Genomic DNA, 48,407 nt, shown 5'->3' with positions numbered 1-48,407 from the left:
GGACACCGGCGGCCCGGGCGCGGCGGCCGGTGACCCGGACACCGCCGCCGCGGAGCCGCCGCGCGGCAGCCTGGAGCAGCACCTCGACGAAGCGCTCGCCCTGGTCGGCCGCCCCCCGGCGGGCAACGCCGGCGGACACCGGGCCACGGCCTGGTCCCGGGCCGTGGACACCGCGACCCGGGCCGGTGCGCTCACCCCCGCCCGCACCCACCACGCCCCGCTCGCCGAGGCCCTCGGCGAGGTCCTCGTGACCCCGCTGGACGCCCTGACCGACCTGCCCTCCTTCGACACCTCGGCCATGGACGGCTGGGCCGTCGCCGGACCCGGCCCCTGGACGGTGCGCCACGGCGGCGGGGTCCTGGCCGGCTCCGACCGCCCGCTCCCCCTCGCCTGCGGCGAAGCCGTACGGATCGCCACCGGCGCCCGGATCCCGGCCGACACCAGCGCCGTGATCCGCAGCGAGCACGCCCACGCCGGGGGCGAGCCGGTCCGGCTGCACGCCGACCGGCCCGTGGTCACCGGCCAGGACATCCGGCCGCGCGCCCAGGAGTGCCGCTCCGGTGACCTGCTGCTGCCCGCCGGCGCCCTGGTCACCCCGGCCGTCCTGGGCCTGGCCGCCGCCGCCGGATACGACCGGCTGCACACCCGGCCGCGCCCCCGCGTCGAGATCCTGGTGCTCGGCGACGAGCTGCTCACCGAGGGCCGCCCGCACGACGGACTGATCCGGGACGCCCTGAGCCCCATGCTCGGCCCCTGGCTCACCCAGCTCGGCGCCCACGTCATCGCCACCCGCCGCCTCGGCGACGACCCCGAGGGGGCCGAGGCCCTCTACCGGGCGGTCACCGGCTCCCCCGCCGACCTGGTCATCACCACCGGCGGCACCGCCTCCGGCCCGGTCGACCACGTCCACCCCGTCCTGGCCAGGGCGGGCGCCGAACTGCTGGTGGACGGGGTCGCCGTACGCCCCGGCCACCCGATGCTGCTCGCCCGGCTCGCCGACCGCGCGCCCGACCAGAGCGCCGCCCGGCACCTGGTGGGCCTGCCCGGCAACCCGCTGGCCGCCGTCTCCGGCCTGCTCACCCTCGCCGAACCGCTGCTGCGCGCCCTCGCCGGGCGCCCGCCCCGGCACCGCTACACCGTGCCCGCGCGCGACGAGGTGCCCGGCCACCCGTACGACACCCGGCTCGTTCCGGTCCTGCTCACTTCCGACCACGCGGTGCCGCTGCACTACAACGGTCCGGCGATGCTGCGCGGCATCGCGGCCGCGGACGCGCTGGTCGTCGTACCGCCGGGCGGGGTGGGGGCCGGACAGGACGTCGAGGTCCTCGACCTGCCCTGGGCCACAGGGGGATGTTTCACGTGAAACTGCACGGCCAGGACGCGATGGCCCGCCAGGCGGACGAGAAGCTCGTCTCGCGCCGGATCAAGCTTCCCAAGCGCGAGGTCACCAAGCCGCTGCGGCAGGTCACGCGACGGCTGCTGATGGCCCTGTTCGTGCTCGCCCTCACGGTCCTCATCGTCTACATCGACCGCGACGGCTACCACGACAACGCCAACGGCAAGGTCGACTTCCTCGACTGCGTCTACTACGCGACCGTGACCCTCTCGACCACCGGCTACGGCGACATCGTCCCCTACAGCGACGGCGCGCGGCTGGTCAACGTCCTACTGATCACGCCCCTGCGCGTGGTGTTCCTGATCATCCTGGTCGGCACGACCCTGGAGGTCCTCACCGAACGGACCCGGGAGGAGTGGCGGCTGAACCGCTGGAGGAAGAACTTGCGCGAGCACACGGTCGTCGTCGGCTTCGGCACCAAGGGGCGCTCGGCCCTGCAGACGCTGCTGGCCACCGGCCTCTCCAAGGAGCAGGTGGTGATCGTCGACCCCAGCGCGAAGGTCATCGACATCGCCAACGCGGAGGGCTTCACGGGGGTGGTCGGGGACGCGACCCGCTCGGACGTCCTGCTGCGCGCCGAACTCCAAAAGGCGCGCCAGGTGGTCATCGCCACCCAGCGCGACGACACGGCGGTCCTGGTCACCCTGACGGCCCGCCAACTCAACCGCGGCGCGAAGATCGTGGCGGCGGTGCGCGAGGAGGAGAACGCGCCGTTGCTGCGCCAATCGGGCGCGGACGCCGTCATCACGAGCGCGAGCGCGGCCGGACGGCTGCTGGGCCTGTCCGTGCTCAGCCCCAGCGCGGGCACCGTGATGGAGGACCTGATCCAGCAGGGCAGCGGCCTCGACCTGATCGAACGACCCGTCAGGAAGGCCGAAGTCGGCATGCGGGTGCGGGAGACCGAGGACCTGGTGGTCACCGTGGTCCGCGGGCACCGGCTGCTCCCCTACGACGACCCGCACGCCAGCCCGCTCCAGGCGACGGACCGGGTGATCGCCATCGTCCGCGCGACACCGCCCACTTCGCCCCAGGTGACGCTGGGACCCGCCGAGTAGGCTCCGGCCCATGCATGCGATCACCATCCCGCAGCCCGGTGGCCCCGAGGCCCTGGTCTGGGCCGAAGTACCCGATCCGGTGGCGGCCGAGGGCGAGGTCCTCGTCGAGGTCACGGCCGGCGCCGTGAACCGGGCCGACGTGCTCCAGCGGCAGGGCTTCTACGATCCGCCGCCGGGCTCCTCCCGCTACCCCGGCCTCGAATGCTCCGGCCGGATCATCGCGCTGGGGCAGGGGGTGTCGGGCTGGTCGGTGGGGGACGAGGTGTGCGCGCTCCTCGCGGGCGGCGGCTACGCCGAGCGCGTGGCGGTCCCGGCGGGCCAGCTGCTGCCCGTCCCGGCGGGCGTGGACCTGGTGACGGCCGCCGCGCTGCCCGAGGTCGTGTGCACGGTGTGGTCCAACGTGTTCACGGGCCCGGGCAAGCACCTGCGGGCGGGCGAGACCCTGCTCGTGCACGGCGGTTCCAGCGGCATCGGCACCATGGCGATCCAGCTGGCGAAGGCGATCGGCGCCCGGGTCGCGGTGACGGCGGGCGGCCCGCAGAAGCTGGCCCGCTGCGCGGAGCTGGGCGCGGACGTCCTGATCGACTACCGCGAGCAGGACTTCGTGGCCGAGGTCCGCGCGGCGACCGATGGCGCCGGTGCCGACGTGATCCTCGACATCATCGGGGCGAAGTACCTGGCGCGGAACGTGGACGCGCTCGCGCGCGACGGCCGCCTCGCGGTCATCGGCCTCCAGGGCGGGGTCAAGGCCGAACTGAACCTGGGCGCACTGCTCTCGAAGCGGGCGAGCATCAGCGCGACCTCGCTGCGGGCCCGCCCGCGCGACGAGAAGGCGGCCATCGTCGCCGCCGTCCGTGAGCACGTCTGGCCCCTGATCGGGGACGGTCGGGTGCGTCCGGTGGTGCACGCCACCTATCCGATGAGCGGGGCCGCCGAGGCCCACCGGGTCATGGAGTCCAGCGCCCACGTGGGCAAACTCCTGCTGACCCGCTGAGCCCCGGACGGCGCCCGAACGGCTCCCGGCCCGCGGCCGGGAGCCGTCAGAGCCCGCGCAGCAGTACCGCCGGGGACTCCACGCAGTCGGCGACGTAGCGCAGGAAGCCGCCCGCCGTACCGCCGTCGCACACCCGGTGGTCGAAGGTGAGGGAGAGCTGCACGACCTTGCGCACGGCCAACTCGCCTCCGTGCACCCACGGCTTGTCGATGATCCGGCCCACACCGAGCATGGCCGCTTCCGGGTGGTTGATGATCGGCGTGGAGCCGTCCACCCCGAACACGCCGTAGTTGTTCAGCGTGAAGGTGCCGCCGGTGAGGTCCGAGGGGGCCAGCTTGCCCGCCCGGGCCAGTTCGGTCAGCCGGCCGAACTCGGCCGACAGCGCCTCCGCGCTCATCGCCTGCGCGTCCTTGACCACCGGGACCATCAGGCCGCGGTCGGTCTGGGCCGCGAAGCCCAGGTGCACCGAGGACAGCCGGACGATCTCGTTCGCCTCCAGGTCCACCCGGGAGTTCAGCTCCGGGTGGCGGGCGAGCGCCGCCGTGCAGATCCGGGCCAGCAGGGCCAGTACCGAGATCTTCGGTCCGCCCGCGGTGTTCATCGCGGCCCGGGCCGCCATCAGCTCGGTGGCGTCCGCGTCCACCCAGCAGGTGGCGTCGGGGATCTCCCGGCGGCTGCGCGAGAGCTTCTCCGCGACCGCCCCGCGTAGGCCCTTGAGCGGGATCCGCTCGCCCGCGGCCGAGAGCGGCGCACCGGTGGCCGGCGGCTGCGCGGCCGGCTCCGGAGCACGCAGCGCCGCCTCGACGTCCGCGCGCAGGATCAACCCCTCGGGGCCCGATCCGTTCAGGGCGCGCAGGTCGAGCCCGTTGTCCCGGGCCAGCTTGCGCACCAGCGGCGAGATCACCGCCACCGGCCCGACGGCCACGGGGGCCACGGGCACGGGAGCGACGGCCACCGCCGCGACGGGGGCGACCGGCGCGGGAGCCGTCGCCGACGGGCGGATCCGGCGCCGCCGGGCCGGGCGGGAGTGTTCCGTCCCGTAGCCCACCAGCACGTTCCCCGAACCCGAAGCCGACTCCGAGGAGGGCGCCTCGTCGGCGACCGGATGGTCCTGCGGCACGGTGCTGGAGCCGACCGCCACCGTGATCAGCGGGGCGCCCACGGGCAGCTCGGTGCCCTCCTCCCCGAACCGGGCGGTCACCACGCCCCCGTACGGGCAGGGCACCTCGACCATCGCCTTGGCCGTCTCGACCTCCACGACCGGCTGGTCCACGGCGACCACGTCGCCCACGGCCACCAGCCAGCGCACGATCTCCGCCTCGGTCAGTCCCTCACCGAGGTCGGGCAGCTTGAACTCCAGAACCTGGGGCATCAGTTCTCCCACTGAAGGCGGGCCACGGTGTCCAGGATCCGGTCCACGCCGGGCAGGTGGTGCTTCTCCAACATCGGCGGCGGATACGGGATGTCGAAGCCCGTCACCCGCAGCACCGGCGCCTCCAGGTGGTGGAAGCAGCGCTCCATGACCCGGGCCGCGATCTCCGCGCCGGGTCCGCCGAAGCCGTTCGCCTCGTGGACCACGACCGCGCGCCCGGTCCGGCGCACCGCCGCGACCACCGTCTCCTCGTCGAAGGGCACCAGCGAGCGCAGGTCCAGGACCTCCAGGTCCCAGCCCTCCTCGCGGGCTGCCTCGGCCGCCTCCAGGCAGACCGGCAGGGAGGGCCCGTAGGTGATCAGCGTGGCGCTCGTGCCCGCCCGGCGGACCATCGCCTTCCCGATGCCCGGGACCGCCGTGGGCGCCTCCGGCGACCAGTCGGCCTTCGACCAGTACAGCCGCTTGGGCTCGAGGAAGATCACCGGGTCGTCGCTGGCGATCGCCGCGCGCATCAGCCCGTAGGCGTCCTCCACGGTCGCCGGGGTCACCACGTGCAGCCCCGGGGTGGCCAGGTAGTACGCCTCGGAGGAGTCGCAGTGGTGCTCGACCCCGCCGATGCCGCCGCCGTAGGGCACCCGGATCGTGATCGGCATCGGCATCGCGCCGCGCGTGCGGTTGCGCATCTTGGCGACGTGCGAGATCAGCTGCTCGAACGCCGGGTACGCGAAGGCGTCGAACTGCATCTCGACCACCGGGCGCAGCCCGTACATCGCCATGCCCACCGCGGCGCCCAGGATCCCGGCCTCCGCGAGCGGGGTGTCCGTACAGCGGTCCTCGCCGAACTCCTTCACGAGGCCGTCCGTGATCCGGAAGACCCCGCCCAGCGCGCCGACGTCCTCGCCCATGACGTGCACGGTCGGGTCCTCGGCCATCGCGTCGCGCAGCGCACGGCCCAGGGCCTGCGCCATGGTCGCGGGCTTGGCCGCCGTCTTCGTCGCCGGCTTCGCCGCCACCGTGGTCATCCTTCGGCCCCCGCTTCCAGTTCGGCGCGCAGCATGGCGGCCTGCTCCCGCAGCCGATCGGTCTGCTCCGTGTAGACGTGCGCGAAGAGGTCCATCGGATCGAGGACCGGATCGGCGTTCATTCCCTCGCGCAGCGCCGCCGCCATCACCTCGGCCGCGTCCTTGGCCTGCTGGATGCCCTCGGCGTCCAGCAGGCCGCGGGCGGTCAGCTCGCGCTCCAGCAGCTGCACCGGGTCGTGCGCCTTCCAGGCCTCCACCTCGGCGTCGTCCCGGTAGCGGGTCGCGTCGTCGGCGTTGGTGTGGGCGTCGATCCGGTAGGTGACGGCCTCGATCAGGGTCGGACCGCCGCCCGCGCGGGCCCTGCCGACCGCCTCGGACAGCACCTCGTGCACCGCCGCGATGTCGTTGCCGTCGACCAGCCGGCCCGGCATCCCGTACCCCACGGCCTTGTGGGCCAGCGTCGGGGCCGCGGTCTGCTTGGCCAGCGGGACGGAGATCGCGAAGCCGTTGTTCTGGACGAGGAAGACCACCGGGGCCCGCCAGACGGCCGCGAAGTTCAGCGCCTCGTGGAAGTCGCCCTCGCTGGTGCCGCCGTCGCCGACCATCGCCAGCGCCACCACGTCGTCGCCGCGCAGCCGCGCCGCGTGCGCCAGGCCCACCGCGTGCGGCAGCTGGGTCGCGAGCGGGGTGCACAGCGGGGCTATCCGGTGCTCGCGCGGGTCGTAGCCGGTGTGCCAGTCGCCGCGCAGCAGCGTCAGCGCCTGTACGGGATCCAGCCCGCGGGCCACGGCCGCCAGGGTGTCGCGGTAGCTGGGGAAGAGCCAGTCCCGGTCCTCCAGGACCAGTGCCGCCGCGATCTCGCAGGCCTCCTGACCCACGGTGGACGGGTACACCGCGAGCCGGCCCTGCCGGGTCAGCGCGGTCGCCTGGGCGTTGTAGCGGCGTCCGCGCACCAGCTCGGCGTAGCACCGGCGCATCAGCTCGGGGTCGAGCTTCTCCGCCGCCGGGGTGCCCAGCACCCGGTACGGCTCGGGGTCCGGGAGCAGCGGGGCGGCATCCGTACGGGGCCTCCAGGCGGGCGGCGGGGTGGGACGGTGGGACGCACCGGCACCGGGCAGCTCTTGGACCGTCATGGCGGCGTACACCTCCTCGTGGGAAGCGGGCAGGGAGAGCCCCGGGTGTGAGGCGCCTCACCTACCGATTGTTCGGTTCGGCGCGCAATTTGGCTACAGGCACCTCCAGGCTGTGGACAAACGGGCGCCGGGGGCCTGGGATGGGGTCAGGACGTCCAGGAGAGGGAGGCATCGGGCAATGCCGGATGAACAAATGGCCGGAGCGGGTCCGCCGCCGGCCGCACCGGGGGGCCCCGTGCCGCCCGCGGCACAGCCCGCAGCGCAGCCCGCTCCGCCGCCCGCGGGGCCGCCGACGGCCCCTCCTCGCCCGCTGGACCCCATCGACCGTTCGATCCTGCGGTTGCTCCAATCGGACGGCCGCGCCTCGATACGGTCGGTGGCGGAGCAGGTCCACGTCTCGCGGGCGAACGCCTACGCGCGGATCAACCGGCTGATCGACGACGGGGTCATCCGGGGCTTCACGGCCCGCGTGGACCACGAGCGCGCAGGTCAGGGCGCTTCCGCCTACATCACGCTCAAGATCGTGCAGAACTCCTGGCGGACGGTCCGCGAGCAGCTGCGCGAGCTGCCGGGGGCCGTGCACATCGCCCTGGTCAGCGGGGACTTCGACGTGCTCCTGCTGGTCCACACGCCGGACAACCGCACGCTGCGGGAGCTGGTGCTGACCCGGCTCCAGGCCATCCCGGAGGTGCTCTCGACCCGCACCCTGCTGGTGTTCGAGGAAACGGATCTGCTGGCACCGGGCACGGGCCCGGCGCACGAGGGCCCGGCGCTCGCCCCGGAGGACTGAGCCCGGACCCGGAAGGCCGCGCGCACCGTGCCCGAACGGCCGTGCGCGCGTCCTCGGACGGCCGTGCGCACGGCCCCGGACGGCCCTGCGCGCGCTCTCAGACGGCCGTGCGCAGGCCGCCGAAGGCCATCCGCACGACCGCGTCCGCCAGCTGCTCGCGGTCCCCGCCGGAGTGCGGGCGGTACCACTCGACCAGCGAGTTCACCATGCCGAAGAGCAGCCGCGTGGCCAGCCGCGTATCGACGTCCGCGCGCAGGTCCCCGTCGGCCGCGGCGGCCTTCAACAGCTCCGCGACCTGGTGGTCGAACTCGCGGCGCCGCTCCAGCGCCCAGCGCTCGGTACGGGTGTTGCCGCGCACCCGCAGCAGCAGGGTGACGTAGGGCAGTTCGGCGACCAGCACCTCCACCGTGCGCCGCGTGACGTACTCGACCCGCTCCACGGCCCGGCCGCGCACCGCGCCCGGCTCCTCCAGGACGGCGAACAGCCCGTCCAGGGCCCGGCTGACGGCCCGGCGCAGCAGTTCCTCCTTGCCCGCGACGTGGTGGTAGATCGAGGACTTGGAGATGCCGGCGGCCTTGGAGAGGTGCTCCATCGAGGTGCCGTCGTAGCCGCGCTCGTTGAAGACCTGCACGGCGACCGTCAGCAGGGTCTCCGGGGTGTACGTGTCGCGCCTCGCGGTGGTCACGCCCCGTCCTCCGCACCGGCGTCGTCGGCGTCCGCACCGGCGCCGTCCCCGGCCGCCGCGTCCTCGGCGTCGGCCGCGTACCCGAGCCGGTAGAGGGCGAGCGAGGGCGCGTACCGGCCGCCGGGGCAGCGCTCGTCGAGGTGGTGCAGCAGGTCGTAGGCCCAGTCCTGGCCGAGCTCGGCGTGCCATTGCGAGGGCCCGAGCGGGTAGTTGACCCCGAGCCGCATCGCGGTGTCGATGTCCTCGGCGGTGGCCACGCCGCGCGCGACCGCGTCGGCCGTGAGGTCGATCAGCATCGCCACCGTGCGGGCGACGATCATGCCGGGCACGTCCCCGATGACGGAGACGTCCTTGCCCAGCTTCTGGAAGAGGCCGACGGCCTCGGCGAGGGTCTCCTCGGAGGTGTCCTCGCTGGCGGAGAGCGCGATCCGGGTGGCCCCGCGGTAGTCGAGGGCGAGGTCGAAGTAGACGACGTCGGCGAACTCGACCGAGGTCTTGCCGTCGGCGAGGACCAGCTGGCCCTCGCCGGGCAGCTGGATGTACGGGCCGCCGGTCTCGGTGACGTCGACCGCGATCCCGGCCTCCTCCATCAGGTCGACCAGCACCGCGGCGGGACCGAGGTCCCCGACGACGCTCACCGACGCCGGACCCGCCTGGGGCCCGGCGGTGTGCGGTCGCGCGGGCGCGTCCTGCGCGGCGGCGGCCTCGCCGTACGGGAACCAGCCGTGACCCGACTTGCGGCCGAGCCGGCCCGACTGGACGAGGCGGCGCTGGGCGAGGGAGGGCGTGAACTTCGGGCTGTGGAAGAAGGATTCCCACACGGAGCGGGTGACCGCCTCGTTGACGTCCTGCCCGATCAGGTCGGTCAGTTCGAAGGGGCCCATCTTGAAGCCGCCGCTCTCGCGCAGCACGGCGTCGATCGTGGCGGGGTCGGCGCCGCGCTCCTCGTACACCGCGAAGGCCTCGGCGTAGAAGGGGCGGGCGATCCGGTTGACGATGAAGCCGGGGGTGTCCGCGCAGCTCACCGGGGTCTTGCCCCAGCCCAGGACGGTCTCGTACGCGCGCCTCGCGACCGCCGGGTCGGTCGCGAAGCCGCTGACCACCTCCACCAGCGGGAGCAGCGGGGCCGGGTTGAAGAAGTGCAGGCCGAGGAAGCGGCCGGGGTGGGCCAGGCCCGCCGCGAGTTCGGTGACGGAGAGGGAGGAGGTGTTGGTCGCCAGCAGGGCGTCCGGAGCGACCACCTTTTCGAGCGCGGTGAAGAGCGCGCGCTTGACGCCCGCGTCCTCCACGACCGCCTCGATCACCAGCGCCGCGCCGGCGAGGTCCGCCGGCTCGTGGGCCGACTCGATCCGGCCGATCGCGGCGTCGGCCTCGGCTCGATCCAGCCGCCCCTTGGCGGTCAGCCGCTCGATCCGGTCCCGCACCGCGGCGCGGCCCGCACGGGCCGCCGCCTCGTCGATGTCGTAGATCAGCACCGGGTGACCTGCGAGAAGGGCGACCTGTGCGATGCCCTGGCCCATGGTGCCGGCGCCGACGACCGCCACAGTGCGGGAGCGCTCGATTGCTGTCATGACCCGATCCTCCCGCACCGACTTATCCACAGGTCCGTCGGGCCCTCTTGTCCCGACCGATCGTTCGGTTACTCTAACTCCAGTCTGCTCTTCCCCGCCCTTCCTTGCCCGATCCGCTCGCCGATCCGCACCAGCGGTCCGCAGTTCGATCCCGCCCGGCTCAACGAGGAGTTGGTCCCAGATGGCCGCCGCGCTCACCGTCCCCCAGCTGTCCGAGAAGCACCGGACCACGCTCGACCAGGCGCTGGAGGCCATCCGCAGCCGTGCCTACTGGTCCCCGCACCCCGAGCACCCCAAGGCCTACGGCGAGAACGCCGCGGCCGAGGGCCTCGCCGCCTTCGAGGCCGTCCGCGGCACCCGGTTCGACCTGGAGCAGCCCGGTACCGACGGCTGGGCGGGCGCCGAGGTGTCGCCGTTCGGACCGGAGCTCGGCGTCGAGTACCCGCACGTCGACCCCGACGTGCTGCTGCCGGCCATGAAGGCGGGCATGGGCGCCTGGCGCGACGCGGGCCCCGAGGCCCGCGCCCTCGTCTGCGTCGAGATCCTGGCGCGGATCAGCGCCCGTACGCACGAGTTCGCGCACGCGGTCATGCACACCAGCGGCCAGGCCTTCATGATGGCCTTCCAGGCGGGCGGCCCGCACGCACAGGACCGCGGCCTGGAGGCCGTGGCCTACGCGTACGAGGAGCAGACCCGGGTCCCGGGGCGGGCCGACTGGTCCAAGCCGCAGGGCAAGAAGGACCCGCTGGAGCTGGGCAAGACCTTCACCGCCGTGCCGCGCGGCGTCGCGCTGGTCATCGGCTGCAACACCTTCCCCACCTGGAACGGCTACCCGGGCCTGTTCGCCTCCCTGGCCACCGGCAACCCGGTGCTGGTCAAGCCCCACCCGCGGGCCGTGCTGCCGCTCGCGCTCACGGTGCGGGTGGCCCGCGAGGTCCTCGCCGAGGCCGGCTTCGACCCCAACCTCGTGGCGCTGGCCGTCGAGAACCCGGGCGAGGGCATCGCCAAGACCCTCGCGGTCCGCCCCGAGATCAAGCTGATCGACTACACCGGCTCCACCGCCTTCGGCGACTGGCTGGAGGCCAACGCCCGCCAGGCGCAGGTGTACACGGAGAAGGCCGGGGTCAACACGGTCGTCCTGGACTCCACCGACGACTACAAGGGGATGCTGGGCAACCTGGCCTTCTCGCTCTCCCTCTACAGCGGCCAGATGTGCACGACCCCGCAGAACCTGCTGATCCCGCGCGACGGCATCGCCACCGACGCGGGCCACAAGTCCTACGACGAGGTCGTGGCCGACCTGGCCCGCCAGGTCGAGGGGCTGCTGGGCGACGACGGCCGGGCCAACGCGCTGCTGGGCGCGCTGGTCAACCCGGACGTGAAGGCGCGGCTGGAGGCGGCGGCCGGGCTCGGCGAGGTCGCGCTGGCCTCGCGCGAGGTCGCCAACCCGGAGTTCCCGGACGCGGTGGTCCGTACGCCGGTGATGGTCAAGCTGGACGCGGGCAAGGCCGACCCGGAGGCGGCGTACCTCTCCGAGTGCTTCGGCCCGGTCTCCTTCGCGGTGGCGGTCGACTCGACCGCGGACGCGCTGGAGCTGCTGCGGCGCACGGTGCGGGAGAAGGGCGCCATGACGGTCGGCGCGTACACCTCCTCGGCCGACACCGAGCGCGCGATCGAGGAGGTCTGCCTGGAGGAGTCCGCGCAGCTCTCCTTGAACCTGACGGGCGGGGTCTTCGTCAACCAGACCGCCGCCTTCTCCGATTTCCACGGCTCGGGTGGCAATCCGGCCGCTAACGCCGCTCTGTGCGACGGGGCGTTCGTGGCCAACCGCTTCCGAGTGGTGGAGGTGCGCCGCCAGGCCTGAGCGGCTGCCCACTGGTCAGGCCTTCGGGCCGCCCCAGTGAAAGAGGGTCATGGCCACGCTGGTGGCGAGGTTGTAGCTGGAGACCTGCGGACGCATCGGCAGGGACACCAGGTGATCGGCCCGGGCGCGCAGTTCGGGCGAGATGCCGTGGCGTTCCGAGCCGAAGGCGAGCAGGGCGTCGTCCGGGAGGGTGAGGGCGCGGATGTCCTCGCCCTCCGGATCGAGCGCGTAGAGCGGCCCCGGGGGCAGCTCCTCCAGCTCCAGCCGGGCCACCGAAGTGGCGTAGTGCAGCCCGGCGCCCGCGCGGACCACGTGCGGGTGCCAGGGGTCGAGATCGCCCCGGGTCACGACGCCGGTGGCGCCGAAACCGGCCGCGAGGCGGACGACGGCGCCGACGTTGCCCAGGTTGCGCGGGTTGTCCAGGACCACCACCGGCGCGCTGCGGGGGGTGCGCTCGAGCGCGCCCCGCAGGGCCTCCCGGTCCGGGCGCACGGCGAGGGCCGCGACCCCGGTCGGGTGCACGCGGGTCACCAGCTCGCGCAAGGGCGCCTCGCGCACGAGGCCGTCCAGGGCGGCCCGGACGTCCGGGGCCAGTTCGTCGGCCAGCTCCAGCAGCGCCCCGCGGTCCTCGGCGACGGCGAGGGCGACCTCCGCGCCGAAGCGCACCGCGTGCTTGAGCGCGTGGAAACCGTCGAGGAGCACCAGCTCCTCCCGCCCCGCGGCCTCGCGCCACCGCCGGACCGCCTCGTCCGCCCCGTCCGCCTCGGCCGCACGGGCCGTCTCTGCGCTGCTCATGCGCACGACCTTACGGCGCGGGCGCGGGCGCGCACTCCCGCTCCTGCGGCGGCGGCGAAGGCTCCGCGTCCGCGGCCCGGTCCGCGGACCCGCCCGCCCGTTCGCGCAGGGCCCGGGCCCGCGCCCCCAGCCACACCAGGAACACCGTCGGCAGGAAGACGGCGTCGGCGGCGATCATCGCCAGCGAGAAGAACGGCAGCCCCAGCAGCACCGCGATCCCCGCGTGCTCCAGCATCATCACGCAGAGCAGTACGTTCTTGATCCGCCGGTTGAAGAGCGTGAACGGGAAGGCGACCTGCACCATGACCGTCCCGTAGGTCAGCAGCATCACCAGGGTGCCGCTGGCCGCGAGCAGCCCCGAGAGCGCGGGCCAGGGCGTGAAGTAGTCCAGCCCCAGCGGGTAGTACAGGGCGGTGCCGTCCTGCCAGCGCGAGCCCTGGATCTTGTACCAGCCGGCCGTGGCGTAGATCAGGCAGACCTCCACCATGATCACCAGCAGTCCCGCGTTGTGCACCAGGTCGGCGATCACGTCCAGGGTCGCGCGTCCCTCGCCGTCCGGCTCGTAGCGCTCGACCATCCACCACAGGCCCTGGACCACCCACAGCGTCGCGAACACGGCCAGCCAGCCGGTGCTGACCGCGTCGGTGAAGGCGGCGTAGGGCAGCACCAGGCCCAGCAGGACCCACAGCACCGGCCCGGCGGCCCCGGTGGACGCCGATCCGGTCCGCGCCGCGCGCCGCGCGTCCAGCGACCAGACCTGCGCGCACCGGGTGAGCACGAGGTAGAGGGCCATCAGGTGGATGACGTTGTCCCCGCCGTCGCCCATGAACACGCTGCGGTTCTGCAGGGACAGCACCCCGACCATGAACAGCACGGACGTCGCCCGGGTGCGCCAGCCGAGCAGCAGCAGCGCCGCCGACCCGAGCGCGAGCGCGTAGACGATCTCGAACCAGAGCGTCGAGTCCGACCACATCAGCACGGTGAAGGCGCGGTTCGAGTCGATCAGCCGCTCGGCCAGCTGCCAGCTCCAGGGCCCGTCGGGACCGTACAGCTCGCGCCGGTTCGGGAACTCGCGCAGCAGGAAGAGCAGCCAGGTCGCGGAGAACCCGATCCGGACGACGGCGCTCTGGTACGGGCCCAGCGCCTGCCCGGTGGCCTTCGCCAGCCCCCGGCCCACCGCCGCCCGGACCGCACCGGCGCGGGCGCGGACGGGGGCGCCGGGGCTCACACGCTCGGCACGGTCCACCACGGCAGCTCCCGGTAGTAGGTCTGGGTGTCGGTCTTCTCCGCGCTCCACGGCGGCGCCGCCACCGAGGTCGTCGCCGAGCGCAGCTGGATCCGCAGGATCCGGTCCCCCGCGCCGGTGCCGGCGCCGGTGCCGGAGCCGGTCAGCCGGGCGACGGCGATCCGCTGGAGGTAGGTCTCGGAGAGCGCGCCCCGGTCGCCGTTCGGCTTGTTGTCCTCGTCGTGCGAGCCCGTGAAGAAGTCCCAGGCCCGGCGGAGCTCGTTCTGCTGGGTGTGGCTGGGGAGCGGGTTGTGCCGTATGGCGTCGGCGTCGGCGGCGGACAGGTCGCGCCACGCGGTGGTGGTCAGCTCCCCCGCTCCGGTGCGCACCTGGGCGCGCGCCTCGACGGCGATGTTCTGCTGGAGCGGGTTCGGCGCGAAGAGCTTCCAGTTCTGCTCGAACTCGGGGTAGATCCAGTCGTCCACCGTGCGCGCGTGCTGTTTGCCGACCGTGTTGGACGGCGCGACGTGCAGGAACACCAGCGCCAGGTGCCAGCAGGTGGTGACCGCGACGGCGCCGAGCGCCAGGGCCGCGACGACCCGGTACGGGGTGGACAGACCGGCGATTCCGGGGGCTCGGGGCGGCCGCGCCGGGGGCCCTGCCGCGGCTTCGTGCTCCTTCGAAACCATCCCGCCCCGATCTTCGGCCATCCACAGAGGTTGACACCCTACGGGCCGTCGTCTCACCATTGAAGAGAATGAACCGAACGATCGGTCGGTCGGGCGGTAGGGCGACATCGGCAGGGGGCCGTGATGGTGGCAGTGACCCCGGAGACGGGGCAGGGCATGGCCCTCGCGGCAGGCCTGACGGAGCAGCTGGTGGCGGCCTTCGAGGCGGCCGTCGCGGCCGAGGAGCGGGTCGAACCGCGCGACTGGATGCCCGAGGAGTACCGCGCCTCGCTGGTCCGCCAGATGGCCCAGCACGCCCACTCCGAAATCATCGGCATGCAGCCCGAGGCCAACTGGATCACCCGCGCGCCCTCGCTGCGCCGCAAGGCGATCCTGATGGCCAAGGTGCAGGACGAGGCCGGCCACGGGCTCTACCTGTACAGCGCCGCGGAGACCCTGGGCACCAGCCGCGACGAGCTGCTCGACAAGCTGCACGCCGGCAAGCAGAAGTACTCCTCGATCTTCAACTACCCCACCCTGACCTGGGCCGACGTCGGCGCCATCGGCTGGCTCGTGGACGGCGCGGCGATCACCAACCAGGTCCCGATCTGCCGCTGCTCCTACGGTCCGTACGCCCGGGCCATGGTCCGCATCTGCAAGGAGGAGTCCTTCCACCAGCGCCAGGGCTACGAGCTGCTGCTCGCCCTCTCGCAGGGCACCGAGGCGCAGCACGCCATGGCGCAGGACGCGGTCGACCGCTGGTGGTGGCCCTCCCTGATGATGTTCGGCCCGCCCGACGACGAGTCGGCGCACTCCGCCCAGTCGATGGCCTGGCGGATCAAGCGGCACACCAATGACGAGCTGCGCCAGCGCTTCGTGGACATCGCCGTCCCGCAGGCCGAGTCGCTGGGCCTGACCCTGCCCGACCCGGACCTGCGGTGGAACGAGGAGCGCGGGCACCACGACTTCGGCGCGATCGACTGGTCGGAGTTCTGGGACGTGCTCAAGGGCAACGGCCCCTGCAACGACCAGCGCATCGGCCAGCGCCGCCGGGCGCACGAGGACGGCGCGTGGGTCCGCGACGCGGCCGCGGCGTACGCGTCCAAGCACACCGCACAGAACGAGGAGGCACGGGTATGACGCAGAACTGGCCGCTGTGGGAGGTGTTCGTGCGCTCGCGCCGCGGGCTCTCGCACACGCACGCGGGGAGCCTGCACGCCCCCGACGCGGAGATGGCGCTGCGCAATGCCCGCGACCTGTACACGCGGCGGGGCGAGGGCATCTCCATCTGGGTGGTGCCCTCGGCGGCGGTGACCGCGTCCTCGCCGGACGAGCGGGACCCGTTCTTCGCCTCGGCGGGCGACAAGCCGTACCGCCACCCCACCTTCTACGACATCCCGGAGGGGGTGCGTCACCTGTGACCACCACGTCGCAGACCCCGCCGCGTACCCCGCCCGCGGCCGCCGCGCCCGGCGGCTCCGTCCCGCTGACGGAGTCCGAGCGCACGGCGGCCCTCGCCCTGGGCGACGACGCGCTGATCCTCTCCCACCGCCTCGGCGAGTGGGCCGGGCACGCGCCCGTCCTGGAGGAGGAGGTCGCGCTGGCGAACATCGCCCTCGACCTGCTGGGCCAGGCCCGCGTGCTGCTCTCCATGGTCGGCGACGAGGACGAGCTGGCCTTCCTCCGCGAGGAGCGCGCCTTCCGCAACGTCCAGCTGGCCGAGCAGCCGGTCGGGGACTTCGCCCACACCATCGTGCGCCAGCTCTTCTTCTCGCTCCACCAGCAGCTGCTCTTCACCGAACTGGCCGCCGGGGACGGGCCCTTCGCGCCGCTCGCGGCCAAGGCGGTCAAGGAGATCGCCTACCACCGCGACCACGCCGAGCAGTGGACCCTGCGGCTCGGCGACGGCACCGAGGAGAGCGCGCGCAGGATGCGGGCCGCCCTGGACTCCCTGTGGAGGTTCACCGGCGAGCTGTTCCAGCCGGTGCCCGGCCTGGAGGTGGACTGGGCCGCCCTGGAGGAACGCTGGCTGACCGCGGTGGGCGAGGTGCTGGGGCGGGCCCGCCTGGCGCTGCTGGAAGGCCCCCGCACCGGAGCCTGGGCCGCCGGAGCCGGGCGCCAGGGCCTGCACACCGAGTCGTTCGGGCGGATGCTCGCGGAGATGCAGCACCTGCACCGCAGCCACCCGGGGGCCTCGTGGTGACCGCGACGCGGCTGGAGGAGCAGCTGGCGGCGCTGGCGGGCTCGGTGCCCGACCCCGAGCTGCCCGTGCTGACCCTGGCCGAGCTGGGCGTGGTGCGCGGGGTGCGGATGGGCGAGGACGGGAGCGCCCAGGTGACGCTCACCCCGACCTACACCGGGTGCCCCGCCATCGAAGCCATGTCCGCCGACATCGAGCGGGTGCTGCACGACCACGGCATCGCCGAGGTGAGCGTGCGGACCGTGCTCTCGCCCGCCTGGTCCACCGATGACATCAGCGCCGAGGGCCGCCGCAAGCTGGCGGAGTTCGGGATCGCCCCGCCCCGGCCGCACGCGGCCGGCGGGCCGGTGTCGATCAGCCTGTCGGTGCGCTGCCCGCAGTGCGGGTCCACCGACACCGAGCTGCTCAGCCGCTTCTCCTCCACCGCGTGCAAGGCCCTGCGCCGCTGCGTCTCCTGCCGCGAGCCGTTCGACCACTTCAAGGAGCTGTAGATGACCGCGGCCCGGCACGGCGCGTTCCACCCGTTGACGGTGACGGAGGTCGAGAGGCTCACCGACGACTCGGTCGCGCTCACCCTGCGGGTGCCGCCGGAGCTGCGCGAGGAGTACCGGCACGCCCCGGGCCAGCACCTGACCCTGCGCCGCCGACCGGCCGACGGGTCGGAGGTCCGGCGCACGTATTCGATCTGCTCCCCCGCCCCGGCCGCCGACGGTCCCGGTCCGCAGTGGCTGCGGGTCGGGGTGCGGCTGGTGGAGGGCGGCGAGTTCTCCACCTTCGCGCACAAGGAGATCGCCGCGGGGGACGTCCTGGAGGTGATGGTCCCGGCCGGCCGGTTCGTGCTGGACCCGGCCGCCGCCCCGGCCACCGCGCACTACGCGGCCGTCGTCGGCGGCAGCGGGATCACCCCGGTGCTGTCGATCGCCGCGACCCTGCTCGCCGCCCGGCAGGACGCCCGGTTCTGCCTGGTGCGCAGCGACCGTACGGCGGCCTCGACGATGTTCCTGGAGGACGTCGCCGACCTCAAGGACCGCTACCCCGACCGGTTCCAGCTGGTCACCGTCCTGTCCCGGGAGGAGCAGGAGGCCGGGCTGCCGTCCGGGCGGCTCGACGAGGAGCGGCTGGCGGCGCTGCTGCCCGCGCTCCTGCCGGTGGGCGAGGTGGCGGGCTGGTTCCTGTGCGGGCCCTACGGCCTGGTCCAGGGCGCCGAGCGGGCGCTGGGCGCGCTGGGCGTCGCCCGCGCCCGGATCCACGAGGAGATCTTCCACGTCGAGGACACCGCCACCACCGCGGCGCCCGCCGCCACCGGTCCCAGCGGCGGTCCGGGCGCGGCGGCCCGGGTCACCGCCCGGCTCGACGGCCGCTCCGGCACCTGGCCCGTCCAGGAGGGCGAGTCCCTGCTGGACGCGGTGCTGCGGGGCCGCGCGGACGCCCCGTACGCCTGCAAGGGCGGGGTGTGCGGCACCTGTCGGGCGTTCCTGGTGACGGGCGAGGTCCGGATGGAGCGGAACTTCGCGCTGGAGGCCGAGGAGACCGAGGCCGGATTCGTGCTGGCCTGCCAGTCGCACCCCGTGACGGAGGAAGTGGAGATCGACTTCGACCGCTGATCCGGTGCGTGCGGCGGCGGTCGCCCGGGCCGCCGCACGGAGCCGCGCGCGGTACTCCTGTGCTTTTTCAGGAACGTGTTCTATCTTGACGCACCGTCAGACAGAAACACATCCGGTGCGCGCGGGAGGACAGGCAGTGGACTTCACCTTCACCGAGGAGCAGCAGGCCGCGGTCGAGGCGGCGAGGGCCGTCTTCGCGGACGTCGCGCCCGACAGCGTGCCCAGCCCCGCGCTCACGCCGGGCTCCGTCGCCGACGAGTTCGACCGACCGCTGTGGGCCAAGCTCGCCGCCGGCGACCTGATCGGCCTGGTCCTCGACCCGGCGCACGGCGGGGCGGGGCTCGACACCATCGCCCTGTGCCTGGTCCTGCGCGAAGCGGCGAAGGTACTGGCCCGGGTGCCGCTGCTGGAGCACTGCGCCACCGCCATGGCGATCCAGGCGCACGGCGGCCCGGCCCTGCACGCCGAACTGCTGCCCGCGCTCGCCCGCGGCGAGAGCGTGCTGACCGTCGCCGCCCACGGCCGCTCGGGCCACGACCCGGCCGAGCTGGCCGTCACCGCCCGCCGGGAGGACGACGGCGGCTGGACCCTGGACGGCGTGCAGACGGCCGTTCCCTGGGCGCACAGCGCCGACTGGATCGCCGTACCCGCCCACCTCGGTGAGGGGGACGCGGTCATCGCGCTCGTCCCGCGCGGCGCCGAAGGCCTCGCCCTCGCCGACCAGTTCTCCACCAGCGGCGAGAAGATGGCGGAGCTGACCCTGGACGGGGTACGGGTCCCCGCGGACCACCTCATCGACGCACCCGGCGCCTGGGAGCGGCTGCGTCAGGTGCTGGCCACCGGCACCTGCGCCCTGGCCCTCGGCCTCGGCGAGGGCGTCCTGACCATGACCAGCCAGTACACGAGCAAGCGCGAGCAGTTCGGCTTCCCCGTCGCCAGCTTCCAGGCGGTCGCGGTACAGGCCGCCGACCGCTACATCGACCTGCGCGCCATGGAGGTCACCCTCTGGCAGGCCGCCTGGCGGCTGGACGCGGCGACGGACGGAGCGGGCGGGCCGCTGCCGAGCGCCGGGGACGTGGCGGTGGCCAAGATCTGGGCGTCCGACGGGGTCCGCCGGGTCGTCCAGACCGCCCAGCACCTGCACGGCGGCTTCGGCGCCGACACCGACTACCCCCTGCACCGCTACCACGCCTGGGCCAAGCAGCTGGAACTCCAGCTCGGCCCGGCGGCGGCCCACGAGGAGGCCCTGGGCGACCTGCTGGCCGCCCATCCCCTCACCTGACCGCCCCGAGCGGGTCCTACAGGACGAAGGCCGGGTTCCCGTTGTCCGTCACCATCGGGCGCCCGGCGGCGTCCCAGGCCTGCATCCCGCCGTCGATGTTCACCGCGTCGATCTCCTGGCGCACCAGGTACTGGGTGACCTGCGCGGAGCGCCCGCCGACCCGGCACATCACGTGGACGCGCGGGGCGCCCTCGATCGCGTCCATGGCCTCGGTCAGCTCACCGAAGCGCGCCACGAAGTCGCTCATCGGGATGTGCAGCGCACCCTCGACATGACCGGCCGCCCATTCGTCGTCCTCACGGACGTCGAGGACAAAGCCTTCGGAGGGCACCGCGGCAACGTCCACCGAGGGGAGCGGTCCGAAGTTCATAGCTGTCGCCTTCTCTCGTAACAGGGGTGGTCAGAACCTATCCGAACCGCGCCGGACACCGCCCCACCCCACGGACATCCGCCGCGGACCCCTACTCGGCCAGCGCGGCCAGCTCCGCCTCGCGCTCGGAGACCTGCCCGAGCAGCTGCTCGGCGATCTCCTCCAGCAGCCGGTCGGGGTCCTCCGGAGCCATCCGCAGCATCGACCCGATCGCGCTGTCCTCCAGCTCCCGCGCCACCACGGCCAGCAGCTCCTTGCGGCGCGCGAGCCACTCCAGGCGTGCGTAGAGCTCCTCGGTCTGCGAGGGGCGCTCCTCCTGCGGCGCCGGACCGGCCGCCCACTCCTCGGCCAGCTCCCGCAGCAGCGGTTCGTCGCCCCGCCCGTACGCGGAGTTCACCCGGGCGATGAACTCGTCCCGCCGGGTCCGCTCCGCATCGTCCTGCGCCAGGTCGGGGTGGGCCTGGCGGACCAGTTCGCGGTAGAGGCGGCGGACCTCCTCGGACGGGCGGACCCGCTCCGGAGGCCGCACCGGCTGGTCGGTGAGCATGGCACCGGCGTCGTCGGAGATGCCGTCCGAGTCCAACCAGTCGTGGAACAGCTCGTCCACTCCGGGCATCGGCATGACCAGCGCCCGCGCGTCCCGCGCCCTGCGCAGGTCCTCGGGGTCACCGGTGCGGGCCGCCCTGGCCTCGGCGATCAGCGCGTCGAGCTCGTCGAGCCGCGAGTACATCGGGCCGAGCTTCTGGTGGTGCAGCCGGGAGAAGTTCTCGACCTCCACCCGGAAGGTCTCCACCGCGATCTCGAACTCGATCAGCGCCTGCTCGGCGGCGCGCACGGCCCGCTCCAGCCGCGCCTCGGGACGCTCGTCGTCGGAGGCCGCGGGGTCCTTGGCAGTCTGCTCGTTCACCCGGCCACCCTACGGCCCGCCCGAAGCGCGTGTTTCACGTGAAACATCCCTCACACACCCGACTCGGCGGCGACCCGCCCGGACCGCACCGCGGCCACCAGATCCGCGTGATCGGCCTCACTGCGGTCGGCGTAGGCCACCGCGAAGGCGGCGACGGCCTCGTCCAGTTCCTCGTTCTTGCCGCAGTACCCGGCCAGGACCCGCGGATCGGCACTGTGCGCGTGCGCCCGCGCGAGCAGCGCCCCGGTCATCCGGCCGTAGTCGTCGATCTGGTCCACGGCGAGCGCGGCCGGGTCCACGCTGCCCTTGCGGTTGCGGAACTGCCGCACCTGGAAGGGACGGCCCTCGACCGTGGTCCAGCCGAGCAGGATGTCGGAGACGACCTGCATCCGCTTCTGCCCGGCGACCACCCGGCGGCCCTCGTGCTCCTCCGGCGGGGCGTCGAAGCCCAGCCCCGCCAGGTGCGGCAGGAGCACCGAGGGCCGCGCCTCCTTCACCTGGAGCACCAGCGGCTCACCGCGGTGGTCCAGCAGCAGCACCACGTAGGAACGGGTCCCGACGCTGCCCGTGCCCACCACCCGGAAGGCCACGTCGTGGATCGCGTACCGGGCCAGCAGCGGCAGCCGGTCCCCCTGGAGCGTGTGCAGGTACGGGCCCAACGAGGCCGCGACCGCCGCCGCCTCCTGGTCCCCGACCCGCCGCAGCACCGGCAACGCGTCCACGAAACGGCGACCGCCGTCGGGCGCGACCTCGGTGGACTTGGCGGCGAACCGCGCACTGGTGTTGTTACGGGCCTTCTCCGACACCCGCTCCAGCGTGCCCAGCAGATCCCGGGCGTCGGTGTGCGAGACCAGTTCCTCGTCGGCGATGGCGTTCCAGGCGTCCAGCGCCGGCAGCTTGGCCAGCAACCGCATCGTGCGCCGGTAGGCGCCGACCGTGTCCAGGGCGGCCGCCCGGCAGGTGTCCTCGTCGGCCCCCGCCACCCGCCCGGCCAGCACCAGCGAGGTGGCCAGCCGCTTGAGGTCCCACTCCCAGGGCCCGAAGACGGTCTCGTCGAAGTCGTTGAGGTCGATCACCAGCCGCCCTCGGGCGTCGCCGTACAGCCCGAAGTTGGCCGCGTGGGCGTCCCCGCAGATCTGCGCGCCCACCCCGGTCACCGGCGTCGCCGCCAGGTCATGGGCCATCAGACCGGCGGCCCCGCGCAGGAACGCGAAGGGATTGGCCGCCATCCGCCCCACCCGGATCGGCGTCAGCTCCGCCACCCGTCCGACGTTGGACTCCTCCACCGCGCGCACCGCGTCCGGACGTCCGGCCACCGGCGCGAACCGCGCGTGCGCGGCGCGCGGCACCCGGTCCCGCAGCGCCTTGCCCTCGGCCCGGGGCGAGGGCGCGCCCACCGCCGCCACCCGCGCCGCGTACCCCGCGACCTCCGGTATCCGCTCGGCCGCCGCCGCCCTGCCACCGGTCTTGCCCGCGGCCCTGCTGTGGGTCCTGCCGTTGGCCTTCGCCGCGCCCCGGTCCGGTACCGCCGCCATGTGTGCCGCCCCCGCTAGATCACGTGCGCGGAAGAACCACTGCACGTCTGGATCACTGCTCGTCCGCGGATGACCGTACCGATCGGGACAGAGCCGGGGAAGGGGGGTCAAGGGGTACATCAGAGTCCGGCGTCCCGCGCGAGCAGCGCCGCCTGCACCCGGTTCTCACATCCCAGCTTCGCCAGGATCCGGCTCACGTACGTCTTCACCGTCGCCTCGCTCATGTGCAGCCGCCGCCCGGCGTCCGCGTTGGAGAGCCCCTCGCCCAACAACGCCAACACCCCGCGCTCGCGCTCGCTCAGCGCCGCGATGCGGCGCCGGGCCTCCTCGGCGCGCCCCGCGGACCGGCCCGACGCCAACTGGTCCACGACGTGCCGGGTCGCCGCCGGGGAGAGGTACGCGTCCCCCGCCGCGGCCGCCCGGACCGCCCCGATCAGCTCGGCCGGGGCGGAGTCCTTCAGCAGGAAGCCCGCACTGCCGTGGGACAGGGCCCGCAGCACGTTCTCCCGCTCCCCGAAGGTCGTCAGGATCAGGGCGTGCGCCGAGGGCGCCGCCCGCACCAGTTCGTCGAGCGCGGCCAGCCCGTCCATGACCGGCATCTGGATGTCCAGCAGCACCACGTCGGGCGCGTGGGCGCGCGCCAGCTCCACGGCCTCCCGCCCGTTCGCGGCCTCGGCGACCACCTCGATGTCCGGGGCGGAGGTCAGGATCATCCTGATCCCGGCCCGGATGAGCGGTTCGTCATCGGCGATCACCACTCGGATCACACCGCTCGGCGCTCCCGTCGGCCCTGCCGCCCCCGTCGTGCCCGTCACGCCAGTCACCCGCGCCCGCTCCCGCCGCTCCTGCTCCGTGGCCCTAATTGGTCTCGTACGCCTGCTTCTCCACGAGCTTGCCGTCCTTGAAGCAGAACCGGAAAACGCTCTCGGTGGTCGTCTCCCCGTTCCCGGAGGAGGCCAACAGTGCCATGCAGTGCGCGCCCTCCGGCGGCGGCGGGCCCTTCCTCTCCAACCCGTCGGTCAGGATGCTGCTGCCGTCGGGCAGCCGCCCGCGCACCACGTCCTCCGACTCCCCCAGTTTGGCGGCGTCGTAGTCGGCCCGACTGATCGTCACGTCCCCCGCCGAACCCACCAGCAGCGCCACGGCGGCCCCGATCACGATCACCAGCACCACCAGCGCCGCGAAGGCGATCCCGCAGCCCAGCGCGATGCCACCGGTCCGGCCGCGCCCCCGCCGCAGCTCCCGGTCGACCGCGGCCCAGTCCATCGGCGCCGCCGCGCCCTTGCCCCGCGCTCCCCGGAGCTGCTGCCCGAAGTCGTCGGCCACCTCCTCCGCGCCCGTCTCCCGCGCACCGGCCGGTTCCGTCCCGTAGGGCAGCACCCCGGCCACCCGGAAGCCGCCGCCCTCCACGGCTCCGGCGTGGACCATCCCGCCGACGAGCCGGGCGCGCTCGCGCAGCCCCGTCAGCCCCTGGCCGCCCGAGACCACCTCGCCCGCGCCGGGTCCGGCGGCCGGCCCGTTGGCGATCTCGACCACCAGGGAGTCGTCCTCGTACCGCAGTTCCACCGTGATCACCGCGCCCGGTGCGTGCTTGTAGGCGTTGGTGAGGGACTCCTGGGCGATCCGGTACGCCGCGTGGTCGCAGGCCGCGACGAGCGGCCTCGGCCGTCCCGAGGTGGTCAGCCGGACATCGGTGCCCGCGCCGCGCGCCGCCTCGACGATCCCGGCGATCCCGGCCACCCCGCGCGCCGCGGGCCCCGCGGACTCCTCCACCGGTACCGGCGCCTCGACCCCGTCCCGCAGGATGCCGACGACCTCGCGCAGTTCGTGCATGGCCGCCACCGAAGCCTGTCGCAGCACCCCGACCGCCTCGCGCTGGCGTTCGGTCAGCACCGGATCGACCTCCAGCGCGCCGGTGTGCACCGAGATCAGGGCCAGCTGGTGCCCGAGGCTGTCGTGCATGTCCTGGGCGATCCGCTGCCGCTCGCGCAGCCTCGCCTGCCCGGCGACCATCGCCCGCTCGCGCAGGAGCTGGGCGTTGCGCTCCTGGAGGGCGTGCAGCAGCGTGCGGCGCTGGGACCAGTAGCGGCTGGCGAGCGCGGGCATGACGGTCACCGCGAGGAACATCAGCGTGCCGAAGACGACCACCAGCACGACCCGGCCCTGGTCCCAGTCCTTGAAGACGCTGAGCCCGACCGAAGCGACGAAGGCCACGGTGAAGGCGCCGAGCGCCCGCAGGACGCCCTCGATGCGCCGGCCCGCCGACCAGCCGAGCAGGATCGTGACGAGGAACGCACCGGGCAGGTACGCCCCGAGCCCCGAGCCCACCACCAACGTGAGCACCGGCAGCCGGCGCCGCATCAGGGTGAGCAGCAGCACGGCCACCGCGCTGCCCAGCATGCGCAGGGGGGTGCCGTTGTCCAGCTCCTCGACGCCCAGGCCGACCATCACCATCACGGCGGCGAGCACCAGGTCGCCGGCCACCGTCCGCGCAGTCCACGGTTCGGGCCCCTTCAGCCAGTCCAGGCCCGCCCGCATCCTCGCCGTCGCATCCACGCCCCGACCCTAGACAGCGCCCGCACCGCCCGTCCGCCCACTTTCGTCGCGCCCGTCCCAACGAAAGTCGGACGGACCATCGGCACACGACGAAGAAGCCCCGCAGATCGATGATCTGCGGGGCTTCTCACAAGTGGGCGAGGGGGGATTTGAACCCCCACGTCCCGAAGGACACTGGCACCTGAAGCCAGCGCGTCTGCCGTTCCGCCACTCGCCCGAGTAGCTCTCCAGCGGTTCTTCCCTTGCGGGCCGTTCCCCTGGCGACATCGGAACACTAACACGTCAGAGGGGGTGGAATCACATCGCTTTCCCCGACGCCCACCGGCAGTCCCGCCAGCCCCTCCCGGACAGCGCTCCGGGTGCGGGACACTGTTGTCCGGGCGACCCTACGATCCCTTGTGAGGACCAACACTCCTCGCCGCGGACCCGGAGGGGAACCAGCCGAATCCGCCACGCGTGGATACGATCAGTAAGCAGTACAGGGCGACAACGACGGAGGAGGTGCCCCATGGGAGTTCTGAAGCGGTTCGAGCAGCGACTCGAAGGTCTGGTGAACGGCACCTTCGCCAAGGTCTTCAAGTCCGAGGTCCAGCCGGTCGAGATCGCGGGCGCGCTGCAACGCGAGTGCGACAACAACGCGACCATCTGGAACCGCGAGCGGACCGTCGTCCCCAACGACTTCATCGTGGAGCTGAGCGCCGGCGACTACGAGCGGCTGAGCCCCTACTCCGGTCAGCTCGGCGACGAGTTGGCCGGCCTCGTGCGGGACTACGCCAAGCAGCAGCGCTACAGCTTCATGGGTCCCATCAAGGTCCACCTGGAGAAGGCGGACGACCTGGACACCGGTCTGTACCGGGTCCGCAGTCGCACCCTCGCCTCCAGCACCTCCCAGCCGCAGGGCGAGCAGGGCCATCCGCAGCAGGCTCAGCCTTCGCCCGCGCCCGGCCAGGGCCGCGCCGGCGGTTACGGGTATCCGCCCGTCGCCGCCCCGCCCATGCCCCACAACCCTCCGGGCGACCCCCAGCGGCGCCCGGGTCCCGGTCCGGTGCCGGGAAACGGCGGCGCCACGCGCTGCTGGATCGAGATCAACGGCACCCGCCACCAGATCTCGCGCGCCACGCTCGTACTCGGCCGAAGCACCGAAGCCGACGTGCGGATCGACGACCCCGGCGTCTCGCGCCGGCACTGTGAGATCCGGACCGGAACGCCTCCCTCGATCCAGGATCTCGGGTCCACCAACGGCATCGTGGTGGACGGGCAGCACACCACCCGCGCTACGCTCCGCGACGGCTCGCGGATCGTCGTGGGCAACACGACCATCATTTATCGGCAAGCCGAAGGGTGAAGCGGGGGCAATGTCAGAGCTGACCCTTACGGTCATGCGGTTGGGTTTCCTGGCCGTTCTGTGGCTGTTCGTCATCGTGGCCGTCCAGGTCATCCGTAGCGACCTCTTCGGGACGCGGGTGACGCAGCGCGGTTCACGCCGCGGCGGCGACAACCGCGCTCCGCAGCAACAGCAGCAGTCGGGCGGCGGCCGTCAGGCCGCGCCACCGCAGCAGCGCCAGCGCCGCGGTGCGCCGACCAAGCTGGTCGTCTCCGAGGGCACCCTCACGGGCACCACGGTCGCCCTCCAGGGGCAGACCATCACGCTGGGCCGGGCCCACGACTCCACGATCGTGCTGGACGACGACTACGCCTCCAGCCGGCATGCCAGGATCTACCCCGACCGTGACGGCCAGTGGATCGTCGAGGATCTCGGGTCCACCAACGGCACGTATCTCGACCGGACCCGGCTGACCACCCCGACGCCCATTCCTCCGGGCGCCCCGATCCGCATCGGCAAGACCGTCATCGAGCTGCGGAAGTAGTACGAGAATGAGCGAGCGGAGCGAGCGAGCCGCGGCGGTCCGTCCCCTTGGGACGACGGACCCGCGCGCGCTCCCGACCGGAGGGTGGGCAGTGTGGCTCGAGACCGGTTGTACCCGGAGTCGTCGACTGGGCAGGTGCGCATGAGTCTGTCCCTGCGGTTCGCCGCCGGATCGCACAAGGGCATGATCCGCGAGGGCAACGAGGACTCCGGCTATGCCGGTCCGCGCCTGCTCGCGATCGCCGACGGCATGGGTGGCCAGGCCGCCGGTGAGGTCGCCAGTTCCGAGGTGATCTCCACCCTGGTCCAGCTCGACGACGACGTCCCCGGCTCCGACATCCTGACCTCGCTGGCCACGGCCGTGCAGCGGGCCAACGACCAGCTGCGCGTCATGGTCGAGGAGGACCCCCAGCTGGAGGGCATGGGCACCACGCTCACCGCCCTGCTCTGGACCGGTCAGCGCCTCGGCCTCGTCCACGTCGGCGACTCCCGCGCGTACCTGCTGCGCGACGGTCTCCTCACCCAGATCACCCAGGACCACACGTGGGTCCAGCGGCTGGTCGACGAGGGCCGGATCACCGAAGAGGAAGCCACCACCCACCCCCAGCGTTCGCTCCTGATGAGAGCCCTGGGCAGCGGCGAGCACGTGGAGCCCGACCTCTCGATCCGCGAGGTCAGGCCCGGCGACCGCTACCTCATCTGTTCCGACGGCCTCTCCGGCGTGGTCTCGCACCAGACCCTGGAAGAGACCCTCGCCGACTACCACGGCCCGCACGAGACCGTGCAGGCGCTGATCCAGCTCGCCCTGCGCGGCGGCGGCCCGGACAACATCACCTGCATCGTCGCGGACGTCCTCGACACCGACAGCGGTGACACCCTCGCCGCCCAGCTCAACGACACCCCGGTCGTCGTGGGCGCGGTCGCCGAGAACCAGCACCAGCTCTTCGACGGCGGCAACGCCATGCAGACCCCGGCCGGCCGCGCCTCCGGGCTGGGCCGCCAGTCCTCCCCGCCGCCCCCCGGCGCCTTCGGCCCCCCCGGCAGCGGCGAGGGCCCCGGCTACGGCGCCGCTCCCGACGCGGGTTACCCCGGTAACAGCGGCGGCGGTGGCGGCGCGTACGGCAGCTTCGGCGAGGCCGACGGGTACGACGGCGATTCCTCCGCCTACGACGACACCTACGACCACCCGCGCCGGCGCCGCAGCAAAGGGCGCAAGTGGACGACCCGCACGCTGACCCTGCTGATCGTGGCGGGGCTGCTCGGCGGCGGGCTGTACGCGGCCCACCGCTGGACGCAGACCCAGTACTACGTCGGGGCCAAGGACGGGCACGTCGCGCTCTACCGGGGGATCAGCCAGGATCTCGCCTGGATCAAGCTCTCGTCGGTCGAGGCGGACCAGCCGGACATCGAGCTGAAGTACCTGCCGTCCTTCCAGCAGAAGCTCGTCGAGGCCACCATCAGCGAAGGCAGCCTCGACAGCGCCCGCAAGAAGATCGACGAACTCGCCCTCCAGGTCTCGGCCTGCAAGAAGGAAGAGGCGCGCCGCAACGCGGAGGGCCAGCCCAACCAGACCCCGGCGCCCAGCGCCAGCCTGACTCCTGAGGAGCAGAAGCTGGTCGGCCAATGCGGGAAGCAGTAGACAGACGCGGGCACAGGGGGCCTGCCACACCATGAGCGTTGTCACGAACACGACCACCATCGGCGCGATCGAGCTGCCGAGCCGGCGCAACACCGAGCTCCTGCTGCTCGCGTTCGCCGTGGTCATCCCGATCTTCGCCTACGCCAACGTAGGTCTCGCGGTGCACGGCAAGCTGCCCCCGGGCATGCTCGCGTACGGGCTCGGCCTCGGCCTGCTGGCGGGCCTGGCCCACCTCGTCGTGCGCCGGTACGCCAAGTACGCCGACCCGCTGCTGCTTCCGCTGGGCACCCTGCTCAACGGCCTGGGCCTGGTCTTCATCTGGCGCCTGGACCAGTCGGAGCGGCTCCAGGACCTGGCCAAGCGGCAGTTCGGCGGGTTCTCCCCGTCCGCGCCGAACCAGATGTTCTACACGGCGGTCGGCCTCGCGCTGTTCGCCGGCGTGCTGCTGCTGCTCAAGGACCACCGCACGCTCCAGCGGTTCACGTACATCTCCATGGCGGTCTCGCTCGTCCTGCTGATCCTGCCCGTCATCCCGGGCCTGGGCGCCGACGTCTACGGCGCCAAGATCTGGATCAGCCTGGCCGGGTTCTCGATCCAGCCCGGCGAGTTCGCGAAGATCATCATCGCGGTCTTCTTCGCCGGGTACCTGATGGTCAAGCGCGACGCGCTCGCGCTGGCCAGCCGCCGCTTCATGGGGCTCTACCTGCCGCGCGGCCGCGACCTCGGCCCGATCCTGATGATCTGGGGCATGAGCCTGCTCGTCCTCGTCTTCGAGAACGACCTCGGCACCTCGCTCCTCTTCTTCGGCATGTTCGTGATCATGCTGTACGTCGCCACCGAGCGCACCAGCTGGATCGTCATCGGTCTGCTCATGAGCGTCGCCGGCGCCGTCGTGGTCGGCACCACCGCCAGCCACGTCAAGGTCCGCGTCACCGCCTGGCTCGACCCCTTCGCCTGCTACGCCACCTCCGGCGCCTGCGAGCAGGTCGGCCAGTCCCTGATGAGCTTCGGCTCCGGCGGGGTCCTCGGTACCGGCCTCGGCCAGGGCCACTCCGACCTGATCCTCTTCGCCGCCAACTCCGACTTCATCTTCTCGACCGTCGGCGAGGAGCTCGGGCTGGCGGGCGTCATGGCCTTCCTGCTGCTCTACGGCCTGATCATCGAGCGCGGCGTGCGCACGGCGCTCGCCGCCCGCGACCCCTTCGGCAAGCTGTTCGCGATCGGGCTCTCCGGCGCCTTCGCCATCCAGGTCTTCGTCGTCGCGGGTGGCGTCATGGGCCTCATCCCCCTCACCGGCATGACCATGCCGTTCCTCGCGTCCGGCGGCTCCTCCGTCCTCGCGAACTGGGCTCTCATCGGGATCCTCATCCGGATCAGCGACACCGCACGCCGCCCCGCACCGGCCCCGGCACCGTCCCCCGACTCCGAGATGACCCAGGTGGTCCGCCCCTCATGAACAAGCCCCTGCGCCGCATCTCGATCTTCTGCGGGCTGCTCGTCCTCGCCCTGTTGCTGCGGACCAACTGGCTCCAGTACGTCAAGGCCGAGGACCTCAGCACCCGCAAGGAGAACCGCCGGGTCCAGATCGCCCAGTACTCCGCGGAGCGCGGCAACATCATCGTCGGCGGCGGCCAGCCCATCACCGGCTCGGTCGTCACCAACGGCAGCGACTACAAGTTCAAGCGCACCTACCTCGACGGCCCCATGTGGGCGCCGGTCACCGGGTACGCCTCGCAGGCCTTCGGCTCCACCCAGCTCGAATCGCTGGAGGACGGCATCCTCACCGGCAACGACGACCGGCTGTTCTTCGACCGCACCATCGGCATGTTCACGGGCGAGAAGAAGCAGGGCGGCAACGTCGTCACCACGCTGAACCCCGCCGCCCAGAAGGCCGCCTTCACCTCGCTCGGCAACAAGAAGGGCGCGGTCGCCGCCATCGACCCGCGCACCGGCGCGATCCTGGCGCTGGCCAGCACCCCCTCGTACGACCCCTCCACCTTCGCGGGCAACTCCAAGGCCGACGAGAAGGCCTGGGTCGCGCTCAAGGACAGCGAGGACAAGAACCTGGTCAACCGCGCCCTGCGCGAGACCTACCCGCCCGGCTCCACCTTCAAGGTCGTCACCGCCGCCGCCGCGCTGGAGAACGGTGTCGTCTCCGACATCAACGCGCCGACCGACACCCCCGAGCCGTACATCCTGCCGGACACCAAGACCCCGATGGTCAACCACGCCTCCGGGTGCGAGAAGGCCAGCCTCCTCAGGGCCCTCGAGGTCTCCTGCAACTCCGTCTTCGCCAACATGGGCAACAAGGTGGGGCGGGACAACATGGTGAAGACCGCCGAGAAGTTCGGCTTCAACAACGACAAGATCGACACCCCCGTCCGCGCGTTCACGAGCGTCTACGACAAGACCATGGACAAGCCGGGCAACGCGCTCAGCTCCATCGGCCAGTTCAACACCGCCGCCACCCCGCTCCAGATGGCCATGGTCACCGCCGCGATCGCCAACGACGGCAAGCTGATGAAGCCGTACATGGTCGAGAAGGTGACCGCGCCCAACCTCGACGTCCTGCAGACGCACGAACCGGAGGAGATGAGCCGCCCGCTCTCCCCCGCGAACGCGCAGAAGGTCCAGCAGATGATGGTCGATGTCGTCGAGAACGGCACCGGCACCGGCGCCAAGATCAACGGCGTCACGGTCGGCGGCAAGACCGGTACCGCGCAGCACGGCGAGAAGAACGCCAAGCGCCCCTACGCCTGGTTCATCTCCTACGCCAAGACCGACAAGGGCTCGCCCGTCGCCGTCGCCGTCGTGATCGAGGACAGCGCGGCCGACCGCGAGGACATCACCGGTGGCGGTCTCGCCGCGCCCGTCGCCCTCGCGGTCATGAACGCCGTGCTCAAGAACCAGGGCTGAGCCGGGAATGGCCCCGATACGACCCGCCCGCGCCGCGGGCCCGCGCGGCCGCCGCGCGCGGCCCGCGGTGATCCGGATCACGGTCCCCGCGCACGTGGGAGCGCACGGTACCGGTCCGGTATCGGCCTGTGGTCACGGGCCGATCAGCAACACGCGGCCGGTAGCCTTTGCGCGGACAGCGCACCGCCGGACCTCACTCGGGTGCGGTAGGGACTGACGGAGAGGGCTGGAACGTTATGGAAGAGCCGCGTCGCCTCGGCGGTCGGTACGAGCTGAGCCACGTGCTCGGCCGCGGTGGCATGGCCGAGGTCTACCTCGCCCACGACACCCGGCTCGGCCGTACCGTCGCCGTCAAGACACTGCGCGCCGACCTCGCCCGCGACCCGTCCTTCCAGGCACGGTTCCGGCGCGAGGCCCAGTCGGCCGCCTCGCTCAACCATCCCGCCATCGTCGCCGTGTACGACACCGGCGAGGACTACGTCGACAACATCTCGATCCCGTACATCGTGATGGAGTACGTCGACGGCTCCACCCTGCGCGAGCTGCTGCACTCCGGTCGCAAGCTGCTGCCCGAGCGCACCCTGGAAATGACCATCGGCATCCTCCAGGCGCTGGAGTACTCGCACCGCGCCCAGATCGTCCACCGCGACATCAAGCCCGCGAACGTCATGCTGACGCGCACCGGGCAGGTCAAGGTGATGGACTTCGGCATCGCCCGCGCCATGGGCGACTCCGGCATGACGATGACGCAGACCGCGGCCGTCATCGGCACCGCGCAGTACCTCTCGCCGGAGCAGGCCAAGGGCGAGCAGGTCGACGCGCGTTCCGACCTCTACTCCGCGGGCTGCCTGCTCTACGAGCTGCTCACGGTCCGGCCCCCGTTCATCGGCGACTCCCCGGTCGCCGTCGCGTACCAGCACGTGCGCGAGGAACCGCAGCCGCCGAGCAACTTCGACCCCGAGATCACGCCCGAGATGGACGCCATCGTCCTCAAGGCGCTGGTGAAGGACCCCGACTACCGCTACCAGTCCGCCGACGAGATGCGCGCCGACATCGAGGCCTGCCTCGACGGCCAGCCCGTCGCCGCGGCCGCGAACATGGGCGCGGGCTACGGCGCCTACCCCTACCCGGACCAGCACCAGAGCGGTCACAACGGCTACGACCAGCCGACCACCGCCCTGCGGTCCACCGACGCCGGACAGACCTCGATGATGCCGCCGATGCCGCCCGGCGACGGCGGTTACGGCTACGGCGACCAGGGCCACGGCGGCTACGACCAGGGCCCGCGCCGCCGCCAGAAGAAGAACCGGGCCTCCACCTTCCTGCTCGTGGCGGCCGGGATCCTCGTCCTGGTCGGCGCGATCCTGATCGGGCGCTCCCTCTTCAACAACACCGCCGACAACCGGCCGTCCGTGCCCAAGCTGATCGGCGACACCTTCGAGCGGGCGAGCGACCGGGCGACGAACATCGGGTTGAAGATCGAGAAGGAAGCCGAGGAGCCGTGCGACGCGCAGCCCAAGGGCACCGTCTGCGAGCAGAACCCGGCACCCGACACCAAGGTCGACAAGAACACCGTCATCAAGGTGAAGGTGTCCACGGGCGCGCCCAAGGTCCAGGTCATCGACGTGAAGCGGCTGCCCTTCGACCAGGCCGAGTCCGCGCTCAAGGAGAAGGGCTTCCAGGTCGAGCGCAAGTCCCAGGAGTCCGAGAGCACCCCGGGCACCGTGCTGGAGCAGAACCCGAAGGCGGGCACCTCCGTCGAGAAGGGTTCGACCATCACCCTGACGGTGGCCAAGGAACCGTCGAAGGCGGTCGTTCCCGACCTCACCGGCATGACCACGGACAAGGCGTCCAAGGTCCTGAGCGACCTGAAGCTCAAGCTCGGCAGCACCACCGAGGGCGACTCCACCGCGCCGCCGAAGTCGATCATCGGTCAGGAAGTGGCCCCCGGTTCGCAGGTCGAGACGGGGACGGTGGTCAACGTCACCATCGCCAGGGCCGCCCAGGCGACCACCGTGCCGTTCCTGGCGGGCAAGACCCTGGCCAAGGCCCGGCAGGAGCTGGCGTCCCGCGGGCTGACCATCGGCACGGTCCTGTCCGGCCCCTCGGACGACAACGCGACGATCCTGAGCACCGACCCGGGCTTCGGACAGCCGGTGGCCGCCGGCTCCGCGATCAACGTCAACACGATGCCCGGCCAGCAGAACGGCAACAACCAGGGGACCGGGCTCCTCGGCGGGATCGGCAACCGCCGCTGATCCGCGCGGCGCCCGGGCCCGCACGCGGCCCGTACACGGCATGACGAAGGAAGCTCTGGCCCTAGGGCCAGAGCTTCCTTCGCGTGCGGTACAGGGCCCTCCAGGGGCCTTCCCGGGGCCCACCGGCCACGGGCGTGACGACGGGCGCCCTAGCGCAGCTCGGGCGGCGGGGTCCGCTTCGCGTCCACCTTGTCCGTGCGGACCAGCTCGCCCCACACGACGTAGCGGAACTTCGAGGTGTACACCGGGGTGCAGGTCGTCAGCGTGATGTAGCGCCCGGGCGCGGTCTTCCCCGACTCCTTCGGGACCGGGGTGATCACGTCGGTGTTGTACTTCGAGGTCTGGCGCAGCTCGGCGAAGACCTTGTAGACGTACCAGGTGTCGCGGGTCTCGAAGACGACCGCGTCGCCGGTCTTCACCTTGTCGATGTTGTGGAACTTCGCCCCGTGCCCGTCGCGGTGCGCGGCCAGCGCGAAGTTGCCCTGCTTGTCCCACGGCAGCGCGGACTTCACCGGCTCCGTGTAGTACCCGGCGACACCGTCGTTGATGACGTCGGCCGCGGTCCCGCGCTTGACCAGCACCTCGCCGTTCTTCATCGCCGGCACGTGCAGGAAGCCGATCCCGTCCCCGGTGTCGAGGGCGCCCGCCTCGGGGGCCGTCGCGGGCGGGGCCGCCTGCCACTGCTGACGGACCGAATCGCCGCGCTGCGCGGCGTTCCGGTCGGCGAGGACGTTCGTCCACCACAGCGAGTACGCCACGAACAGGGCGAGCACCAGGCCGACGGTGATCAGCAGTTCGCCCAGCAGGCTGAGGAAGCCGGCGAGCCGGTTGCGGCCGGCTCGGGCGCGGGGGGCGGCGCGGCGGGCACGTGACACTGCGGGTTCGTCCTCTGTCGGGTGCGGGCTGTCGGGTCGTCGACCGTGGGGGCGGCGGGTCCTACGGCTGGGCGAGCGCGGGCGGGGCGCCCTTCTCGCGCGGGCGCTCGTCCACCATCTTCCCCCAGACGATCAACCGGTAGGTGCTGGTGAACTCGGGGGTGCAGGTCGTCAGCGTGATGTAGCGGCCGGGAGCGGTGAAGCCCGATCCCTCGGGCACCGGCTTGATCACGGAGACGTTCGTCGGCGGCGTCTGCGCCAGCGTCGAGGTCATCTCGTACGTGTAGTAGGTGTCCCGCGTCTCCACCACGACCTTGTCACCGGGCACCAGGCGGTTGATGTAGCGGAACGGTTCGCCGTGGGTGTTGCGGTGGCCCGCCAGCGCGAAGTTGCCCTGCTTGTCGGACGGCATCGCCGACTGCGGCGAACCCTCGCCGCCGTAGTGCCCGACCATGCCCCGGTCCAGCACCTTCGGCTTGCTGATCCCCTCCGCCACCGGAACCTTCAGGTCCAGTTTGGGGACGTACAGGATCGCGAAGCCCTGGCCCGGGGAGAACGCGGCGACGGGCGGCGCCGCCTTGTCGGTGTCCCAGTCGCTGCGCAGCGTCCCCGCGGCGCCGCTCGCCTGCCGTTCGGCCAGCACGTTCGTGTACCAGAGCTGGTAGGTGACGAAGAGCAGCATCACCACGCCGAGGGTGATGAAGAGTTCACCGGCCAGTCTGCTCGCGACCACCACCGGGCCGCCGCCGGGCCGCCGCCGCGCGCGTCGGCGCGTACCGCCACGACCCGCCGCACGCCCCGCCGGCGCACGACCCGTTCCGGAACCGCTCCTACCGACGGCGCCCGCACGGACCTCGCCCGGTGCGTCGCCTCCCGCGCCACCCGCCCTGCGGCGCCTGCCACCGCGCCGCGAGGAGCGTTTGGCGGCCTCCTGGGCGGCCCTGCGCCGCGCGGCCCGGCCCCCGGGGGGCGCGGGGGGCGGCGCGAGGGTCGTCACGCGAGGGCCTTGCCCACCACCGGGGCCAGACCCACCGAACGTGCCACCGCGTCCGCGTCACCGCAGCGCACCAGCCAGTTGGCGAGCATCTTGTGGCCCCACTCGGTGAGCACCGACTCGGGGTGGAACTGCACGCCCTCGACGTCGTGCTCGCGGTGGCGCAGCCCCATGATGATCCCGTCCTCGGTGCGCGCCGTGACCTCCAGCTCGTCCGGGAGCGTCAGCGGCTCGGCGGCGAGGGAGTGGTACCGGGTCGCGGTGAAGGGGGACGGCAGACCGGCGAAGACGCCCTGGCCCCCGTGGACCACCGGGGAGGTCTTGCCGTGCAGCAGCTCGGGCGCGCGGCCGACGACGCCGCCGTACGCCACCGCCATCGACTGCATGCCGAGGCAGACGCCGAAGACGGGCACGCCGGTGCTCGCACAGTGGCGGACCATCTCGATGCAGACCCCGGCCTCCTCGGGCGTGCCCGGGCCCGGGGAGAGCAGGACGCCGTCGAAGCCGTCCTGGGCGTGGGCGAGCCCGACCTCGTCGTTGCGCACGACCTCGCACTCGGCACCGAGCTGGTAGAGGTACTGGACCAGGTTGAAGACAAAGCTGTCGTAGTTGTCCACGACCAGAATGCGCGCGTTCACCCGGTGGCTCCCGATCCCTCGTCGACGGTCACATCGTTGAACGGAAGGAGCGGCTCGGCCCACGGGAAGACGTACTGGAAGAGCACGAACACCACCGCGAGGATCAGCACGAGGGAGATCAGCGCGCGTACCCACGCGTTGCCCGGCAGATGCCGCCAGATCCAGCCGTACATGCCGTCCGCGTCCCTTTCCCTCCACGTACCGCGGGGGCGGTACCGCAACAGCCTAAAGGCAGCGGGCGCGCGCGGGGGGTCAGCCGGCCAATCCCTCCGGTTTGCCCTGCGCGGCCGCCCTGGTCCGGGTGAGTTCGGCCCAGACGATCAACCGGTGGCTGTGGCCCCATTCCGGATCACAGGTGGTCAGGGTCAGGTAGCGGCCGGGCGAGGTGAAGGGGGACTTGCGGGGCACCGGATCGACCACCGCGACGTCCGTCGGCAGGGTCCGCAGTGGCTCGTTCCGGATGGTGTACGTGTACCAGGCGGAGGCGTCCTTCACGATGACCAGGTCACCGGGGCGCAGCTCGGGGAAATCCTTGAAGGGGTCTCCGTAGGTGCGCCGGTGTCCGGCCACCGAGAAGTTGCCCTCGCCGCCCGGGAGCGCGGTGCCCGCGTAGTGGCCGAGGCCCTTCTTGAGGACGTCGGTGGCGGTGCCCTCCAGGACCGGCTTGTTCCAGTCCGCTCCCAGGCGCGGCACGTACATCTCGGCGAAGACCTGGCCGCGCTCGGGGGCGGGGGCGGGACCCGGATCCCGGGGGGTGGCCGCCGCGGGTGCGGCGGTCGCCGACCAGCGCGCGTGCAGCCGGTCCATCTCGCCGTCCATGGCCCGGTCGGCCTTGACCCCGGTCCACAGCAGGACGTAGCCGACGAAGAGCACGATGACCGTGCCGACCGTCAGGCACGCCTCGCTGAACGTCCGTACCAGCAGCCGCAGTACGGCCTGGGCGGACGGCCGGCGGCGCCCCGGCTCAGGACGCGGACGCGGACGCGGACTCCACGGGCTTCGCATAGTGGAGGTCCACTGTGCCGGAGTACCCCGGAAGTGTCAGCGCCTTCTGCTCCTCGACTTTCCAGCCCAGCCCGTACGCGTTGACGTACAACTGGTAGTTCTGGATGGCCGGTGAGGCGGCGAGCGCCTTGCGCAGCGCGCCCGGGTCGCCGATCGCAGTGACCTTGTAGGGCGGCGAGTAGACCCGGCCCTGGAGGATCAGGGTGTTGCCCACGCAGCGCACGGCGCTGGTGGAGATCAGCCGCTGGTCCATGACCTGGATCCCGCGGGCCCCGCCCTGCCACAGGGCGTTGACCACGGCCTGGAGGTCCTGCTGGTGGATCACCAGGTCGTTGGGCTGCGGCTCGGGCACGTTGGGGATGCGGGCCGTGGCGCCCGGCGGGGCGTCGTTGAGGGTCACCGAGACGGAGCGCCCGGACAGCTCCTCGGTGCCCGCGGCGACGCGCAGGGCGGCGAGTTTGGCGTCCTCGGCCTTGCTGCTGCCGTCGTCCCGCTCGGCCAGCGCGTCGACCTCGCGGCGCACCGCGGCGGTGTCCGCGTCGAGTTCGGCGTTGTTCTGGCTGCGCTCGTGGATGAGGTCGGACAGCTTCAGGAGTGAGCCGTCCGTGCGGATGTTCGTACCCTTGGACGTGTTGAAACTGGTGACGAAGATCAGGCCCGCGAGGGCGAACACGGCGGCCGTCAGCAGCCGGACCGGCCTGAGCCGGCGACGGGGACCCGCGGAGGAGTCGTCGGAATTGCTCAACGTACCCTTCTCCTTCAACGCCACAGACCCACTACGCTAACGGACGCCCGGGGGAGGCAAGGTCCCCAGCGCATCGACAGGAGAGACCCTCGTGCCGAAGTCACGTATCCGCAAGAAGGACGATTACACCCCGCCGCCGGCGAAGCAGACGCAGACGATCAGGTTGACGAACCGCAGCTGGGTAGCCCCGGTCATGCTGGCGTTCTTCCTCATCGGTCTCGCCTGGATTGTCGTCTTCTATGTGACCGACACCCAGCTGCCGATCGAATCCCTCGGCAATTGGAACATCGTGGTCGGTTTCGGCTTCATCGCGGCAGGCTTCGGCGTGTCCACGCAGTGGAAGTGACCGGACCGCATCACGGCGGTGGCCCGACGGTGGCAGAGCAGTAACGGCAGTCTGAAGCAAGCTCTCCCCATGAGTTATCCACAGCGTCATCCACACCTGAGGAAAAAGGCAGAAGATCTGTGGATAACTCTGTGGAGAGTTGACGCCGGTGTGACTATTCCGGGGCCGGACCGGCCCCGGAACCGCCTCAGACCAGCTCTGCCGTCCGGACCAGGACGACGGCCACCACCAGCAGGAACACGGCCGCGCAGGTCCCCCACTGGACCAGCGCCCGCCGCTTCCCGGCCCCGGCCGGGGGCAGCAGCATGCCCAGGCCCACCAGCGCGCCGGTGATCAACCCGCCGATGTGGGCCTGCCAGGAGATCTCCCCGATCCCGCCGATCCCGCCGATCGGTACGAAGGTCAGCAGCAGCATCAGCAGGACCATCACGATGATCGGGCGCATGCTGTACCGCATCCGCCGCATCAGCACGACGGTGGCGCCGAGCAGCCCGAAGATCGCCCCGGACGCGCCCAGGGTCGGCATGTTCGGCGGGGTCAGCAGATAGACCAGCGCGCTGCCGCCCAGCCCGGAGAGCAGGTACACGGCGAGGTAGCGGGCCCGGCCCAGCGCGGCCTCCAGGGGTGCGCCGAGGAACCACAGGGCGGTCATGTTGCCGATGATGTGCCACCACTGCTCGTGCAGGAAGACCGAGGTCAGCAGCCGGTAGTACTGGCCGGTGGACACGCCTTCGAGCGGGCCGCCGAACTGGACGACGTAGCGGCCGAGCAGCTCCAGCGGCACCAGCACCGCCGGGGCGAGGAGCGCCACGAAGAACACCGCGACATTGATCCCCACCAGGACCTTGGTGACCAGGGCGGTGTCGGCGACCACGACCCCGCCCGCGATGCCCCGGGGGGTGTTGGCCGCCGCGACGTGACCCGTACCGGAACCGGACCTGACGCATCCCGGGCACTGGAAGCCCACCGAGGCGTCGATCATGCAGTCGGTGCAGATCGGGCGCTCGCAGCGGGTGCATCTGATCCCGGTCTCGCGGTCCGGGTGCCGGTAGCAGCCCGGCACCCGTCCGGTGTCCGACCTGTCGCTTTCCATCGGTCCCCTCCGCCCTGGCGGTGCCGTTGTCGTAACGAGTACGGACGGGCGGAGGGCATGGTTCCCGGCCGGTGCCCCCGGGAGCGCCGATCAGCGCTCGCGGCTCGGCGCCCTTCGACCAGCGCTCTTCGGTCAGCGCTCTTCGGTCAGCGCTCTTCGATCACGACGGCCTTGATGACCACGTCCTCCACGGGACGGTCGGTGCGCGGGTTGGTCGCCCCGGCGGCGATGGCGCTGACGACGGCCTGGCTGGCCTTGTCGGTGATCTCGCCGAAGATCGTGTGCTTGCGGGTCAGCCACGCGGTGGGGGCGACGGTGATGAAGAACTGCGAGCCGTTGGTGCCCGGCCCGGAGTTCGCCATGGCCAGCAGGTAGGGCTTGGTGAAGGCGAGGTCGGGGTGGAACTCGTCGGCGAACTGGTACCCGGGACCGCCGGTGCCGTTCCCGAGCGGGTCGCCGCCCTGGATCATGAAACCGCTGATCACGCGGTGGAAGACGGTGCCGTCGTAGAACGGGTCGGTGGTCTTCTGACCGTCCGAGGGACGGGTCCACTCGCGCTCGCCCTTGGCCAGTTCCACGAAGTTCCGGACGGTCTTCGGGGCGTGGTTCGCCAGCAGCTCGATCTCGATGTCGCCGTGGTTCGTCTTGAGGGTGGCGAAAAGCTTCGCGGCCACGAAATCTGCCTTCCATCGTCGTCACTGGTCGCCCGAATCTTCCCACGGAGTGATCCGCGAAGAGGAAATAGGCCACTCGGATGCTCTGTCGGCCATGCCACGGTGCGGTATCACAGGCATGATCCGACAAAGGGTGGAAAGGTGAGCTGTGTCCGCCGAACCGTGTCCGCCCCAAGGAGGAGGATCCCGTGACCCGCAAGGACAGCGTGCACGCCGCGGCCGAGAGCGCGAGGGAAAGCATGCGGCACGCCGCGGAAGTGGTGGCGCCGTACGCGGGTACCGCCAAGGACGCCGCGGCGCGATACGCGCACGAGGCGAACGTGCGGCTGACACCGAAGGTCTCCTACGCCGCCGGTGAAGCCGCCCGGCAGGCCCGCACCGCATACGACAGCCATCTCCATCCCCATGTGGTCTCGGCCCGCTCCCACGTGCCGCCGAACGTCGACCGGGCGGCGACGCGTGCCGTGACCCGGACCCGGCGGGCCGCGCGGCAGGCCGCCGACTACACGGCGCCGAGGTTCGAGAGCGCACTGGCCGCGGCGCAGCCGGTGGCGGAGGAAGCCGCCTCGCGGTCGACCGCGGCGCTGGCGGCCCTGCGCGGTCAGGTGTCGGCACAGGAGGTGCAGCAGTTGATCCGGCGGAGCGAGCGACGGGCGCGCTGCGGCCGGCTGTTCAAGGGCGCCGCCGTCCTCGGCCTGCTGGCCGGTGGCGCCTTCGCCGCGTGGAAGTGGTGGGACCAGCAGTCGAACCCGGACTGGCTGGTGGAGCCGCCCGCAGCGACCGAGCTGTCGGCCCGGGACGACCAGGCGACGAGCTTCGAGGACGAACTGGCAGCCAAGGAGCGGACCGCGGCCGACAAGCAGCAGCCGTAGCCCCTCCCGCGAAGACCCGCACGAACCCGATGGGGCCCGGATCCGTAGGTGGATCCGGGCCCCATCGGCGTGCGGGGTGGGGAGCGGCGGGCGCTCAGTTGGGGAGGGTGAGCACCATGCCCGGGCGGATCAGGTCGGGGTTGGAGCCGACGACGCCCTTGTTCATGGCGTACAGCTCGCGCCAGCGGGCCTCGTTGCCCAGCTCGCGGCGGGCGATGGCGGACAGGGAGTCGCCGGACCTGACCGTGTAGGTGCGCTTCTTCGCGACGGGCGCGGGCTTCGGGGCCGCCGGAGCGGGCCGGTGCGGCGCGGGTGCGGCCGCCGCGGGCTTCGGCGCGGCCGGGGCGGGCTTGGGCGGGGTGACCGCCTGTGCGGCGGCGCGGGCCTGCGCCGCCATCCGGTCCGCGGCCTCCTTGGTCGCCGTGGCCGACGCGTCGGTGTACTTGGTGGCGGTGTCCGCGGGTGCGCCCTGTGCGGCCGCCGGGGCGGCCGCGGCCTGCTGTTCGACCTGCTCCTTGGCCTTCTCCGCCGCTTCGCGGGCCTTTTGCTTGTCGGACTTGAGGAAGTCGAAGATTCCCATGGTGTGACGCCTCCGGCGTGGTCTGCCCCCTGGCTCGGTGCCTGCCCCCACTCTCTGCCACCGCGCGCCGCCCGGCCGCGTGACTACGCCATCCGGGGGACGCGCCGCCGGGCTACTGGCGGGCCCGGCGGGCCGGGCGCGGGCTCTCGCTGGGGATCGCCAGACCCTCTTGCACCAGCAGGTTCAGCACCCGCAGCAGGGCCGCCCGGTCGTCGTCGGCGAGCGAACCGAGCGCCTCGGCGTGCACCCGGTCGACGATCCGGGTGCTCCGCTCGGCCAGCGCCGCGCCCGCCTCGGTGACCGCGATGACGCGCGCCCGGCGGTCCCGGGAGGAGGGCCTGCGCTCGGCCAGACCGGCCTTCTCCAGGGCGTCGACGGTCACCACCATCGTCGTCTTGTCCATGTCGCCGATCTCCGCGAGCTGGATCTGGGTGCGCTCCTCCTCCAGGGCGTGCACGAGGACGCAATGCATGCGCGCCGTCAGGCCGACCTCGTCGAGGGCGGCTGCCATCCGGGTGCGCAGCACGTGGCTGGTGTGGTCCAGGAGGAAGGAGAGGTCGGGCTGGGTCCGGGTGGGCTCCATCGCAGTCATGGATCCAGCCTAACAATTAGATCCGAAAGAAATAGTCTGCAACAAAACTATCTGCTACGGTCCTTCTCATCGCCCCCGCTGCACCGCAGCCGACGGCCGTCGAACGGAGAGCCCGATGCCCACCGCACCTGCCGAAGCCCCCGCACCCGCACCCGTGCCCGCAGCCGCCGCCAAGGTGCCGACCGCCCCCGCGGGGCGGTCGGGCTCCCGCTGGACCGCCCTCGCCGTCCTCTCCACCGGCATGCTGATGACGGTCCTGGACGGCAGCATCGTCACCGTGGCCATGCCCGCCATCCAGGAGGACCTCGGGTTCTCCCCGGCCGGGCTCAGCTGGGTGGTGAACGCCTACCTGATCGCCTTCGGCAGCCTGCTGCTGCTCGCCGGTCGGCTCGGCGACCTCATCGGCCACAAGCGGATGTTCCTGGCCGGGACCGCCGTCTTCACCGGCGCCTCCCTCCTGGCCGGCTTCGCCGGTTCCCCGGAACTGCTGATAGCCGCCCGCTTCCTCCAGGGGGTGGGCAGCGCGATGGCCTCCGCCGTCAGCCTCGGCATCCTGATCAACCTGTTCACCGAACCCCGGGAGCGGGCCCGGGCCATCGCGGTCTTCTCCTTCACCGGAGCGGCCGGAGCCTCCCTCGGCCAGGTGCTCGGCGGCGTGCTGACCGACGCCCTCGACTGGCACTGGATCTTCTTCATCAACCTGCCGATCGGGCTGACCGCGCTGCTGCTGGCGCTGCCCTCCCTCCCGAGGGGCCGGGGGCTCGGACTCGGCGCGGGCGCCGATGTGCTCGGCGCGGTCCTGGTCAGCACGGGTCTGATGCTCGGCATCTACACCGTGGTCAAGGTCGAGCAGTACGGATGGACCTCCGCGCACACCCTCGGACTCGGCGCGCTGTCGCTGGCCCTGCTCGCCGCCTTCACCGTCCGGCAGGCCAAGACCCGTACGCCGCTCGTGCCGCTGCGGATCTTCCGGTCCCGCACGGTGGTCGGCGCCAACCTGGTCCAAATGCTGATGATCGCCGCCCTGTTCTCCTTCCAGATCCTGGTCGCCCTCTACCTCCAGAAGGTCCTCGGCTACGGAGCCGCCGCCACCGGGCTCGCCATGCTCCCGGCCGCCGTGGTGATCGGCGTGACCTCGCTCGGCGTCTCGACCCGCCTGATCTCGCGGTTCGGCGGACGTACGGTCCTGCTCACCGGTCTCGTCCTGCTGCTCGGCGGCCAGCTCCTGCTGACCCGTCTGCCCGTGCACGCCGATTACGTGACCGACCTGCTGCCCGTGATGCTCCTCGCCGCGGGCTTCGGCCTGGCCCTGCCGGCCCTGACCGGGCTGGCGATGTCGGGAGCCGGATCCGAGGACGCGGGTCTGGCCTCGGGCCTGTTCAACACCACCCAGCAGATCGGCATGGCCCTGGGCGTCGCGGTCCTCTCCACCCTGGCGGCCTCGCGCACCGAGTCCCTCACCCGCGCCGGGCACACCACGGCCGAGGCCCTGACCGGCGGCTACCACGTGGCCTTCGGCATCGGCTCGGGCCTGCTCCTGCTGGCCGTCGCCCTGACCGCGACCCTGCTGCGCCCGGGGCGCCCCGCCTGAGCCCCTGATCCCACCGGTCGCTGTTTCACGTGAAACAGCGACCGGTGTTCCGGACCAGCTCTCTCGCTACCTGCCCCCGGCCCGACCGGCCCGCCCCGGAGCCCAAAAAGACCCCCCTGACCGCGTTTACACAGGTCAGAGGGGTCTTTCAGAAGTGGAGCCTAGGAGATTCGAACTCCTGACATCTGCCTTGCAAAGGCAGCGCTCTACCAGCTGAGCTAAGGCCCCGAAAACGGACGTGCCTGTCCCCCCGGAAGGAGCAGTCGTTCCGCAGAACAGAGTACCGGGTGTACTGGCAGATCCCGCAAAATGATAGGGACTCCCGTCCCGCGACCACTCTCCGTAAGATGCTCGCGAGGTTCGCACCAGCGAAGGGGAGTAGTAAGAGTGGACGCAGTACAGCAAGAGGCAACCGCCAGAGCCAGGGAACTCCAGCGCAGTTGGTACGGGGAGCCGCTCGGCGCGCTCTTCCGCCGGCTCATAGATGACCTCGGCTTGAACCAGGCCCGCCTCGCTGCCGTCCTCGGACTGTCGGCGCCCATGCTGTCCCAGCTGATGAGCGGTCAGCGCGCCAAGATCGGGAACCCGGCCGTGGTGCAGCGCGTACAGGCCCTCCAGGATCTCGCCGGCCAGGTGGCCGACGGCAGCGTCAGCGCGGCAGAGGCCACCGACCGGATGGACGAGATCAAGAAGACCCAGGGAGGCTCCGTCCTCAGCAACAGCGTTCAGACCACGGCCAGTTCGGGCGCCCCGACCGTCAAGCGGGTGGTCCGCGAGATCCAGTCGCTGCTGCGCTCGGTCTCCGCGGCCGGCGACATCATCGACGCGGCGGACTCCCTCGCCGCCAGCCATCCGGAACTGGCAGAGTTCCTCCGGGTGTACGGCGCCGGACGCACCGCCGACGCCGTCGCGCACTACGAGGCACACCAGAACTGATGCGTGCCTCCGGGCTACTGATCGATGCGGTACCGCGTCCGTACTGACGCGGTACGGCCGGGCCGACGGAGAGCGCAGAGCGGGGGGACGGGCGCAGCGATGGGTGAGGTCTTCGCCGGTCGGTACGAGCTGATCGACCCGATCGGTCGTGGAGCGGTCGGCGCCGTGTGGCGCGCCTGGGACCACAGGCGCCGCCGCTACGTCGCCGCCAAGGTCCTGCAGCAGAGCGATGCCCACACCCTGCTCCGCTTCGTGCGCGAGCAGGCCGTGCGCATCGATCACCCGCACGTGCTGGCCCCGGCCAGCTGGGCGGCCGACGACGACAAGGTCCTGTTCACCATGGACCTCGTCAGCGGCGGATCCCTCGCCCACGTCATGGGCGACTACGGGCCCCTGCCGCCCCGCTTCGCGTGCGCCCTGCTCGACCAGCTCCTGTCGGGTCTGGCCGCGGTGCACGCCGAGGGCATCGTCCACCGCGACATCAAACCGGCCAACATCCTGATGGAAGCGACCGGAACCGGACGGCCGCACCTGCGGCTGTCCGACTTCGGCATCTCCCTGCGCAAGGGCGAGCCCCGCCTGACGGCGATGGACTACGTGCTGGGCACCCCCGGCTACTTCGCACCCGAGCAGCTGCTCGGCGCCGAACCCGACTTCTCCGCCGACCTGTTCGCCGTCGGACTGGTCGCGCTCTACCTCCTGCTGGGCCGCAAGCCCGACGCGCGGGCCCTCGTCGAACACTTCCTCGCCCACGGCACCCCGGACGCCCCGGAAGGGGTCCCGGCGCCCCTGTGGGACGTCATCGCCACCCTTCTGCAGCCGGACCCCGAGAACCGTTTCCGCACGGCCACAGGCGCCCGCAAGGCCCTTGCCGGGGCCGCGGAGTTGCTGCCCCCGCCCGCACCGGACGCGGAACCGGTCGAGGTGTTCGACCAACTGGGCCCGCTCCCCGCCGGTTTCGGCCCCGAAGGCCCCCAAGCCCCCCGAGACCTCCCAGACCCCCGGGACCCCCGGGACCCTTCCGGCGGTCACACCTCCCGCTCCCCGGCCGCGCCCGACGCCCCCACCGCCGGCGTGCTCCCGCCCGCGCCGACGGCGTACGACCCGAGCCCGCCGCCCGCGCACGCGCCCATGCCCACCCCCGCGCCGTCACCGGCAACACCGTCACCGACCGGCAGCTTCCACCTGCCGCCTCCCGCGCTCCCCCCGACGGCCGCGCCCCCCGCGTCCCCCGCCCGGAGCGGCTTCCCGCCCCCGCCCGGCCCGAAGGCCGCCGCGGCCCTGCTCCTGGCCGCCCTGGCGTGCTTCGCCGTGGGCATCTGGGCCCTGGCCCAGCTCTGAACGACGCGGCCCGGTCCCCGGGTCCCGCGCACCCTCACGCCCCGCGCCCCGCGCGCCGCGCCAGCAGCACCCACCCGCCCAGCACGGCCAGCAGCAGCGCCCCCGCCCCGAAGCCGCCCGCGGCCACGGTCCGCATCGTCCGGCGGGTCCCGGCCGCGGCCACCGCCTCCGGCGCCGTCAGCCCGTCCCGCACCGCCGTGCGGTCCTGCGCGCCCACTCCGAAGCCGCCCTCCGCGAGGTCCTGGGCGTAGCCGGGCGCCGCCGCGACGCGGCCCCGCACGGTGAGCCGCAGGGTCAGCGGCACCGGGGCCGCGTCCTCGGTGAACTCGCCGACCTTCCCGCCCATCGTCACGGCCAGGTAGTACCAGCCCGCCACCCGGACCGGCCGCACCCCCCGGTCGTCGGACAGCCGGTTCTCGTAGGCCACCGGTGGCGTCGGCCCGAGCCCGACCGCGGCCTGCTTGCCGTCGTACGGGGTGCCCTTGGCGCCGACCAGGCTGCGGTAGGGGCTGTAGAGGCTGACGGTGAGCCCCTCGGACGCCGTGCCGTACTCCTTGGTCATCCGGGCGCCCGCCAGCTCCGCGCCCACCGCGAGCTGCTGTCCCCAGTCCAACGGCACCCGGTACCACCGGGTCTGACCGGGCCGCAGGTCGTCGCGCCAGACGCCCGCGCCGAGCGCCCGCGCGTCGTTGAAGCCGCTGCCGCCCGCCCGGACCACGGGTGCGGTGCCGGGCGGCGCGGGCGGGGTCGAGGGCCAGGCCGAGGGAGCGGCGGTCGGCGCCCCGCCGGGGACGAGGGCGGGTTCGCGCATGACCTGGAGTTCCACGGGCCAGGGCGCCCGGTCGCCGTCCTTGCCGGACGTGCGGACGAGCTTGACGAAGTACACCCCGGCCGCCTGGCACTCGGCGTCCTCGGCCAACAGCCGGGCGCCGACGGCCGCGAGGGGCACCGGGTCGGACGCGAAGGACGCCCGGCCGGGGTTGCCCGGACAGGCCCGCCCCGCCGTGGTCATGAGGGTCACCTCGATCCCGTCCGCGTACCCGACCGCCGCACCGGCGCCGGGCCGTACGACGGCCGAGACGTAGACGCTGGAGCGCGCGTCCAGCACCACCCGGTAGTAGCGCTCGCCGGGGGCCACGGTGTCCTCGTACGTCGCCCCCGCGACCAGCGCCGGAGCGTCCGCGGTGGTCCCCGCGCCGCTGACCGCCTTCGCACCGGAAGCCGGCCGGTACGGCGGCGGGGGCGCCGGATCCGCCGCCGGGCCGGCCGCGCCGACCGCCCCCACCAGGGCGGTTCCCGCCAGCAGCACAGCCGAGAGCACCCGCACCATCACGCCCACCCCGCCCCGAGTTTGCCAGCGCAATCAGAATCTTTGCATATTGCAATAAACTGGGTCAGAACAGCACGAAGCCCCGACCGCAGCGGCAGTCGGGGCTCCCTGAGCTCAATCTTCGGTCTCACACACCGGAACCAGAGGGCACGGAGTCAGTTGCCTCCGTCCACAGGTCCTGCTCGGCGCGGTCCGCCTGGATCTGGCGGTACACGAGGAGCCCGCCGATGGCGGCCAGTGCGACCAGGAGAAGCTTCTTCACCGCGCGACCTCGTCCTTCGTTGACGTTGGGGACTACTGCCGCCCGACTATACACACCGACCGATACCGATCGGTTATCTGGGAAGCCCCCCGACGGCCCAACGCCCCTGCCCCGCGCGGGCGGAGGCCGGGAACGAGAACGGTCCGGCGGAGAATCTCCGCCGGACCGAATCCGTACTGTGGGGCTAACAGGATTTGAACCTGTGGCCTCATCCTTATCAGGGATGCGCTCTAACCAACTGAGCTATAGCCCCTCGGCGCTGTGCGCTGACTTGATGAAGATTAGCGCACAGACCGGGTCAGTCCAAAATCCGCTGCCGGAGGGCGTCCGCGCAGGTCATTCGTCGCTCACTCGTCCTCGGCGAGGGTGAGCTCGATGCCGCCCACGAAGCCCGCCGAGAGGTTGTAGATGAAGGCCCCCAGCGTGGCCAGCGCCGTCGCGAGCACCACGTCGATGACCGCGATCACCGAGGTGAAGATCAGCACGCGCGGCAGCGACAGGAACGACTGGAGGTCGAAGCCGTTGCTCTCGTTGGAGCCGGTGGCCTCGCTGATGGTCCCGCCGACGGTCGAGAAGACGCCCATGGCGTCCATGACCATCCACAGCACCACCGACGCCACGATCGTGCAGATGCCCAGCGCGATCGACAGCAGGAAGCTGACCTTCATCACCGACCACGGGTCGGCCTTGGCCACCCGCAGTCGTGCCTTGCGCGTCCGGGGCGCCGTCCGCACGCCCGTCTGCGGCCCCCGCTGCGCCGCACCGCCACCGGCGCCCCTGGGCGCCCCCGGGCCCGAAGGCGCCGAGGGGGCCCGGGACGACTGCTGCG

47 protein-coding genes, 3 tRNA genes and 1 pseudogene (1 of these 51 only partly in view) are annotated in these 48,407 nt (G+C 72.3%); 22 read left to right on the top strand and 29 right to left on the bottom strand.

Annotated elements, in window-relative coordinates; translation table 11 throughout:
* From ACFWAR_RS06895 to ACFWAR_RS06885, 3 genes are all read left to right on the top strand, one after another.
* A partial coding sequence (locus tag ACFWAR_RS06895; protein WP_385773832.1) for a molybdopterin molybdotransferase MoeA occupies positions 1-1,363 on the top strand: 1,363 nt, incomplete at its 5' end.
* Positions 1,351-2,451 carry a potassium channel family protein gene (locus tag ACFWAR_RS06890; protein ID WP_385773830.1) on the top strand — a complete coding sequence of 367 codons (1,101 nt, stop codon included), beginning with the start codon at positions 1,351-1,353 and terminating at the stop codon, positions 2,449-2,451. The genes ACFWAR_RS06895 and ACFWAR_RS06890, both read left to right, overlap by 13 nt.
* Before the next feature lie 10 nt (positions 2,452-2,461).
* Positions 2,462-3,445 (top strand): NAD(P)H-quinone oxidoreductase, encoded by a 984-nt coding sequence (locus tag ACFWAR_RS06885; protein ID WP_385773828.1) that lies wholly within the window; start codon positions 2,462-2,464, stop codon positions 3,443-3,445.
* A 46-nt stretch (positions 3,446-3,491) separates the two neighbouring features.
* On the opposite strand, the gene ACFWAR_RS06880 is transcribed toward ACFWAR_RS06885, so the two are convergent.
* The 3 genes from ACFWAR_RS06880 to pdhA are packed head-to-tail and all read right to left on the bottom strand — an operon-like array spanning position 3,492 to position 6,972.
* On the bottom strand, positions 3,492-4,817 hold the full coding sequence (locus tag ACFWAR_RS06880) for a dihydrolipoamide acetyltransferase family protein (protein ID WP_385773826.1): 1,326 nt from the start codon (positions 4,815-4,817) through the stop codon (positions 3,492-3,494).
* Positions 4,817-5,839: an alpha-ketoacid dehydrogenase subunit beta gene (locus tag ACFWAR_RS06875; protein ID WP_385773824.1), complete on the bottom strand. Its 1,023-nt coding sequence runs from the start codon at positions 5,837-5,839 to the stop codon at positions 4,817-4,819. Before ACFWAR_RS06875 ends, ACFWAR_RS06880 begins: the two co-directional genes overlap by 1 nt.
* Positions 5,836-6,972 carry a pyruvate dehydrogenase (acetyl-transferring) E1 component subunit alpha gene (gene pdhA / locus ACFWAR_RS06870; protein WP_385773822.1) on the bottom strand — a complete coding sequence of 379 codons (1,137 nt, stop codon included), beginning with the start codon at positions 6,970-6,972 and terminating at the stop codon, positions 5,836-5,838. Before pdhA ends, ACFWAR_RS06875 begins: the two co-directional genes overlap by 4 nt.
* A 178-nt stretch (positions 6,973-7,150) precedes the next feature.
* Between pdhA and ACFWAR_RS06865 the strand changes: the two genes are divergently transcribed.
* Complete coding sequence (locus tag ACFWAR_RS06865; RefSeq protein ID WP_385773820.1) at positions 7,151-7,762, top strand: Lrp/AsnC family transcriptional regulator; 612 nt, start codon at positions 7,151-7,153, stop codon at positions 7,760-7,762.
* A 97-nt stretch (positions 7,763-7,859) separates the two neighbouring features.
* Here ACFWAR_RS06865 and ACFWAR_RS06860 read toward each other — a convergent pair whose 3' ends face one another.
* Positions 7,860-8,447, bottom strand: coding sequence for a TetR/AcrR family transcriptional regulator (locus ACFWAR_RS06860; protein WP_385773818.1), 588 nt, complete (start codon positions 8,445-8,447; stop codon positions 7,860-7,862).
* A complete protein-coding gene (locus tag ACFWAR_RS06855; RefSeq protein WP_385773816.1) occupies positions 8,444-10,018 on the bottom strand; it encodes a 3-hydroxyacyl-CoA dehydrogenase in 1,575 nt (524 codons plus the stop codon). The genes ACFWAR_RS06860 and ACFWAR_RS06855 overlap by 4 nt, the downstream gene beginning before the upstream one ends.
* A 181-nt stretch (positions 10,019-10,199) precedes the next feature.
* On the opposite strand from ACFWAR_RS06855, the gene paaN reads away from it, so the two are divergent.
* Positions 10,200-11,882 (top strand): phenylacetic acid degradation protein PaaN, encoded by a 1,683-nt coding sequence (gene paaN, locus ACFWAR_RS06850; protein ID WP_385773814.1) that lies wholly within the window; start codon positions 10,200-10,202, stop codon positions 11,880-11,882.
* 15 nt (positions 11,883-11,897) lie between these two features.
* Here the strand turns inward: paaN and ACFWAR_RS06845 are convergent, their stop codons facing one another.
* From ACFWAR_RS06845 to ACFWAR_RS06835, 3 genes are read right to left on the bottom strand one after another with little or no spacing between them, the layout of a single operon-like run.
* Positions 11,898-12,677, bottom strand: coding sequence for a TrmH family RNA methyltransferase (locus tag ACFWAR_RS06845; protein WP_385773812.1), 780 nt, complete (start codon positions 12,675-12,677; stop codon positions 11,898-11,900).
* 10 nt (positions 12,678-12,687) lie between these two features.
* Entirely contained in the window at positions 12,688-13,974 is a 1,287-nt protein-coding gene (locus tag ACFWAR_RS06840; RefSeq protein WP_385773810.1) for an HTTM domain-containing protein, read from the bottom strand.
* A complete protein-coding gene (locus ACFWAR_RS06835) occupies positions 13,902-14,612 on the bottom strand; it encodes a DUF5819 family protein (RefSeq protein WP_385773808.1) in 711 nt (236 codons plus the stop codon). The genes ACFWAR_RS06840 and ACFWAR_RS06835 overlap by 73 nt, the downstream gene beginning before the upstream one ends.
* Before the next feature lie 135 nt (positions 14,613-14,747).
* Between ACFWAR_RS06835 and paaA the strand changes: the two genes are divergently transcribed.
* The 6 genes from paaA to ACFWAR_RS06805 all read left to right on the top strand — a co-directional run bounded on the left by paaA (position 14,748) and on the right by ACFWAR_RS06805 (position 19,656).
* Positions 14,748-15,710 carry a 1,2-phenylacetyl-CoA epoxidase subunit PaaA gene (paaA, locus tag ACFWAR_RS06830; RefSeq protein WP_385773858.1) on the top strand — a complete coding sequence of 321 codons (963 nt, stop codon included), beginning with the start codon at positions 14,748-14,750 and terminating at the stop codon, positions 15,708-15,710.
* Positions 15,707-15,991, top strand: a complete 285-nt coding sequence (gene paaB / locus ACFWAR_RS06825; RefSeq protein WP_330331447.1) for a 1,2-phenylacetyl-CoA epoxidase subunit PaaB — start codon at positions 15,707-15,709, stop codon at positions 15,989-15,991. Before paaA ends, paaB begins: the two co-directional genes overlap by 4 nt.
* A 65-nt stretch (positions 15,992-16,056) precedes the next feature.
* Complete coding sequence (gene paaC / locus ACFWAR_RS06820; protein ID WP_385773856.1) at positions 16,057-16,773, top strand: 1,2-phenylacetyl-CoA epoxidase subunit PaaC; 717 nt, start codon at positions 16,057-16,059, stop codon at positions 16,771-16,773.
* A complete protein-coding gene (gene paaD / locus ACFWAR_RS06815) occupies positions 16,767-17,261 on the top strand; it encodes a 1,2-phenylacetyl-CoA epoxidase subunit PaaD (RefSeq protein WP_385773806.1) in 495 nt (164 codons plus the stop codon). Before paaC ends, paaD begins: the two co-directional genes overlap by 7 nt.
* Positions 17,262-18,374, top strand: a complete 1,113-nt coding sequence (locus ACFWAR_RS06810) for a 2Fe-2S iron-sulfur cluster-binding protein (protein WP_385773804.1) — start codon at positions 17,262-17,264, stop codon at positions 18,372-18,374.
* A 136-nt stretch (positions 18,375-18,510) separates the two neighbouring features.
* Positions 18,511-19,656: an acyl-CoA dehydrogenase family protein gene (locus ACFWAR_RS06805; protein ID WP_385773802.1), complete on the top strand. Its 1,146-nt coding sequence runs from the start codon at positions 18,511-18,513 to the stop codon at positions 19,654-19,656.
* Between the two features lie 16 nt (positions 19,657-19,672).
* Here ACFWAR_RS06805 and ACFWAR_RS06800 read toward each other — a convergent pair whose 3' ends face one another.
* The 6 genes from ACFWAR_RS06800 to ACFWAR_RS06775 all read right to left on the bottom strand — a co-directional run bounded on the left by ACFWAR_RS06800 (position 19,673) and on the right by ACFWAR_RS06775 (position 25,241).
* Positions 19,673-20,026 (bottom strand): rhodanese-like domain-containing protein, encoded by a 354-nt coding sequence (locus ACFWAR_RS06800; protein ID WP_385773800.1) that lies wholly within the window; start codon positions 20,024-20,026, stop codon positions 19,673-19,675.
* A 91-nt stretch (positions 20,027-20,117) separates the two neighbouring features.
* The gene (locus ACFWAR_RS06795; protein WP_385773798.1) at positions 20,118-20,933 is read right to left on the bottom strand and encodes a J domain-containing protein; all 816 of its coding nucleotides are present in this window, start codon (positions 20,931-20,933) and stop codon (positions 20,118-20,120) included.
* A gap of 50 nt (positions 20,934-20,983) precedes the next feature.
* Positions 20,984-22,468, bottom strand: a complete 1,485-nt coding sequence (locus ACFWAR_RS06790; RefSeq protein WP_385773796.1) for a DUF2252 domain-containing protein — start codon at positions 22,466-22,468, stop codon at positions 20,984-20,986.
* 119 nt (positions 22,469-22,587) lie between these two features.
* Positions 22,588-23,223: a response regulator gene (locus ACFWAR_RS06785; protein WP_385773794.1), complete on the bottom strand. Its 636-nt coding sequence runs from the start codon at positions 23,221-23,223 to the stop codon at positions 22,588-22,590.
* Positions 23,224-23,326: 103 nt separating this feature from the next.
* Positions 23,327-25,006: a sensor histidine kinase gene (locus ACFWAR_RS06780; protein ID WP_385773854.1), complete on the bottom strand. Its 1,680-nt coding sequence runs from the start codon at positions 25,004-25,006 to the stop codon at positions 23,327-23,329.
* A 152-nt stretch (positions 25,007-25,158) separates the two neighbouring features.
* Positions 25,159-25,241 (bottom strand) — tRNA-Leu (locus ACFWAR_RS06775).
* A gap of 291 nt (positions 25,242-25,532) precedes the next feature.
* Between ACFWAR_RS06775 and ACFWAR_RS06770 the strand changes: the two genes are divergently transcribed.
* The 6 genes from ACFWAR_RS06770 (at position 25,533) to pknB (ending at position 33,704) form a co-directional block, all read left to right on the top strand.
* A complete protein-coding gene (locus tag ACFWAR_RS06770) occupies positions 25,533-26,369 on the top strand; it encodes an FhaA domain-containing protein (RefSeq protein WP_385773792.1) in 837 nt (278 codons plus the stop codon).
* Positions 26,370-26,379: 10 nt separating this feature from the next.
* On the top strand, positions 26,380-26,892 hold the full coding sequence (locus tag ACFWAR_RS06765) for an FHA domain-containing protein (RefSeq protein WP_354378799.1): 513 nt from the start codon (positions 26,380-26,382) through the stop codon (positions 26,890-26,892).
* Between the two features lie 93 nt (positions 26,893-26,985).
* Positions 26,986-28,530: a PP2C family protein-serine/threonine phosphatase gene (locus ACFWAR_RS06760; protein WP_385773789.1), complete on the top strand. Its 1,545-nt coding sequence runs from the start codon at positions 26,986-26,988 to the stop codon at positions 28,528-28,530.
* Between the two features lie 31 nt (positions 28,531-28,561).
* Positions 28,562-29,986 carry an FtsW/RodA/SpoVE family cell cycle protein gene (locus ACFWAR_RS06755; RefSeq protein ID WP_385773787.1) on the top strand — a complete coding sequence of 475 codons (1,425 nt, stop codon included), beginning with the start codon at positions 28,562-28,564 and terminating at the stop codon, positions 29,984-29,986.
* Positions 29,983-31,446, top strand: coding sequence for a peptidoglycan D,D-transpeptidase FtsI family protein (locus ACFWAR_RS06750; protein ID WP_385773785.1), 1,464 nt, complete (start codon positions 29,983-29,985; stop codon positions 31,444-31,446). The genes ACFWAR_RS06755 and ACFWAR_RS06750 overlap by 4 nt, the downstream gene beginning before the upstream one ends.
* Positions 31,447-31,682: 236 nt before the next feature.
* Positions 31,683-33,704: a Stk1 family PASTA domain-containing Ser/Thr kinase gene (gene pknB, locus ACFWAR_RS06745; protein ID WP_385773783.1), complete on the top strand. Its 2,022-nt coding sequence runs from the start codon at positions 31,683-31,685 to the stop codon at positions 33,702-33,704.
* A gap of 149 nt (positions 33,705-33,853) precedes the next feature.
* On the opposite strand, the gene ACFWAR_RS06740 is transcribed toward pknB, so the two are convergent.
* The 6 genes and pseudogenes from ACFWAR_RS06740 to ACFWAR_RS06715 form a co-directional block, all read right to left on the bottom strand.
* Positions 33,854-34,579, bottom strand: a complete 726-nt coding sequence (locus tag ACFWAR_RS06740) for a class E sortase (protein ID WP_385773781.1) — start codon at positions 34,577-34,579, stop codon at positions 33,854-33,856.
* Between the two features lie 61 nt (positions 34,580-34,640).
* Positions 34,641-35,582: pseudogene (locus ACFWAR_RS06735) on the bottom strand (class E sortase); the annotation flags it as partial.
* Complete coding sequence (locus tag ACFWAR_RS06730; RefSeq protein WP_385773779.1) at positions 35,573-36,211, bottom strand: aminodeoxychorismate/anthranilate synthase component II; 639 nt, start codon at positions 36,209-36,211, stop codon at positions 35,573-35,575. The pseudogene ACFWAR_RS06735 and the gene ACFWAR_RS06730, both read right to left, overlap by 10 nt.
* Positions 36,208-36,384, bottom strand: a complete 177-nt coding sequence (locus tag ACFWAR_RS06725) for a hypothetical protein (protein ID WP_330331465.1) — start codon at positions 36,382-36,384, stop codon at positions 36,208-36,210. The genes ACFWAR_RS06730 and ACFWAR_RS06725 overlap by 4 nt, the downstream gene beginning before the upstream one ends.
* A gap of 79 nt (positions 36,385-36,463) precedes the next feature.
* Complete coding sequence (locus tag ACFWAR_RS06720; protein WP_385773777.1) at positions 36,464-37,216, bottom strand: class E sortase; 753 nt, start codon at positions 37,214-37,216, stop codon at positions 36,464-36,466.
* The gene (locus ACFWAR_RS06715; protein ID WP_385773775.1) at positions 37,176-37,961 is read right to left on the bottom strand and encodes a DUF881 domain-containing protein; all 786 of its coding nucleotides are present in this window, start codon (positions 37,959-37,961) and stop codon (positions 37,176-37,178) included. The genes ACFWAR_RS06720 and ACFWAR_RS06715 overlap by 41 nt, the downstream gene beginning before the upstream one ends.
* A gap of 91 nt (positions 37,962-38,052) precedes the next feature.
* On the opposite strand from ACFWAR_RS06715, the gene crgA reads away from it, so the two are divergent.
* Positions 38,053-38,307, top strand: coding sequence for a cell division protein CrgA (gene crgA, locus ACFWAR_RS06710; protein ID WP_385773773.1), 255 nt, complete (start codon positions 38,053-38,055; stop codon positions 38,305-38,307).
* A gap of 187 nt (positions 38,308-38,494) precedes the next feature.
* On the opposite strand, the gene ACFWAR_RS06705 is transcribed toward crgA, so the two are convergent.
* Positions 38,495-39,400: a rhomboid family intramembrane serine protease gene (locus ACFWAR_RS06705; protein ID WP_385773771.1), complete on the bottom strand. Its 906-nt coding sequence runs from the start codon at positions 39,398-39,400 to the stop codon at positions 38,495-38,497.
* 146 nt (positions 39,401-39,546) lie between these two features.
* Positions 39,547-40,074, bottom strand: a complete 528-nt coding sequence (locus ACFWAR_RS06700; RefSeq protein ID WP_385773769.1) for a peptidylprolyl isomerase — start codon at positions 40,072-40,074, stop codon at positions 39,547-39,549.
* A gap of 188 nt (positions 40,075-40,262) precedes the next feature.
* Between ACFWAR_RS06700 and ACFWAR_RS06695 the strand changes: the two genes are divergently transcribed.
* A complete protein-coding gene (locus tag ACFWAR_RS06695; protein WP_385773767.1) occupies positions 40,263-40,946 on the top strand; it encodes a DUF5324 family protein in 684 nt (227 codons plus the stop codon).
* 94 nt (positions 40,947-41,040) lie between these two features.
* Here ACFWAR_RS06695 and ACFWAR_RS06690 read toward each other — a convergent pair whose 3' ends face one another.
* Both ACFWAR_RS06690 and ACFWAR_RS06685 read right to left on the bottom strand, forming a co-directional pair.
* Positions 41,041-41,526: a LysM peptidoglycan-binding domain-containing protein gene (locus ACFWAR_RS06690; RefSeq protein ID WP_385773765.1), complete on the bottom strand. Its 486-nt coding sequence runs from the start codon at positions 41,524-41,526 to the stop codon at positions 41,041-41,043.
* 112 nt (positions 41,527-41,638) lie between these two features.
* Complete coding sequence (locus tag ACFWAR_RS06685; protein ID WP_385773763.1) at positions 41,639-42,118, bottom strand: MarR family winged helix-turn-helix transcriptional regulator; 480 nt, start codon at positions 42,116-42,118, stop codon at positions 41,639-41,641.
* 115 nt (positions 42,119-42,233) lie between these two features.
* Here ACFWAR_RS06685 and ACFWAR_RS06680 point away from each other — a divergent pair, with 115 nt between their 5' ends.
* Positions 42,234-43,709 (top strand): MFS transporter, encoded by a 1,476-nt coding sequence (locus ACFWAR_RS06680; protein ID WP_385773761.1) that lies wholly within the window; start codon positions 42,234-42,236, stop codon positions 43,707-43,709.
* Between the two features lie 155 nt (positions 43,710-43,864).
* On the opposite strand, the gene ACFWAR_RS06675 is transcribed toward ACFWAR_RS06680, so the two are convergent.
* Positions 43,865-43,937, bottom strand: a tRNA-Ala gene (locus ACFWAR_RS06675).
* Positions 43,938-44,096: 159 nt separating this feature from the next.
* On the opposite strand from ACFWAR_RS06675, the gene ACFWAR_RS06670 reads away from it, so the two are divergent.
* Together ACFWAR_RS06670 and ACFWAR_RS06665 are read left to right on the top strand one after the other, a co-directional pair.
* Positions 44,097-44,645: a DNA-binding protein gene (locus ACFWAR_RS06670; protein ID WP_354378828.1), complete on the top strand. Its 549-nt coding sequence runs from the start codon at positions 44,097-44,099 to the stop codon at positions 44,643-44,645.
* A 99-nt stretch (positions 44,646-44,744) separates the two neighbouring features.
* Complete coding sequence (locus ACFWAR_RS06665) at positions 44,745-45,986, top strand: protein kinase (RefSeq protein ID WP_385773759.1); 1,242 nt, start codon at positions 44,745-44,747, stop codon at positions 45,984-45,986.
* Positions 45,987-46,020: 34 nt separating this feature from the next.
* Here the strand turns inward: ACFWAR_RS06665 and ACFWAR_RS06660 are convergent, their stop codons facing one another.
* The 4 genes from ACFWAR_RS06660 to ACFWAR_RS06645 form a co-directional block, all read right to left on the bottom strand.
* Complete coding sequence (locus tag ACFWAR_RS06660; RefSeq protein WP_385773757.1) at positions 46,021-47,316, bottom strand: hypothetical protein; 1,296 nt, start codon at positions 47,314-47,316, stop codon at positions 46,021-46,023.
* 127 nt (positions 47,317-47,443) lie between these two features.
* Positions 47,444-47,578, bottom strand: a complete 135-nt coding sequence (locus tag ACFWAR_RS06655) for a DLW-39 family protein (protein WP_208809277.1) — start codon at positions 47,576-47,578, stop codon at positions 47,444-47,446.
* 179 nt (positions 47,579-47,757) lie between these two features.
* A tRNA-Ile gene (locus tag ACFWAR_RS06650) sits at positions 47,758-47,831 on the bottom strand.
* 94 nt (positions 47,832-47,925) lie between these two features.
* A protein-coding gene (locus ACFWAR_RS06645; protein ID WP_385773755.1) for a DUF3566 domain-containing protein crosses the window boundary here: on the bottom strand, positions 47,926-48,407 show its 3' portion. It continues 151 nt past the right edge of the window; only the last 482 of its 633 coding nucleotides appear in the window; its start codon lies off the right edge, out of view; its stop codon occupies positions 47,926-47,928.

The sequence above is a fragment of the Streptomyces sp. NPDC059917 genome (assembly GCF_042730635.1).
GTDB lineage: Bacteria > Actinomycetota > Actinomycetes > Streptomycetales > Streptomycetaceae > Streptomyces.
This window is presented reverse-complemented; position numbering and strand designations above follow the sequence as displayed.

What these genes read in the sequence shown, in the direction of transcription:
- ACFWAR_RS06890 (WP_385773830.1), top strand. Translation starts at nt 1,351, where the DNA reads ATGTTTCACGTGAAACTGCACGGCCAGGACGCGATGGCCCGCCAGGCG.
- ACFWAR_RS06885 (WP_385773828.1), top strand. Translation starts at nt 2,462, where the DNA reads ATGCATGCGATCACCATCCCGCAGCCCGGTGGCCCCGAGGCCCTGGTC.
- ACFWAR_RS06880 (WP_385773826.1), bottom strand. Translation starts at nt 4,817, where the DNA reads ATGCCCCAGGTTCTGGAGTTCAAGCTGCCCGACCTCGGTGAGGGACTG.
- ACFWAR_RS06875 (WP_385773824.1), bottom strand. Translation starts at nt 5,839, where the DNA reads ATGACCACGGTGGCGGCGAAGCCGGCGACGAAGACGGCGGCCAAGCCC.
- pdhA (WP_385773822.1), bottom strand. Translation starts at nt 6,972, where the DNA reads ATGACGGTCCAAGAGCTGCCCGGTGCCGGTGCGTCCCACCGTCCCACC.
- ACFWAR_RS06865 (WP_385773820.1), top strand. Translation starts at nt 7,151, where the DNA reads ATGCCGGATGAACAAATGGCCGGAGCGGGTCCGCCGCCGGCCGCACCG.
- ACFWAR_RS06855 (WP_385773816.1), bottom strand. Translation starts at nt 10,018, where the DNA reads ATGACAGCAATCGAGCGCTCCCGCACTGTGGCGGTCGTCGGCGCCGGC.
- paaN (WP_385773814.1), top strand. Translation starts at nt 10,200, where the DNA reads ATGGCCGCCGCGCTCACCGTCCCCCAGCTGTCCGAGAAGCACCGGACC.
- ACFWAR_RS06845 (WP_385773812.1), bottom strand. Translation starts at nt 12,677, where the DNA reads ATGAGCAGCGCAGAGACGGCCCGTGCGGCCGAGGCGGACGGGGCGGAC.
- ACFWAR_RS06835 (WP_385773808.1), bottom strand. Translation starts at nt 14,612, where the DNA reads ATGGCCGAAGATCGGGGCGGGATGGTTTCGAAGGAGCACGAAGCCGCG.
- paaA (WP_385773858.1), top strand. Translation starts at nt 14,748, where the DNA reads ATGGCCCTCGCGGCAGGCCTGACGGAGCAGCTGGTGGCGGCCTTCGAG.
- paaB (WP_330331447.1), top strand. Translation starts at nt 15,707, where the DNA reads ATGACGCAGAACTGGCCGCTGTGGGAGGTGTTCGTGCGCTCGCGCCGC.
- ACFWAR_RS06810 (WP_385773804.1), top strand. Translation starts at nt 17,262, where the DNA reads ATGACCGCGGCCCGGCACGGCGCGTTCCACCCGTTGACGGTGACGGAG.
- ACFWAR_RS06800 (WP_385773800.1), bottom strand. Translation starts at nt 20,026, where the DNA reads ATGAACTTCGGACCGCTCCCCTCGGTGGACGTTGCCGCGGTGCCCTCC.
- ACFWAR_RS06790 (WP_385773796.1), bottom strand. Translation starts at nt 22,468, where the DNA reads ATGGCGGCGGTACCGGACCGGGGCGCGGCGAAGGCCAACGGCAGGACC.
- ACFWAR_RS06780 (WP_385773854.1), bottom strand. Translation starts at nt 25,006, where the DNA reads ATGCGGGCGGGCCTGGACTGGCTGAAGGGGCCCGAACCGTGGACTGCG.
- ACFWAR_RS06770 (WP_385773792.1), top strand. Translation starts at nt 25,533, where the DNA reads ATGGGAGTTCTGAAGCGGTTCGAGCAGCGACTCGAAGGTCTGGTGAAC.
- ACFWAR_RS06765 (WP_354378799.1), top strand. Translation starts at nt 26,380, where the DNA reads ATGTCAGAGCTGACCCTTACGGTCATGCGGTTGGGTTTCCTGGCCGTT.
- ACFWAR_RS06755 (WP_385773787.1), top strand. Translation starts at nt 28,562, where the DNA reads ATGAGCGTTGTCACGAACACGACCACCATCGGCGCGATCGAGCTGCCG.
- ACFWAR_RS06750 (WP_385773785.1), top strand. Translation starts at nt 29,983, where the DNA reads ATGAACAAGCCCCTGCGCCGCATCTCGATCTTCTGCGGGCTGCTCGTC.
- pknB (WP_385773783.1), top strand. Translation starts at nt 31,683, where the DNA reads ATGGAAGAGCCGCGTCGCCTCGGCGGTCGGTACGAGCTGAGCCACGTG.
- ACFWAR_RS06725 (WP_330331465.1), bottom strand. Translation starts at nt 36,384, where the DNA reads ATGTACGGCTGGATCTGGCGGCATCTGCCGGGCAACGCGTGGGTACGC.
- ACFWAR_RS06720 (WP_385773777.1), bottom strand. Translation starts at nt 37,216, where the DNA reads ATGCGAAGCCCGTGGAGTCCGCGTCCGCGTCCGCGTCCTGAGCCGGGG.
- ACFWAR_RS06705 (WP_385773771.1), bottom strand. Translation starts at nt 39,400, where the DNA reads ATGGAAAGCGACAGGTCGGACACCGGACGGGTGCCGGGCTGCTACCGG.
- ACFWAR_RS06690 (WP_385773765.1), bottom strand. Translation starts at nt 41,526, where the DNA reads ATGGGAATCTTCGACTTCCTCAAGTCCGACAAGCAAAAGGCCCGCGAA.
- ACFWAR_RS06685 (WP_385773763.1), bottom strand. Translation starts at nt 42,118, where the DNA reads ATGACTGCGATGGAGCCCACCCGGACCCAGCCCGACCTCTCCTTCCTC.
- ACFWAR_RS06680 (WP_385773761.1), top strand. Translation starts at nt 42,234, where the DNA reads ATGCCCACCGCACCTGCCGAAGCCCCCGCACCCGCACCCGTGCCCGCA.
- ACFWAR_RS06665 (WP_385773759.1), top strand. Translation starts at nt 44,745, where the DNA reads ATGGGTGAGGTCTTCGCCGGTCGGTACGAGCTGATCGACCCGATCGGT.
- ACFWAR_RS06660 (WP_385773757.1), bottom strand. Translation starts at nt 47,316, where the DNA reads ATGGTGCGGGTGCTCTCGGCTGTGCTGCTGGCGGGAACCGCCCTGGTG.